Raw genomic sequence first — 49,075 nt, 5'->3', positions numbered from 1 at the left:
AAGCACGGAGCGGGCGATCAGCTCGGCATCGATGGGGTCGGACTTGCCGCGGCCAGCACGCAACCCTTTCGGGGTGGGGTGAGGTTCGACGACATGGAAGCCGCCGTCACCGGCCATGCGGGCCAGCCCAGCTCCATACGAGCCGACGCCTTCGATCACGACCAGCGTCGCGGTCGTGGTGGTGGTGCGCCTGGTGATCCATGTCAGTGCCCGCGCCAACCCTTTGACGGTGGTGGGGAACGTGGCGACATCGGTCACCGCACCGGTGGTGGGTTCGATCGCCGCAAGCGTGTGCGTGCGGGCGTGGGTATCGATCCCGATGACATGGGCGTAAGTGTTTGCGACGATAGACATGGCAGTGATCTCCCTTTCTCAGTGACGTCGCTGTCTGGCCGGCGTCGGCCCGGGTGAGTCACTACGAGGCAGTCCTGCAATGAGCCACAACCTGCACGGGTTGGGCATGCTTCTATCAAGCCATCGTGGTGGGCGGGTCGACGCCGGTGTTCACCCCCAGGCAGACAAGCCACTTTGAAGACACGGTGACCACAGTCGCCGGTCCAGACCCAAACGAGTCATACCCAGGGGCAAACACCAGCGTCGCCCCGTCAGCCAGCCCCAGGCCAGCCACCACCCACACTTGCAGGGCCCGAATTCATCGCGAGGGGGAGGTGCGCCGCGCTCGTGGGGCACACGCGGGAGGGGCCTTCCCTATTTGTGCGGGATGCCCGCGATCATGCCGCCGTCGACCACGAACTCGGCGCCGCTCGTGAACCGGGACGCGTCGCTCGCGAGGAACACGATGGTGCCGGCGACGTCCTCGGGCTCACCTGCACGCCCCAGCGGGATGTCCAGATGTGCCGGGTCGATCCGGTCGGTCATCTGCGTGCGGACGAAGCCCGGATGGACCGAGTTGACCCGGATGCCGGCCGGCCCCAGCTCGACGGCGAGCGACTGCGACAGCCCGCGCACCCCGAACTTCGCGGCGGTGTAGGCGTGCAGCCCGGGGCTGCCGCGCATGCCCTCGACGGAGGAGATGTTGATGATGGACCCGCCGCCCTGCGCCTTCATGGTCGGCACCACCGCGCGGCACCCGTAGAAGACGCCGGTGAGGTTCACGGCGATCGCCGCGTTCCACTTCTCGGTGGTCAGGTGCTCGATGGGAGCAGCATTGGCGATGCCGGCGTTGTTGACCAGCACGTCGAGCGCGCCGAACGCGTCTACCGTGGCGGCCACGGCCGCCGTCCACTGGTCCTCGTCGGTGACGTCGAGCGGGACGAACGCCGCCCGGTCGCCCAGCTCCGCTGCGAGGGTGCGCCCCTCGGACTCGAGCAGGTCCGCGATGACGACCCGTGCATCGGCCCTGTGAAGTGCCCGCACGTAGGCGGCGCCGATGCCGCGGGCGCCGCCCGTGACGAGCGCGACGGCGCCGTCGAGGGACGTCACCGGCGCTGCCCGCTCATGACGCCACCTCGATGACGACGCGTCCCACGGTCGCGCCCCCGGCGAGCGCGGTCAGCGCGGCGGGAGCCTCCTCGAACGGCACAGCGTGATCGACCACGGGCGTGATCGCACCCTCGTCGGCGAGCCGGGTGAGGTCGGCGCGGGCCTCGTCCACGAGGTCGGGACGGATCCCCGGGTACATGCCCCAGTGCAGGCCCAGCACGGAGTAGTTCTTCACGAGCACGTGGCCTGCGGGAAGCGTCTGGATGTCGCCGCCGGCGAAGCCGACCACGACGATGCGCCCCTCGAAGGCGATGCACTTGGTCGACGCCGTGAACGCATCGCCGCCCACCGGGTCGAACACGACATCTGCGCCACGCCCGCCGGTCGCGTCCTTCACCGCCGCGGCGATGTCCTGCTCGCCGCGCACGACGACGACCTCGGCGCCCGCCTCGCGAGCGACCGCCGCCTTCGCCTCGGAGCCGACGACGCCGATCACATGGGCGCCAGCCGCGACGCCGAGCTGGACGGCCGCGAGCCCCACGCCGCCGGCGGCCGCGTGCACCAGCAGCCACTCGCCGGCCTGCAGCGATGCTCGCCGATGCAGGGCGAACCACGCGGTCTGGTACGCGACCGTCAGCCCCGAGGCCGCGGCATCGGAAAGGGAGGCGGGCGCGGCCCACACGTCGGACGCGGGCAGGATCGCCTGCTCGGCGAGGACGCCGATCTTCGAGCCGATGACCCGGTCGCCGACCTCGAGTCCGGCGACCCCGTCGCCGAGCGCGAGGACGTCGCCCACGAGCTCGATGCCCGGCGAGAACGGCAGCTCCGGCTTCACCTGGTAGAGCCCGCGGCACAGCAGCACGTCGGGGAAGTTGGCGGACACGGCGCGCGTGCGGATGAGGACCTCGCCGGGGCCCGGCTCCGGTGCGTCGAGGTCCCGCAGCTCAAGAGCGGCCTCGGGTTCGCCGAGCGAGGTCACCTGCCACGCGCGCATCGTGTCGGTCATGTCAGCTCCTGAGGCTCGAGAGGAACAGGTCGGTCAGCTGGGCCGCGACGAGCGCCCGGTCCTCGGGCCCCTGGGGCGAGTACCAGTGCGACAGGTAGTGCACGTCGCTGAAGAAGTGCGCGACCAGCATCGCCACCGGGATGTCGGTGCGGAACGAGCCCTCGGACTGGCCGCGGGTGATGAGGGCGGCGAACTCGTCGTGATAGGCGCGGCGCCGGCGGGTGACCTCCTGGCGGCGGGGCTCGGACAGCAGGTGCATGCTGCGGAAGAACACGGTGCCCTCGTCGAGGTGCTCGATGGAGGTCTCGAGCACGTCCTCGCAGACGGCGCGCAGCACCTCCTCGGTGTCGCCGCCGCGCGCGATGATCTCGTCGAGGCGCGCCTTCTGGAGGTTGAGGAGCCGCTCGTAGATCCCGAACAGCAGATCGTCCTTCGACTCGAAGTAGTGGTACATGGCGCCCTTGGTGACGCCGGCACGCTCGACGATCTGCTGGACGCTGGTGGTGGCGTAGCCCTGGGTGGCGAACAGCTCGACGGCGGCGCGGGTGACGTCGTCTGCGACGTGTGAATCCTTCATGAGCCCATCTTGGTGGTGTCGGAGGGTCAGAGGAACGGGCGGATGCCCGCTCCTCCGTCGATCGGAAGCGTGCATCCGGTGATCCACGCGGCGTCGGGAGACAGCAGGAAGGCGACGGGGCCGGCGACGTCGGGGCCCTCGCCGAGACGGGCGAGGGGGTACGCCGCGGCGGCCTCCGCCTCGTGCCCCTCATACAGCGCGCGAGCGAAGTCGGTCTTGATGACCGCGGGGGCCACCGCGTTGACGCGGATCGCGGGCGCGAGCTCGTGCGCGAGCTGCATCGTGAGGTTGATGACCGCCGCCTTGGAGATCCCGTAGAAGCCGATGCCCGGGCTGGCTCCCAGGCCGGCGACCGAGGCGACGTTGACGACGGCGCCGGCGAGACCCGCGGCGACGCAGTCCCGCGTCCACGCGATCGCGGCGAGCACGTTCACGTCGACGATCTTGTGGGCGGCCGCGACGTCGAGTTCGAGCAGCGGCCCATAGACGGGGTTGATGCCGGCGTTGTTGACGAGGTGGTCGAGGCGGCCGTGGCGCTCGCGGACGTGAGCGAGGACGGCTTCGCGGTGGTCGGCGTCGTCGGCACGGCCCGCGATGCCGGAGGCGGAGGGCCCGAGCGCCGCGACGGCAATGTCGAGAGACTCCTGCTTGCGGCCGGTGATGACCACCGAGCCGCCCTCGTCGACGATGCGCTGTGCGATCGCGAAGCCGATCCCACGGCTGCCGCCGGTGACCACCGTCACGGTACCGTCGAAGCGGTGCGCGGGCGTTGCCTGCTGCCGGTCCTCCGGACGAGCCTTCGCGTGCCCCATCGCGCCTCCTTGCGCGGCGCTCCGTGGCGCCAAACCGTCTGGTCGGTATGACCCTAGCACGGGGGAGACGACGAAGGGCGAACCCCCGTGACCGGGGATTCGCCCTGTTCGCGATGTCTTCCGACATCGATGAGCGGTGACGGTGGGATTTGAACCCACGGTACGGGGTTACCGTACACAGCATTTCGAGTGCTGCACCTTCGGCCGCTCGGACACGTCACCGCGAAAGAGGATACCTGTTCGTCACCCAGTGTCCTAATCGGCGCCTGGCGGCCCGTGCGGAGGGCCGATGCGCGGGTCAGGTCGCGCGGTGCGGCGGGGCGAACCGCCCCGCCGGGTCGGGGGCGGCGGGCTTGTGCAGCAGCGCCGTGGCGACGGCGATCGCGGCGCCGACGGCGGTGTCGATCAGCCGCTCTCCCGCGACCTCGAGGCTCCCGAAGTTGCCTTCGGCGGAGCTGACGATGATCAGCGCCAGCGGCGTGAGAGCGGCGGTCGCGAGCGCGTAGTGGCGCGCGATCGCGATCTCCGTCACGAACTGCAGCGTGCCGAGCAGCAGCGCGAGCACAAGCGGTGCCGGGGAGGCGGCGGCGATCGCCGCGTAGATGCCGACCCCCACGATCGTCCCGACGGTGCGGTGCAGCCCGCGGGACAGCGCCGGGCCTCGGCCCGGCACGACTCCGACGACCACCACGCCCGCGGCCACGGTCCAGTACGCGCGCTCGGGATCGACGTACAGCAGCGACAGCGCGGTGCCCGCGACCGCGACGATCGCGGTGCGGGCCAGCAGCTCCTTGGCGCCCCGGTCCCACGCAGGGCGCGCCAGCAGCACGCTGAGCGGGCGTGGCGTCACCTCCCAATGCACGCGGCGCACCAACGGCGCGATGCTGATGAGCACGGCGAGCGCACACCCGGCCGCCACGCAGGCGACGATCGTCACGGGGCTCTCACCCGCATCGGCTGCATGCCCGGCCATGCCGTAGACGAGGATGGGGAACAGCGGCCCGGGCGGGCCCAGGCGGTAGCCGTGGACGAGCGCGCCGATGCCGACGGTGACCACGACGAGCCCCACGGCGCCCGCGAGGGTGTGCGGACCGAGCAGCGCGCCCAGGACCGCGCTCGCGACCAGCACGAGCCCGGCCAGCGGACGCAGCCGCAGCCTCTCGAGCCGCGGCAGCGCGGAGAAGTACGGCACGGTGAACGCGCCGACGGACGCGAGCAGGCCCAGCTCGGTGCGCCCGGCGGCGATGCCGGCGAGAAGCGGCAGCGTCATGGTGATGCCGGCCTGCAGCGCGACCGGCCACCGCGGCTCCGACGCCGGCAGCACGGTGCCGAGGCTGACGACGGCCCGGCGAGCGCCGCTGCGCCACACGTCGCGGCGGCGGGGCTGCTCGGTCATGGGCTCAGCGACGCTCCTCGAAGAAGGCGGTGAGGAGCGCGGCGCACTCGGCCTCCCGCACGCCGGACACCACCTCGACCTTCGAGCCGATGCGCGCGTCGCGCACCACGTCCCACTGCGAACCGGTCGCGCCCGCCTTGGCGTCCCACGCGCCGATCACGAGGCGGGGGATGCGCGACTGCAGGATGGCGCCTGCGCACATGAGGCACGGCTCGAGGGTGACGACCAGGGTGCAGCCGTCGAGGCGCCACCCCTGCAGAGCCGATGCGGCCTCGCGGAGTGCGAGCACCTCGGCATGGGCGGTCGGGTCGTGGGTGGCCTCGCGGCGGTTGTAGCCGGTGCCGATGACGGCGCCGGCGGGGTCGAGCACCACGGCGCCGACGGGCACGTCCGCGGCGGCCGATGCGCGCGCGGCGAGGGCGAGCGCCTCGCCCATCGCGTCGTCCCAGGTGGTCACGCCGCCAGGCTACCGGCGAGGGTGCCCGGTAACGTGGGGGCCATGCAGCTGCACGTCGCGGACCACCCGCTCATCCGCCACAAGGTGACCGTCCTGCGGGACAAGGACACCCCCTCGCCCACCTTCCGCCTCCTCGTCGACGAGCTGGTCACCCTGCTCGCGTACGAGGCCACGCGCGAGGTGCGCGTCACCGAGTGCGAGGTCGAGACGCCGCTGACCACCGCGACGGGCACCAAGATCGCGGACCCGCCGCCGATCATCGTTCCGATCCTGCGCGCGGGCCTGGGCATGCTCGACGGCATGACGCGCCTCATCCCGAGCGCCGAGGTGGGCTTCCTGGGACTGAAGCGCGACGAGGAGACCCTCGAGGCGGTCACCTACGCGAACCGCCTGCCTGACGACCTCACCGGCCGTCAGGTGTTCCTCATCGACCCCATGCTCGCGACGGGCGGCTCGCTCGTCGCCGCGATCGAGTACGCGCTCGAGCGCGGCGCCACCGACGTCACGTGCGTGTGCCTGCTGGCCGCGCCCGAGGGCATCGCCCACGTGCAGGAGCAGGTGGGCGAGCGCGCCGATGTGTCCGTGGTCGTGGCGCAGGTCGACGAGAAGCTCAACGAGGTTGGCTACATCGTGCCCGGCCTGGGCGACGCGGGCGACCGCCTGTACGGCATCGTCGACCTGTAGGAGCTCCGCGGGTCTAACGCTGGGCGCGCTGCGCGCGCAGGTACGCCTCGACGCGCTCGCGTGCCTCGTCGTGCATGGTCGGAGCCATCGACTCGAGGAATCGGTAGATCGACTCCATCCGGTCGAGGCTGTCTGGCGACCGCAGCCACTGGTCGCGCAGACCCTCGGCGAGCGCGATGAGCCAGCGCGCGATGTCCGTCAGCTCGGTGTCGCCTTGCAGGCGCGCCTCGTCGAACACGTCCGCGAGCATGGTGGACATGATCGCGGTCATCTGAGCCTGGCGCTCGCGGAAGTGCTCGTGGGCAGGGTGGCTCGTCGCGATGGACTGGGTCGACATCATGGCGAAGAACTGCATCTCGCTCGGGTCGGCCTCGTTCCCACGCAGGACCTCGAGGTAGCCCAGCAGGGCATCGACGCCTGAGGCGGGCAGCTCCGCCGACCCGCCGCCGTCGCGGCGCTCGAGCACGGCGAGCAGCAGGTCGTTCTTGGAGGGGAAGTGGTGCAGGAGGCCCGCGCGGGTGAGGCCGGCGCGGGCGGCGATGTCGGTGAGGCCCACGGAGTCGAGACCGCCTTCCGCGAAGAGCTCGGCGGCGGCCGCGATGATGTCGTCCCGGCGCTGCTCGCCCTTGGGGCTGCGGCGCCTGCGGACGACGCGGGGCTCAGTCCCGTCAGCCACGGCCAGGCGTCCCGTCCGCCACGTGCACGATGAGCTCCTCCTGGGCAGGGCGCGACCGCACGGTGCGGTCCCTGCGGCCACCCTACTTTGACATCCCTGCGACTCTCCCCAATAATCTGACCGGTCTGTAGGTTTAAGCGTCTCGCCGAGCGAGTCGCGACGCCTCAGGCGAGCTGCTCAGAACGATGCGCCGCCACGGCGCGCACCACCGAGAGGTCCGACGACGATGTCCCCACAGCCCCCACCGCCGCACGCCCCCACGCCGGGCGAGCCTGCCGACGACCGAGCCGCCGAGGCGAGCGCCACCTCTCCGGAAGCCGCGGGCCCTCAGCCTGCCTCGGAGACCGTCGACGTCGCCGCGCCCAAGCGCCGCAGCCTCGGCCGCCGCATCCTCGTCGTCACTGGCCTGGTCCTCGCGCTGCCCATGGCCGTCGTGTTCGGCGGCCTGGGCTACGTGCTGTTCCAGGTGCTCACCAACCGCCCGGACGACTCGCCCGAGCACGAGGCCTCGAAGAACGAGTACCTGCGCGAGATCAGCGAGGCCGGCGTGGCGCCCGCCTCGGGCAAGGCGCCCAACGTGCTGCTGGTCTACTACGACGACCTCGGGTACGGCGACCTCGGCTTCTCCGGAGACGGTCCCATCGACACCCCGAACATCGACGCGCTGGCCGAGTCGGGCATCGTGCTGTCGAACTACCACGCGCCGTCCCCGGTGTGCACGCCGTCGCGCGCGGCGATGCTCACGGGCCGGCTCGCGCCGCGCGCGGACGTGCCCGACGTGCTGTTCCCCACCGGCGAGCCGATGGGCATCATGAACAAGGTGTCCGGAGTCTTCGGGCTGACCCAGGCGGAGATCACGATCCCCGACGTGCTCCAGGCCTCGGGCTACGAGACCCGGATGATCGGCAAGTGGCACGTGGGCGACACGGAGGGCTCGCTGCCGAACGACTTCGGCTTCGACAGCTTCCTCGGCTCGCTCTACTCCAACGACATCAACCCGTTCGAGATCTACCGCGACGACGAGGTTCTGCTCGCGGACCCCGTCGACCAGACGCAGCTCGACGAGCTCTACACGTCGGAGGCCGTCGACTTCATCGCGGACGCCTCCGCGACCGAGGACCCCTTCTTCCTGTACTTCGCGCACAACTTCCCGCACGACCCGCTGTACGTCTCGGCCGAGAACGAGGGACGGTCGGACGCGGGCCTCTACGGCGACGTGGTCGAGACGCTCGACGACGGCATCGGCCGCATCGTCGACGAGCTCGAGGCGACCGGCCAGCTCGACAACACGGTCATCATGGTCACGAGCGACAACGGACCCTGGTACCTCGGCGACCCCGGCGACCACCGCGGGCGCAAGGGCTCGGTGAGCGAGGGTGGCCAGCGCGTGCCGTTCCTCGTGCACTGGCCCGACGGGCTGGAGGGCGGGCGCGAGCTGTCGACCATGACGATGGGCACGGACATCCTGCCCACGCTCCTCGAGTGGCTCGACCTTCCCGCGCCGGACGACCGCCAGCTGGACGGTACGAGCATGGCGGCGCTGCTGGAGGGCACGAGCGACGTCGCCAGCGAGCACTACTACTTCTACGCGGGCGAGCAGCTGCTCGCGGTGAGCGACGGCCGCTACAAGTACTACGCCGAGCAGCCGTTCCTGCATGCGAACAGCGGGCTGCCCGTGTCGGTCGCGACGCGTCAGGGGCCGTGGCTGTTCGACCTCGAGGCTGACCAGAGCGAGGCGTACGACGTGATCGACAGCCACCCCGACATCGCCGCGGATCTCGCCGCCGAGCTCGACCGCCGCAACCAGGAGATGGCGGACAACCCGCGCGGCTGGAGCTGACCCAGGCGAGGCCTTCCAGGGGGAGGGCACGGCCTCCGCTTCGCATCTCCGTGGAGCGGGGGCCGTCGCTCGTCCAGAGGTCCGCGCGCTCGCCGCAGCGGCGAACCCGCGGGCTTGTGCCCGCCGCGAGCGGGCGCCTGATCCGGCCCGCGGCTCCCAGGGCCGCGACGACCGCGGACGCTACGCCGCGACGGTGCGGAAGCCGCAGTTGCCGGTCGACGAGTCGGGCGAGTTCGCCGAGCGCGCCGCGTTGCGATAGCGGTTGCAATACGAGTCGTGGCAGAGGTACGAGCCGCCGCGCATCACGCGGGCCTCGCCGTCGGCCGGGCCGGTGGGATTGATGCACGAGCCCGAGGCGGCATAGGTTCCCGGTGAGAAGCGGTCGGCGCACCACTCCCAGACGTTGCCGACGGTCTGCCACAGGCCGTACGCGTTGGGCTCGAAGGAGCGCACCGGCGCTGTCGTGAGCCAGCCGTCGTCGCCCGTGTTGCGGCGCGGAAACTCGCCCTGCCAGATGTTGCAGCGCCATGCGCCGTCGGGCCCGAGGAGGTCGTCACCCCACGGGTAGCGCGTCCCCTCGAGGCCGCCGCGCGAGGCGTGCTCCCACTCCGCCTCGGTCGGGAGTCGTCGCCCGGCCCACGCGCAGTAGGCCATCGCGTCGTTCCAGCTGACGTGGGTCACCGGGTGGTCGCCGATGCCGTCGACGGAGGACTTCGGCCCGTGGGGGTGGGCCCAGTCGGCGCCCCTGACGCCGAGCCACCACGGGGTGCCGGGCGGCTGGCTGACGATGTCGGACCGGTCTGCCTGGACCGCTTGATAGAAGACCGCGCTGTCGCCGAAGGCCTCGGCCTCGGTGCGGTAGCCCGTCGCCGCGACGAAGCGGGCGAACGCGTCGTTGGTCACCGAGGTCGCATCGATGCTGAAGGCGTCCACGGTCACGGAGCGCACCGGCCGCTCACCATCAGCGGGGTAGCCGTCGCCGTGCGCGTCGCCCATGCGGAACTCGCCCGCGGGGATGGCGCGCTGCTCGATGTCGTGCACAGGGTCGTGCACGGCCCGGTGGGCGCGGACGTCGCTGAGCGGCAGGCTCCGGGGTGGCGCCTCCGACTGACGCGCCGGCGCACAGCAGGCCTGTCCCGCGTGGTCGCCGTCGTGCTCGGGCATGCGCAGCGCTCCTCGTCCGTGGTGGGGTGTGCACCGCCACGGTACGCGGTCGCAGCACGCTCCGCGGCATCCGCAAGACTTGCAAGATCGCGCAAGTTCTTGCATAGTCTGACGCTATGTCCAAGCGTCTGGCAGAGGTCGCCCGCAAGGTAGGGGTCAGCGAGGCCACGGTCTCGCGCGTGCTCAACGGCAAGCCTGGGGTGTCCGACGCGACGCGCGAGGCTGTCCTCACCGCTCTCGACGTGCTGGGCTACGAGCGCCCGACCAAGCTGCGCGGAGAACGCGCCCGGCTGGTCGGTCTGGTGCTCCCGGAGCTGCAGAACCCGATCTTCCCTGCGCTCGCGGAGATCGTCGGCGGGGCGCTCACGCAGAACGGCTACACGCCCCTGCTGTGCACGCAGAACGCCGGTGGGATCTCCGAGTCCGACTATGTCGACCTGCTCCTCGCGCAGCAGGTCAGCGGCGTGATCTTCCTCGGCGGCAACTACACCGAGGCCACCGCGCCGCACGACCACTACGAGCGGCTGCGTCGCGTGAAGATGCCCACTGTCGTCGTGAGCGCGCCAGTGCCCGGCACGGGCTTCGCGGCCGTGTCCACCGACGACACGGCCGCCGCGGAGCAGGCCGTGATGCACCTGAGGCAGCTGGGCCACGAGCGCATCGGCTTCCTGCTCGGCCCCACCGCGCACCAGCCGTCGATGCGCAAGCTCGAGGGCGCTCGGGCGGTGCTCGAGCGCCACGGCGCTTCGCTCGACGCGGAGCTCGTGCACCACGGCCTGTACTCGATCGAGTCAGGGCAGGCGGGGGCGTCGCGCCTGATCGCGGCGGGCGCGACGGGCATCGTCTGCGCCTCGGACCCGCTGGCGCTCGGCGCGATCCGCGCCGCACGTCGGGCCGGCCTGAGCGTGCCTGCCGACGTCTCGATCGTGGGCTACGACGACTCCGCACTCATGAGCTTCACCGAGCCGCCGCTGACCACGGTCCGTCAGCCCATCGACGCGATGGGCCGGGCGGTCATCGACGTCCTCATGGGCCAGATCGCGGGCACGATGGAGCCCGGCGACGAGCTGCTGTTCGAGCCCGAGCTGGTGCTGCGCGGCTCGACGGGCCCCGCCGCGAAGTAGTCGCCGCCGCGATCTCGCTGGCGACCGCTGCGCGTCGCTCGTTCCCCGGACTCCGGCGCGCCCCAGGAGCGCACCGGCGCCACCAACGGGGCCGGATCTGACCCTCGTGCACTCCTCGCGCGCATCGGCGGCGCCCCGGAAGGCACTGAGTGCCGAGATCCGGCAGTTTTCGGCACTCAGTGCCTTCCAGGACGCTCGGGCCGCGAGGTGAACGTGCACACGACGGCCGCCGACAACACCGTTATCGAATCGCAATCTTGCTAGTGCTTGTCAAGATCTTGCGTTGACAGTGCCGCAAAGTTACAGTCGCTCCATCGACAGATTTCGACCGAGGAGCGACGTGGACAGCGAAGTCCTGGGCGTCAAGGCGCCAGCAACGACCGTGACGGGCGACCACGACTGGTGGCGCACCGCGGTGATCTACCAGGTCTACGTGCGGTCCTTCGCGGATGCCAGCGGCGACGGCACCGGCGACCTCGCCGGCGTCCGGGACCGGCTCCCGTACCTCGCGAGCCTCGGCGTCGACGCCCTGTGGTTCAACCCCTGGTACCCGAGCCCGCTCGCCGACGGCGGCTACGACGTCGCGGACTATCGCGACATCCACCCGATGTTCGGGCAGCTGGCCGATGCCGAGGCGCTCATCACCGAAGCGGCGGCGCTGGGCATCCGGACGATCATCGACATCGTCCCCAACCACATCAGCTCCGCGCACCCGTGGTTCCAGGAGGCGTTGGCGGCGGGCCCCGGAAGCCCCGAGCGCGAGCGCTTCTGGTTCCGTCCCGGCGGCGGCGTCGACGGCGAGCAGATGCCCACGGACTGGGTGTCGAGCTTCCAGGGCACCACCTGGACCCGCACGACGAACCCTGACGGCACCCCCGGCGAGTGGTACCTCCACCTCTTCACCCCCGAGCAGCCGGACCTCAACTGGAACCACCCGGACGTGCGCCGGGAGCACGAGGAGGTGCTGCGCTTCTGGTTCGACCGCGGCGTGGCAGGCGTGCGCATCGACTCGGCCGCGCTTCCCGTCAAGGACGAGACCTTCCCGCAGCTGCCCGCCGAGCCGGGACCGGGCGAGCACCCGCACGTGGACCGCGACGAGATCCACGACATCTACCGGGCGTGGCGTGCGATCGCGGACTCCTACACCGAGCCGCGGGTCCTCGTCGGCGAGGTCTGGCTCGAGGATGCGGCGCGGTTCGCCCGCTACCTCCGGCCCGACGAGATGCACACCGCCTTCAACTTCGACTTCATGACCCAGCCGTGGGACGCGGCCGCGATGCGGACCTCGATCGAGCGCACCCTCGCCGAGCACGCGCCCGTGGGCGCTCCCGCGACCTGGGTGCTGAGCAACCACGACATCACCCGACCGGTCACGCGCTACGGCCGCGAGGACTCCGGCTTCGCGTTCGACCGCAAGCGCTTCGGCACGCCCACCGACCTCGGGCTCGGGACGCGGCGGGCGCGGGCGGCCGCTCTGCTCACGGCCGCACTGCCGGGCTGCCTGTACATCTACCAGGGCGACGAACTGGGCCTTCCGGAGGCCGACATCCCCCGCGAGCTCATCGAGGACCCGATGCACTTCCGCTCTGGAGGGGTGGACCCCGGGCGCGACGGCTGCCGCGTGCCGCTGCCGTGGACCTCCGCCGGCCCGTCGCTGGGTTTCGGTCCCGACGGCGCCGCGGCCCCATGGCTGCCGCAGCCCACCTCGTGGGGGTCGCTGTCGGTCGCGGCGCAGGAGGGCGACCCCGCCTCCATGCTGAGCCTGTACCGCGCGGCGCTCGCGCACCGGCGCTCCGACGCTGACCTCCGCGGCGAGGCCCTCGAGTGGATCGACGCCGGCGCGGACGTGATCGCCTTCCGTCGCGGCGCGCGCCTCATCAGCATCACCAACCTCGGCACCGCGCCCGTCGCGCTGCCGCCGCACAGCGGCGTCCACCTCGCGAGCGCCCCGCTCGCGGGCGGCCTGCTGCCCCCAGATTCCACCGCGTGGCTCGCCGTCGAGCCGCCCAGTGGCGAGAGCGCCTGACGGCGCACCACCAGAAAAGAAGGAGAAGGACGATGAAGTCTCTCAATCGCAGGACCATGGTGGCGGGCGTCACGCTCGCCGCCGGGGCACTGCTGCTCACGGCGTGCACGAGTGACGCCGAGGGCGGCGACGACCCCACCACCGGCTCGTCCGATTCAGGCTCGACGGGCACCCTCGAGCTCCGCGTCGCGACGTTCCCCCCGGGCGCGGACGCCGCGGCCTACGAGGCGTTCGCCGCGCAGGAGGCGCAGTTCGAGGCGGAGAACCCCGACATCGACGTGATCGGCGTCGAGTACGAGTGGACCGGCCCGACGTTCGCGGTCCAGCTCGCGGGCGGCAGCCTGCCCGACGTCTTCACGGTGCCCTTCACCGACTCGAAGACCCTGCTGGAGAACGGCCAGCTCATGGACGTGACCGCCGAGGTCGAGGAGCTCGGCTACGCGGACTCGTTCAACCCGATCATCCTCGACGGCGTCCAGGACGACGACGGCAACATCTACGGCTTCCCGCGTCAGGCCTACGCCATGGGACTGCACTACAACCGCACCCTGTTCGAGGAGGCCGGGCTCGACCCGGACAACCCTCCCGCGACGTGGGAGGAGGTCCGCGAGGCCGCCGATGCGATCGCCGAGGCGACCGGCAAGGCGGGCTACGCGCAGATGGCCATCAACAACACCGGCGGCTGGCAGCTCACCGCGCAGACCGTCGCACGCGGCGGCCGCACCCAGACCGAGGACGGCGACGGCACGTACACGTCGACCATCAACAACCCGGGCACCAAGGCGACCCTCGAGTTCCTGCACGACGTGCGCTGGGAGGACGACGCGTTCGGCTTCAAGGTCGACCTCGACTGGGGCACCATCAACCAGGAGTTCGCCGCGGGCAACGTCGGCATGTTCACCTCGGGATCGGACGTGTACACGGCGCTGGTCCGCGACTTCGGCATGGACCCCGCGCAGTACGGCCTCACGGTCATGCCGCTCGAGGGTGACGACCCGGGCACGCTCGGTGGCGGCGACATCGCCGTCGTCAGCCCGACCGTCGACGACGCCACCAAGGCCGCTGCCGTGAAGTGGATCGACTGGTACTACATGCAGAAGCTCCTCAACGAGGACGCCGCCGTGTCGGACGCCCAGGTGCTTGCCGACTCGGGTCAGGCCGTCGGCACTCCCGTCCTCCCGGTCCTGAGCCGCGAGCTCTACGAGGAGTCGCTCGTGTGGATCGCTGACTACGTCAACGTCCCGGTGGACCAGATGGCGCCGTTCACCGACCGGATCTGGGACCAGACCCCGGTGGGCGAGCCCAAGGGCAAGACGCAGGAGATCTACGCCCTGCTCGACCCCATCGTCCAGGCGGTCCTCACGGACGAGAACGCCGACATCGATGCCCTCCTCACCCAGGCGGACGTCGACGCCCAGGCGCTGCTCGACCAGTAGCACCTCACCGGGCGCCGTCAGGCGTGGCCGGCGCGGGTCCTTCCCCCGCGCCGGCCACGCCGGCACCCCCGCTGCATCCCCGCACCCCTGACCAAGGACAGTGATGACGACCACCCCAGCACGCGCATCGGCCCCTCCGGATGCCGAGAGTCGCACGACCGGGCGCCGCAGGCGCAGCCCTCGCACCTGGGTGCGCGGCGGAGGCCTGACCACGCTCGCGTTCGCGCTGCCGATGATCCTGATCTTCACGATCTTCAGCTGGTGGCCGATCGTCCGCTCGGTGGTGATGAGCGTCCAGGAGACCAACCTCATCGACCCGCCGACGTTCGTCGGGCTCGACAACTTCATCGCGGTGCTGAACGACCCCCTGCTGGGCACGGCAGTCGTCAACACGCTGTACTTCGCGGCCCTCGCCCTGGTGCTGGGCTTCCCCATCCCGATCCTCATGGCGGTCCTGATGAGCGAGGTGCGCCGGGGCAAGGGCATCTACTCGGCGCTCGCGTACCTTCCGGTCGTGGTGCCGCCCGTGGTCGCGGTCCTGCTGTGGAAGGTCTTCTACGACGCGTCGCCCAATGGCGTCTTCAACACGGTGCTCGGCTGGTTCGGGATCGCGCCGCAGCCGTGGCTGCAGAGCCCCGACATGGCGATGCCGTCGCTCGTGATCGAGGCGACCTGGGCGGCGGCCGGCGGGTCGATCATCATCTACCTCGCGGCGCTCCTCGCGGTCCCGGCCGAGCTCTACGACGCGGCCGAGGTGGACGGCGCGAGCATCTGGCGCAAGGCGTGGCACGTCACCCTGCCGCAGCTGCGCGGCGTCATCTTCGTCATGCTCATCCTGCAGATCCTCGCGACCGCGCAGATCTTCCTCGAGCCGTTCCTGTTCACCGGCGGCGGGCCCAACAACGCGACGGTGACGGTGCTGCTGCTGATCTACCGGTACGCGTTCCAGAACTCGCTCGGCGGCAACTACGGCATGGCGACCGCGCTGTCCGTGATGCTCGCCGTCTTCCTCGCCCTGCTCAGCTGGGCCTACTTCCGCCTCACCAACCGCTGGAGCACGTCATGACCACGGAAGTCTCGACCCGCGCGAGCCAGCGCGCCGCGCTCGCGGCGACGGGCGCATCGGCCCCCTCGGGCAGCGCCGATGCGCGGGCGACCAAGCGCCGCCGTCGCCCCCTCGTCGAGGACAGTCGCGGCATCGTGTCGGACGCCGACCTGCGCCAGCGTCGCGTGCGGTGGTCGATGCGGGGCGTGCACGTCTTCCTGTCGGTGACGCTGGTGCTCGCGGGGCTGGGCCCGATCCTGTGGCTCGCGAAGGCGGCCGTGACGCCCACGCAGGACACGCTGCGCCAGCCGTTCGCGCTGTGGCCGAACGGCATCGACTGGGAGAACCTGTCGACCGCGTGGAACGACATCCACATCGACCAGTACTTCTTCAACACCATCGTCATCGCGGCGGGCGCGTGGGCGTTCCAGCTGTTGGTCGCCACCACGGGCGCGTACACCCTGTCGGTGCTGCGGCCGCGCTACGCGAAGGTGCTGGGGTCGCTGGTGCTCGCGACGCTGTTCATCCCGTCCGTCGTGCTGCTGGTGCCGCTGTACCTGACGATCGTGGACCCGCCGCTGCTCGGCCGCGACTTCTCGCTGCTCAACAACTACCTCGCGGTGTGGCTGCCCATGGCGGCGAACGCGTTCAACATCCTGCTGGTGAAGCGCTTCTTCGACAATCTTCCGCGCGAGGTGATCGAGGCCGCCAAGACCGACGGTGCGGGCCCGTTCCGGCTGTTCTGGTCGATCGTGCTGCCGATGTCCAAGCCCATCCTCGGCGTGGTGTCCGTGTTCGCGATCATCGCGGCGTGGAAGGACTTCCTCTGGCCGCTGCTGGTGCTGCCCGACCCGGCCGTCCAGCCACTGTCGGTGCGCCTGCCTGCGGTGCAGTCGCAGACCGAGCTGGACGTGTTCCTCGCGGCGCTCGCCATCGCGACCATCATCCCGATCGCGATGTTCCTCATCTTCCAGCGGGTGTTCCTGCGCTCGGCCGGCCTCGGAGGCGCCGTCAAGGGCTGAGTCCGGTCCGCACCCCTCTCTCGGGCTCGACCGTGGTCGGGCTTGGGGGAGGGGTTCGTCGTGTCCCGGGGTCCTTGCTGAGGGCCGATGCGCGGGCTGGGTCTCGCGGCGATGTCAGACCCCGGTGAGACGCTGGTGTGGTGTCCCTGAGAAGGCGGTCGACAAGTGTTCCCCAGGCCAGCGTGCCTGCTGTGGAGGACACGCCGTGTTGTCCACAGCGTTTACACAGAGTTGTCCACATGACCACAAGATGTGGGGTCAGTACCGCGAAACGACCCCCATATCTTGTTGCACACCGGTGTAATTCAGGTTACTGTCGGTACACGCTTCGCGTCCCCGACGTCGCCTCCACGAGGGGCGGACGCCCTGGTCCCAGCGGACATCAGCAGTACATCGACCATCAGCCCGGCAGGGCCATGTTTCATCGCACTTTTGCGAGGGGAGAATCGTGACGATCACGGAGAACACCGCACAGGACAGCGTCAACGGAGCCGCTGTCGCGGAGGCTGTCGCAGAGGCCAACCCGTCCCGCACGGGCATCCACGTCACCAAGCGTGACGGCACCCACGAGCCGTACAACGCGGACCGCATCAACAAGGCGATCGAGCGCGCGGCCGAGGGCCTGCCCGACCAGATCTCCATCACGACGCAGATCGCGACCGAGCTCGCGATCACCCTGTTCGACGGGATCACCACCGAGCAGCTGGACGAGGCGGCCATCGGCGTCGCGGTCCAGAACGTCAAGGAAGACCCCAACTTCGACACCGTCGCGGCTCGTCTGCTGCGCAAGGTGATCTACAAGCGCGTCCTCGGCGGCTACGAGTCCAACCTCGAGCTCGCGCTGCTGCACCAGGCGCGCTTCCCGGGCTACGTCCGCGACGCCGTCGAGGAGGGCCTGCTCGACAGCCGCCTCGAGTCGCTGTTCGACCTCGACGCTCTCGCCGCCGCCCTCGACCACGAGCGCGACGACCTGCTGAAGTACATCGGCACGGTCACGATGCGCAACCGCTACATGATCACGGACCGTCACGGCAAGGCGCTCGAGGTTCCCCAGTACTTCTGGATGCGCGTGTCGATGGGCCTGGCGCTCAACGAGGCCAACCCCACCGAGATGGCGATCCAGTTCTACGAGAAGATCTCGCGCCTCGACTACCTGCCCGCCGGCTCCACCCTCGTCAACGCGGGAACCTCGTACCCGCAGCTGTCCAACTGCTTCGTGATGCAGATGGAGGACGACATCGAGCACATCGCCAAGAGCGTGCGCGACGTCATGTGGCTCACCAAGGGCACCGGCGGCATCGGCCTGTCCGTGACCAAGCTGCGCTCCGAGGGCTCGCCCATCAAGTCGAACAACACGACCTCGACCGGCCCCATCCCGTTCATGCACACCATCGACTCGACGCTGCGCGCCGTGTCCCGCGGTGGCAAGAAGTTCGGCGCCCTGTGCTTCTACATGGAGAACTGGCACATGGACTTCGCGCAGTTCCTCGACCTGCGCCAGAACTCCGGTGACCCCTACCGCCGCACCCGCACCGCCAACACCGCGGTGTGGATCTCGGACGAGTTCATGAAGCGTGTCGAGAACGACCAGGACTGGTACCTGTTCGACCCGGCCGAGACCCCCGACCTCGTCGAGCTCACCGGCTCCGCCTTCTCCGCGCGCTACGCCGAGTACGTGGCGCTCGCCGAGACCGGGCGCATGCGCACCTTCAAGAAGATGCGCGCCCGCGAGCAGTACAAGTCGATCCTGGTGATGCTGCAGACCACGTCGCACCCCTGGCTGACGTGGAAGGACACGATCAACAACCGTGCCCTCAACACCAACACCGGCACCATCCACCTGTCGAACCTGTGCACCGAGATCTGCCTGCCGCAGGACCGCGAGAACATCTCGGTCTGCAACCTGGCCTCGGTGAACCTCTCGGAGCACCTCGTCGACGGCAAGATCGACTGGGAGCGCATGGAGAAGTCCACGCGTCTCGCGGTGCGCCAGCTCGACAACCTCATCGACATCACGCTGTCCTCGGTGCCCGAGTCGGAGCACTCCAACTCCGAGAACCGTGCCATCGGCCTCGGCGTCATGGGCTTCACCGACCTCACCGAGCGTCTGGGCCTCGCCTACGAGTCGGAGGAGGCGTACGACCTGATCGACGAGGTCATGGAGTTCGTCTCCTTCCACGCGATCGACGCGTCGGCCGACCTCGCCCGTGAGCGCGGCGCCTACACCAACTTCGAGGGCTCCGGCTGGTCGCAGGGCAAGGTGCCGTTCGACACCATCGCCGAGACCGAGGCCGACCGCGGCGTGCCCGTCGAGGTCAACCGCACCACCCGTCAGGACTGGGACACCCTGCGCGAGAAGGTCGCGGGCGGCATCCGCAACGCGACCCTGATGGCCGTGGCGCCCACCGCCTCGATCGGTCTCGTGGCCGGCACGACGCCCGGCTTCGACCCGCAGTTCTCGCAGATCTTCTCCCGTGCCACCTCGTCGGGCAAGTTCCTCGAGGTCAACCGCAACCTGGTCCGCGACCTCCAGGAGCTGGGCCTGTGGGAGGACCTCAAGGACCGCCTCCTCGAGGTGCAGGGCGACCTGTCGCAGATCGAGGACGTGCCGCAGCACCTGCAGGACGTGTACAAGACGTCGTTCCAGCTGTCGCCGTACGCGTTCATCGAGGTCGCCGCTCGCGCCCAGAAGTGGATCGACCAGGCCATCAGCCGCAACATCTACCTCGCCGACCGCGACGTGGAGAACATGATGGACCTGTACTCCGCGGCGTGGAAGCGCGGCGTGAAGACCACGTACTACCTCCACATGAAGCCGCGCCACACCGCGGAGCAGTCCACGGTGCGCGTCAACAAGACGGAGAAGCTCAACAAGGCGTCGTCCGGTGCGTCCGGCGGCTCGGCTGGAGGCCCCTCGCGCCGTGGCTTCGGCGCCCGCAAGGGCTTCGGTGCGGCCAAGGCGACCACCGCCACGGCGGCGGTCGAGACCGCCGAGGTCGTGGAGTCGGTCGCGGCAGTCGAGGCCGAGGCCGTCGTCGAGACCGCGTCGGCACCCGCCAAGAAGGGCTTCGGCGCCGCAGCGTCCAAGGCCGCCGCACCCGCCACCGAGGCTCCCGCCTCGGAGGCCCCGGCCACGACCGGCGCCATCGCGACGGCACCGGCGTCGGTCCTCAGCGGCGTGGCCGCCCAGGCGTTCGCCACCGCTCCCGAGGTCAAGCCGGACGTGCCGCCGGCCGCCCTGCCCGAGCCCACCGAGCAGCCCGCCGCGACGGGGTCCATCGAGACCGCCGCAGCGGTCGCGCCCCAGGGGTCGACGGTGCTAGATGTGGTGGAGAGCACGTTCTCGTCGCCCGACGGCGACACGGAGCTGGTCGACGGTGTCGCCTGCCCCGTGGACCCGATGGAGCGTCTCCAGTGCGAGTCCTGCCAGTAGCAGGCACACCAGGATAGGAATCAAGCAATCATGGCAATTCTCGGAACCGGCATCCAGGACGGTCTCCTGCTCAAGCCCATCACGTACCCGTGGGCGTACGACCTCTACAACCAGGCCGTGGCGAACACGTGGTTCCCCAACGAGATCCAGCTGGGTGAGGACCTCGCGGACTTCAAGAAGATGACGGACGAGGAGAAGCACGCCGTCACGTTCCTGATGTCGTACTTCAACCCCAACGAGCTGCTCGTGAACAAGGCGCTCGCGTTCGGCGTCTACCCCTACATCAACGCTCCCGAGTGCCACCTGTACCTCGCGAAGCAGATGTGGGAGGAGGCCAACCACTGCATGTCCTTCGAGTACGTCCTCGAGACGTTCCCGCTGGACCGCGACGAGGCGTACGAGTCGCACGTGACGGTGCCGTCGATGGCCGCCAAGGAGGCCTTCGAGGTCAAGTTCATCAAGCGGATGACCGAGGAGACCCTCGACATCTCGACCACCGAGGGCAAGAAGGACTTCGTCCGCAACCTCGTGGCCTACAACATCATCCTCGAGGGCATCTGGTTCTACTCGGGCTTCATGGTCGCGCTCAGCTTCCGCCAGCGCAACCTGCTGCGCAACTTCGGCTCGCTCATGGACTGGGTGATCCGCGACGAGTCGCTGCACCTGCAGTTCGGGATCAACCTCATCCTCACCGTCCTCGAGGAGAACGAGGACCTGCAGGACCCCGACTTCGCCGACGAGATCCGTCAGATGATCCTCGACGCCGTGGACATGGAGGAGGCGTACAACCGCGACCTGCTCCCCAAGGGCATCCTCGGGCTGAACGCCGACTACGTGAACCAGTACGTGCGCTACCTCGCGGACCGTCGTCTCGAGGAGCTCGGCTTCGACGCGCACTACAACGTGTCGAACCCGGCCAAGTGGATGGCGACCGCCAACGACACCCTGCAGCTCGTGAACTTCTTCGAGGCGACCAACACCTCGTACGAGGTCAACGCGCAGGCCACCAAGAAGTAGGGCGAGAGCCCACCCCCAGGGGCTCCGCGGCGATCTCGCCGCGGAGCCCCTGGTGCTGTGTCCAATCCGACCCGGATCGGGCTTTACTTACCAGATGGTCGGGAATACCATCGTTCTGTCGGCGTTGACAGGTTCCGCCGACGCACTCCCAGGTAGCGCGGCCGTTCCTGTTCCTGGCGCCGCCACCCCTACGTCCAGAGAGTGCACCCCTGTGTCTTCCGATCTTCACGCCCGTGCGTCCAGCACCACCGCGCCCGACGCGACCGTCGCACAGGCATACGGCCGTACCCTGAGCCGCCGCGACAAGCTGAAGTACATCCTCGTGCTCGGCGCCCTCGTCGCGCTCGGACCCTTCACGGTGGACCTCTACCTCCCGGCGTTCCCGGATGTCGCCGCCGACCTCAGCGTCAGCGACGCCGCGATCCAGCTCACGCTGACCGCGACCATGGTGGGCTTCGCCCTGGGTCAGCTCATCGTGGGCCCGCTCTCGGACGCCCTCGGACGCCGCAAGCCGCTGCTCATCGCCACCGCGGTGCACATCGGCGCGAGCATCGCCGTGGTGTTCGCGCCGACGGTTGAGCTCGTCATGGCGGGCCGAGTCCTCCAGGGCATCGGCGCCGCGGGCGCGGGCGTGGTCGCGATGGCGATGGTGCGCGACCTCTTCGGCGGCCAGCAGCTCATCCGGATGCTCGCTCGCATGGCGCTCGTGACGGGCCTCGCGCCCGTGGTCGCGCCCGTGATCGGGTCGCAGCTGCTGTCCGTGATGGAGTGGCGCGGGATCTTCGCGGTGCTCGCCGCCTACGGGCTCGTGATGATCGTGGTCGCCGCGTTCCTCATGGTGGAGACCATGCCTGCCTCGCGCCGCGGTCGCTTCGAGGTCTCGACGGTCGCACGCCGCTACCGCCACCTCTTCCGCGACACCGCGTTCGTCGGCATCGCCGTCGTCGGCGCCATGTCCTTCACCGCACTGTTCGCGTACCTGTCCGCCTCGTCCTTCATCCTGCAGGATCTGTTCGGCCTCAGCCCGCAGCAGTACGGCCTGGTCTTCGGCATCAACTCGGTCGGACTCGTCATCGGCAACCAGGTGTCCGCGCGCCTCATGCGCGTGCTGCCTCCGCGCGCCGTGACCACAGCGGGACTCAGCATCCAGGCCGGCGGTGCGCTCGCGCTGCTGACCTGCGGACTGCTCGACACGGGCGTGGTGCCGGTGCTCATCTCGCTGTTCTTCGTCGTGGCGCCGGTCGGCCTGATCATGCCCACCGTGCAAGTGACGGCGCTCGCCGGGCACGCCGGAGAGGCCGGCACCGCCGCGTCGCTCATCGGTGCGCTCAACATGGGCGTGGCCGGCCTGGCTACCCCGCTGATCGGCGCGGGCGGCATGTCCGTGACGTCGATGGCGGTAGTGATGATCGGCTCGCTCGCGATCGCCAACGCGTCGCTGTGGCTCGTCGTGCGCCGCCGGGCCTCGAACGAGGTCGTGGCCTAGCCTGGCGCCATGACGCGCATCGGCATCCTGGTCTTCGACGGCTTCGACCTCATCGACGCAGGGGGGCCATACGAGGTCTTCCTCACGGCGTCGCGACTCGCTGAGCGCGATGGCGAGGCGCCGTCCTTCACCGTGGAGCTCGTGAGCCCCGGGGGTGCGGACGTGGTGGCCTTTGGGGGGATGACGCTCACCGCGCTTGCCGATGCGCAGGCGGCCACCCCGTTCGACGTGGTCGTGGTGCCCGGCACGATCGACGTCGAGGCCGCGCTGGCGGATCCCGCGATCGAGAGCGCCGTGGCGCACCTCGTGGGCGGCGCCTCGCTCACCACGTCCGTGTGCACGGGCGCGTTCCTCCTCGCGCAGGGCGGTCTGCTCGATGGCCTTCCCGCGACCACCCACTGGGAGGACGTCGATGCCCTGCGTGCGTCAGGCGTCACGGGCGCCGTCAACGGCGTGCGATGGGCCGATGCGGGTGCGGTGATCACCAGCGGTGGCCTCACGTCGGGCATGCACATGGCTCTGCACGTGGTCGCTCGCGTCGCGGGGGAGGAGATGGCTCACCGCACTGCGCGCCAGCTCGACATGGACTGGAGCGCCGAGCCCGCGCGCTGACCGCGCTACTGCGTGTCGGAGATCGTCACCGCGATGGTTCCGATGAGGAAGTTGTCGCCTGAGGTCTTCGCCGTCAGGACGTGGCTGCCCTCCTGGCGCGAGCTCTTGGCGACGAACGGCTTCGCGTCGATGCCCATGGTGTTCGCGTAGAGCGACCCGAACGCGTGCGCGTCTCCCGCGTTCTCGGAGGCGCCGTTGCCGCGCTGGCGCTGCGGCGTGAACAGGTCGCCGTCGAGGTCGACGGTGTCGCCGGAGAGCGAGCGATCGGTCTCGTACGCGGTCCACGACAGGCCGACGTCGGAGCGCTTGAGCAGCTCGACGCGCTTGACCACCGGCGCGTCGGAGGAGACCCAGTGGGCGCCCTCGAACAGGACGACGCGCGAGCTCTCGTCGAGCTCGGGGTCCTCGTAGATGATCGTCAGCGTGAAGCCGCCGTAGTACGTGCGGTCGTTGTCCTTGCGAGACTCGCTGACGGCGATGTCGGCAAGCGAGTAGGCGCCCGAGCCCGCGGACTTCACCTGCTCCGTGATGTCCGTCCGCGACACGTAGTACTGACGGTTGTCCTTAGTCACGAGGTCGCTGACGTCTGCGACCACATCCTCGTAGGAGCCGCCCGGGATCTGCAGACGCGCCTCGCGCACCTTGCCCTCCCATACGTCGGCGCCGCCTTGGCCCGAGCGACCGAGCGCCCGGTTCGCGGACCACTCGAGCGATGCACGCTTGACGGTCGCGCCCTCGGGGATCTCGACCGTCGTCACACCCGACAGGCGCTCGCCCCCGGCGTCCTTGAGCGCCACCATGGTGTAGTCGTTGTTGTCCGACTTGTACTGGCCCGTGCCGGTGGTGAACAGCGACTGGCGCGCCTCCACGCAGCCCTTCTCGCTGATGTCGCAGCCGAGCACCGGTGCTCCGAACTGCACGACGCCGAGCCCGCCGCCCTCGGTCACGACCGGGTCGAGGTCGTCGTCGCCGGCGGCGATCGCGGTACGCACGGAGTAGAACGCCGAGACGTCGCCGGCGCTCACCGCGAAGGTGGTCGTGGCGTCCGCCGCGAGGTCGCCGTCGGGCAGCGCGACGGAGAGCTCGAGATCGGCGCCATGGCCGCCCACGAGGGCCTCGAGCGTGCACGATGCGACGTTCGACTCACCGCTGAGCGAGCAGGTCCAGTCGCCGGCGTCGAAGGTCGCGTCGGTCGATGCTGCGAGGAGCATGCCGAGCGACTGCGCCTCGGGGATCGCGAAGGCACCTGCGCCCGAGGACGGCGGTGCGAACGTCAATCCGTCCGGCAGCGTGATGGTCGCGCTCACGTCGGCGGCGTCGCCGTCGCCATCGTTCGAGATGCTCATGCCCACGAGCGGCGTCGAGCGGGAGATCTCGAGGACGTTCAGCGGGGCTGCGCCGATCGACAGCAGCACGGTGCCGCCGGGAGAACCGGAACCGCTGTCGTCGCCCTCGCCGTCGCCAGAGCCAGAGCCGTCGCCCGAGCCGGACCCATCGCCGTCACCGGATCCATCACCGGAGCCTGTGCCATCGCCGGAGCCCGACCCGTCGCCGCTTCCGTCACCGGAACCGTCACCCGAACCCGAACCGTCACCAGAGCCCGAGCCAGACCCATCGCCGGAACCCGTGCCATCGCCGGAGCCCGAACCGTCGCCCGATCCCGTCCCGTCGCCTGAGCCATTCCCCGAGCCAGAGCCGGAACCTGCGCCCGCGCCCGATCCGTCACCGGAGCCCGAGCCGGACCCGTTGCCCGCACCCGTCCCGGCGCCTGCACCAGTGCCCGAGTCCCCTCCGGAACCAGCACCGTCGCCGGAGCCGCCACCGGAGCCCGAGCCCGCACCAGAGGAGCCCGCGCCACTGGAACCGGAACCGGCGCCAGTGCTGCCCAGCCCGTAGATCACGGTGCGGGGACGAGCCTCGGCGGGCTCGTCGGACGGGTCGTCGGATGCATCGGCGACCGCGTCGTCCTCCTCGTCGACGCTCGCCGAGGGCGAGACGGACGGCACGGGGGAAGGGGTCGGCTCGGTGGCGTCGTCGTCTGCGTCGGACGCGTCGGGAGAAGGCGACGGGCTCACGACCACCGGGCCGGCGACGCCGTCGACGGGCTCGTCCGACTCGAACAGTCCCAGCGCGCTCGCGCCGTTGATGGCGAGGGCGACCACTCCGACGACTGCGGCGGCGGGCATGGCGACGTTGGCGAGAGCGCCGAGCGCCCCCGCGATGCCGGCGGCGCCTGCGCCGGCGGCGACACCGGCCGCGCCAGCGCCGAGCGCCGTCCCGCTCGTGCCTGCACCGCCCGCGCCTGCCCCCGCGCTGGACGCGGCGCCCTGCGGACCGAGCGCACCGCCGATGGGCAGGCCGCCCTCGAGGGCGCCGACGCCGAGCAGCCCCATGAACAGGGGCGCGATGATGCCGCGCATGCCGCGGTTGACGTCCTCGAGCTCGGCGACGAGCGCGGTGCAGCGTTCGCAGGTCCTGACGTGGTCGTCGACCTTGCCGTGCTCGCGCTTGGACAGCCCGCCGCGGACGTAGGCGCCCAGCTGGGCGTTGGCCTCGAGGCAGCCGATCTCCTCGGAGGTGTTGAGGTGCTGCTGCAGGTAGGCCTGGCGCAGGGCCTCGCGCGCGCGGTACGACAGGGCCGCGACGCCGTTGGCGGTGAGGCCAAGCAGAGGGGCGATCTCCTTCGCGGACTTCTTCTCGACCTCGGTGTACCAGAGGACGGCCTGCCACCGCTCGGGAAGCGACTTGAACGCATCGGCGACCATGCCGTGCTCGAACCCGTCGAGCGCGGGCTCGTCGGAGGCAGCCTCGTAGCCGATCGACGACTCGTAGGGCGACATGTCCTCGCGCGGCTTGGTGCGGATGCCCTTGTCGATGACGTCCATGCCGGTGCGGCGGACGATCGTGAAGAGGTACGCGCGGAAGGCGAGGTCGGGGCCGTCGCCGCGCTGCAGGGCGCGCAGGACGCGCGAGAACGACTCGGACACGACGTCGTCGACGTCGCTCGCGGAGTTCGTGTACTGGGCGGCGACCTTGCGGGCGGCGCCCACGTGGCGCTCGTAGAGCACGCCAAAGGCGGCCGCATCACCGGCACGCACGCCGGCGATGAGCTCAGGATCGCTGGACGTCTCCGTCCACAGCGCGATCGCCTCCGAGCTCATGGGCACACTCCTCCTCCCGCGCTCGCCACCAGGGTTCCTCCATCTTTCCTGGTGCGAGGCCCGGGCGAAAGAGAGCGACCTGGGGAATTGGTCACACTCCGAGTGTGCGCCTGCGCGGCAGATTTTCCCGGATAACGGCGTCATAGTCGCGGACCGCGGCCGTCTCATCTGTCATGAGCAGCCACACGCAGGTCCCCGGGAACGGGTCGGCCGCGCTCCTCCAGCGATGGGAGAGCGCGAGCATCGACACGGTCTGGCTGCGTCCTGGCGACTGGTACACACCGGCGGCTGAGGCCCTCGCGGAGGCCCTCGACGCTCGCCTCGACACGGCGCCAGCCGCCTACCGCCTGGGCCAGGCGCGCTCGGGCGCCGGCGTCGGCATCACCGAGGCGATCGACGACATGGCTGTGCTGTTCAAGGCCGCCGGCTTCGAGTCGGCGCCCATCCGTTCCATCCGTGCGCTGTGCGAGGGGTGGACCGCGGGGTCCGAGCCCATCCTCGAGGCGCCCACGATGACCGACGCGGAGTCGGGTCTGGGAACGCCGGAGTACCTGGTGCAGCGCCTCGCGGAGGTGTACGGGATGGCCAGCCGCGGCGGCGTCGAGGTCACCTCCACGCACGCCCTCGTCATGGTCGACGTGTCCGTCGAGGCGACGGACCCGTGGCAGCGCATCGCGCGCAACGCCGCCGCCGGTGAGGCCCTGCGTGGCGCCTACGGCGTGGGCCACCCGATGGCCCGCATGGGCGATGGTCTCTACGCCGTGCTCGTTGAGCGCGGCGCGTCCCTGGGGCAGGGCATCGCGTCTCTGCGCGACCACATCTCCGACCGCGCGCAGGCGATGAAGGGTGGCAACCTCATGCGCCAGCCTCCGCGCGTGTGGATCGAGTCGCTGCCCACCACACATGCTTTCGCGAGCGACCTTGTGGAGTCGTTGCAGCGATAGACCGGGCGTGCCCGGGGGGAGAAGGGGTCTGGCACCGAGCTGAGGGCGGTGTCAGGCCCCTTCGCCGTGCACCCTGCGGGTCGCGGTCGCTAGGCGAAGGCCCAGACGGCGAGCTCGTTGCCCGAGGGGTCGGCGAAGTGGAAGCGTCGCCCACCAGGGAAGTCGAAGATGTCGCGCGTGATCGTGCCGCCCGCCTTCACGACGCTGTCGCGGCTCGACTGGAGGTCGCGGGAGAACAGCACCACGAGCAGGTCGCCGCGCGTCACCTCGCCCACCTCCGAGATCCCGCCGACCTCGCGGCCGTCGCCCGCGACGATCCCGTGGTACGCCGGGCCGTAGGACGTGAAGCGCCACCCGAAGGCGTCGCCGTAGAACCTCGTCGCCGCCTCCGCGTCGAGCGCGGGGATCTCGATGTAGTCGGGTGCGTGGTGCGCGTGGGGGCTGTCCGCATCGGCCATGGGGCCATGCTGGCTTGGTGGCGTCGGGCCGTCAAGGTTCTGAGCAGCGCCGGTGCGCTGGCGGGGAGGGTGCGGCCGCGCCGGTCAGTCCTCGGCGGGGCTCTCGCGTCGTGCGCTCCACAGCACCAGGGCCCGGCCCTCGTCACGGCTGACGCGGCGGCCGCGCTCGACGATCACGACCGAGCCCGAGGGGCCGGACGTGAAGACGCGTGAGCCGGTGTCGGCGCGGGGGCGGAGCTTGCGCACCTCGTCCTGCAGGCGGTCCACCTGCTTCTGGAGCGTGAGGATCCGGGCGATGCCCGCGAGGTTGATGCCCTCGTCCTGGCTCATGCGCTGGATCTCGCGCAGCGTCGCGACGTCGCGCAGCGAGTAGCGCCGCCCGCCGCCGGGGCGGCGGCGCGGGACGACCAGGCCGAGCCGGTCGTACTGGCGCAGGGTCTGGGCGTGCATCCCAGCGAGCTCGGCCGCGGCGGAGATGAGGAAGACGGGCTCGTCGACGTCTGGCTGCTCCACGACCGTCCTCCTTCCCTTGGTGGTCACCGTAGCCCCGGCGGCCACCGCATCGGCTCTACCGGGCCGCGTCCTTGTAGAAGTCCTTGCGCGGGTCGTCCTTGGCGGTGTGCAGGGCGAAGGCCTGCAGCGCCTCCTTGGCCTTGCGCGCGAGCTTGGACGGCACGTTGACCGTGATGGTGACCAGCAGGTCGCCCGGCCCATCCTTGGTCGCGAGGCCGCGGCCCTTGACGCGCAGGACCTTGCCCGACGGGGTGCCCTCCGGGATCTTGACGCGGACGCGCTCGCCGTCCAGCGTCGGGACCTCGACCGTGGCGCCGAGCGCCGCCTCGTCGAAGCTCACGGGCAGCTTCACCAGCAGGTTGCGTCCGTCCGTCGAGAACACCGGATGCGCCGCGACGCGCACCGTGAGGAGCAGGTCGCCCGCCGGTCCGCCGTTGGCGCCCGCGCGGCCCTTGCCGCGGATGCGGATCTTCTGGCCGTCCTTGACGCCGACGGGCAGCCGGGTCGTCACGTCGCCGGTCGCGGTGCGCAGCGTGATGGTGTCGCCCGCCGCGGCCTGGCGGAAGCTCACCTCGGTGGCTGCTGCGATGTCCGTGCCCTTCTGGGGGCCGCGCTGGAAGCCGCCACCTCCGAAGAGGTTGCCCAGCATGTCCTCGAAGCCTTGCGCCCGGTACTGCTGACCGGCTCCCGCCTGGCCCGCACCCGGTCGTGCCGCTCCGCCGAACATGTTCGAGAACACGTCCTCGAAGCCGGCGCCGCCGGGCCCTCCCGCCTGGAAGCGCGGGCCGCCGCCGCCCATGGTGCGGATCGCGTCGTACTGCTGGCGCTGCTCCTTGTCGGACAGCACGCCGTACGCCTCGCCCACCTCCTTGAAGCGGGACTCGGAGGCCTTGTCGCCGGGGTTGCGGTCCGGGTGGAGGTCGCGCGCGAGCTTGCGGTAGGCCTTCTTGATGTCCTCCGCGCTCGCGTCCTTGGAGACGCCCAGCGTGGCGTAGAAGTCCTTGCTGAACCAGTCCTGGCTCGTCATGGTGCGTCTCCTCTCGGCGGTGTCGGTGGGGTGGTGGCTACTCGGGCTGCGCGACGATCACGCGCGCGGGGCGGATCACACGCTCGCCGATGCGGTGGCCCGGCTGGGCGACGTGCTGGATCGTGGGCTCGGTGACCTCTGTCGAGGGCTGCGACATCAGCGCCTCGTGCACCTGCGGGTCGAACTGCTCGCCCGCAGCCCCGAAGCTCGACCAGCCCAGCCGGCCGAGGGCGTCCTCGAGCTTGGTGGTGATCGACTTGAAGGGGCCGTCGGCCTCGAGGTCGCCGTGCTCGCGCGCGCCGGCGATGTCGTCGAGCACCGGCAGCAGGGTCTCGATGACCTTGCCGACGGCCAGGTCTCCGGCAGCCTCGCGGTCGCGATCCACGCGCTTGCGGTAGTTGACGTACTCGGCCTGCAGGCGCTGCAGGTCCGCGAGGTGCTCGGCGGCCGTCGCGTACGCCGCGTTGAGCGCGTCGTCGGCGCCCTGCTCGTCGGCGTTCACGCCATCGGTCGCGGCGTCGCCCAGTCCTGCGGCGGCCTCGTTCACGATGCGCTCAGCGTCGGCGAGGGGGTCGTCGCCGTCCTGCGGCTCGGGGTTCGGGTTCTGGTCGGTCATGGTGAGCCTTCCGTATGCGGAGCGCGGCGGCGGGACGGGCCATGCCCGCCCGCCGCCGCGGCTGCGTTACTTCTTGTCGTCCTCGTCGTCGACGATCTCGGCGTCGACGACGTCGTCGTCGGCGCTGTCACCGGCGGGAGCGTCGCCCGCGGGCGCGCCCTCCCCGGCAGCCGCATCGGCCTGCTGGGCCGCGTAGACGGCCTCGCCGATCTTCTGCGCCTTCTCGACCAGGACGTCGTGCTTGGCCTTGATGTCGGCGACGTCGTCGCCCTCGAGGGCGGTCTTGACGTCCGCGATCGCGGTCTTGACGTCGTCGGCGACCTCGGCCGGCACCTTGTCCTCGTTCTCGGACAGGATCTTCTCCGTCGAGTAGGCGAAGGTCTCCGCGTTGTTGCGGGTCTCGGCGTCCTCGCGGCGCTTCTTGTCCTCGTCAGCGTGCTCCTCGGCGTCCTTGACCATGCGCTCGATGTCGTCCTTCGACAGCGCCGAGCCGCCGGTCACGGTGATCGACTGCTCCTTGCCGGTGCCGCGGTCCTTGGCACCCACGTGCACGATGCCGTTGGCGTCGATGTCGAAGGTGACCTCGATCTGCGGGACGCCGCGCGGGGCCGGCGCGATGCCGCCCAACTCGAACGTGCCGAGCAGCTTGTTGTCGCGGGCGAACTGACGCTCGCCCTGGTAGACCTGCACGAGCACCGACGGCTGGTTGTCCTCGGCGGTCGAGAAGACCTCCGACGACTTGGTCGGGATGGCGGTGTTGCGCTCGATGAGCGTGGTCATCACGCCGCCCTTGGTCTCGATGCCGAGGCTCAGCGGGGTGACGTCGATGAGCAGCACGTCCTTGCGCTCACCGGAGATGACGCCGGCCTGCAGCGCGGCGCCCACGGCGACGACCTCGTCGGGGTTCACGCCCTTGTTGGGCTCCTTGCCGCCGGTCAGCTCCTTGACCACGTCGGTCACGGCAGGCATGCGGGTCGAGCCGCCCACGAGCACCACGTGGTCGATGTCGGACAGCGAGATCCCCGCGTCCTTGATGACCTGGTGGAAGGGCTCCTTGGTGCGGTCGATGAGGTCCTGCGTCATCTGCTGGAACTGCGCGCGGGTGAGGCGGGTGTCCAGGTGGACGGGGCCGTTCTCGCCGATCGACAGGTACTGGAGCGAGATGTTGGTGCTGGTCGCGCTCGACAGCTCCTTCTTCGCCTGCTCCGAGGCCTCGCGCAGGCGCTGCACGGCGGCCTTGTCCTTGGCGAGGTCCACGCCCTCGGTGTTCTTGACCTCCTTGATGAGGTGGTCCACGACGCGCTGGTCCCAGTCGTCGCCGCCGAGGCGGTTGTCGCCCGCGGTCGCGCGGACCTGGATGGTCGAGAAGTCGTCCTCGTCCTTGCCCACCTCGAGGAGGGACACGTCGAACGTGCCGCCACCGAGGTCGAACACCAGGATGAGCTCGTCCTCCTTGCCCTTGTCGAGGCCGTACGCGAGGGCCGCGGCGGTGGGCTCGTTGACGATGCGCTGGACCTTGAGGCCCGCGATCTCGCCGGCGTCCTTGGTCGCCTGACGCTCGGCGTCGTTGAAGTACGCGGGGACCGTGATGACGGCCTCGGTGACCTTCTCGCCCAGGTAGTCCTCGGCGTCGCGCTTGAGCTTGCCGAGGATGCGCGCGGAGATCTCCTGCGCGGTGTACTTCTTGTCGTCGATCTCCTGCGACCAGTCCGTGCCCATGTGGCGCTTCACGGACGTGATGGTGCGGTCGACGTTGGTGACGGCCTGGCGCTTGGCGATCTCGCCGACCAGGACCTCGCCGGTCTTCGAGAACGCGACCACCGACGGGGTGGTGCGGGCGCCCTCGGCGTTCGCGATGACGGTGGGCTCGCCACCCTCGAGAACGGTCACCACGGAGTTGGTGGTGCCCAGGTCGATGCCTACTGCTCGTGACATGAGGTGTCCTCCTTCTGATGCGGCTTGTCGAGCCGCGGAAACTGCCGGCTCCGAAGTTGAGCCGCCTACGCTCAAGTATCCTCGCGTGGCTCGTGATGTCAAGTCGAGCGAGTGAAAGTTGAGTGAATGACGCTCAACCCCGCCCCCGTTTGGCGAAAGTGTGCCCACCTTCCTCGTGAGGACCCGCTTCGCGATGAGAGTGGGTCCACTTTCGGGGAAGGGTGAGGAGGGCCGATGCTGGTGCCGGGCGAGGGCTGACAGGCACCGCGGTCGGGGCCTAGGTTTGCCGCATGGACACCCACGCGCTGGACACCTCCGCAGCGGCGGCGCACTTCGCCGCGAGGCTCGCCTTCGAGACCGACCCCTCCGACGTGCACGCCGCGCTCGAGTCCGGCGAACCGGGCTTCGTGCTGATCGACACGCGCGACCAGACGGCGTGGGACCAGGGCCACGCCCGCGGCGCCGTCCACATGCCCAAGCCAGAGATGCTGGCGCGCATTCCCGAGTACGCGGCGGGCACCACCTTCGTCGTCTACTGCTGGGGTCCCGGCTGCAACGGGGCCACGCGGGCGGGCCTCATCATCTCCGAGCTCGGCTACGCGGTGAAGGAGATGATCGGCGGCTTCGAGTACTGGGCGCGCGAGGGCATGCCCGTGGACGCCGTGATCGGCGGCGCCGAGGTCGACGCGACACGCGCCCCTGACCCGCTCACCGCGCCGGCGCTCGTCAACGGCAGCCGCATCGCCTGCGACTGCTGACCCGCGCCAGGCGTCCGGCCCGGTGCGCGCTGGCAGAACATGAGGGTCACTCTCGCTGAGATTGTGACGCTCATGTCCCGCTGGGACGCGTGAGTGGGACGGCGCCTACAGCAGCTCGCCTTCCTCCATGCGCAGCACGCGCGACGCCATGACCTCGGCCTCGGCGGGGTCATGCGTCACGACGATCGCCGCGGTCCCCGCCGCTGCCAGGATGTCGCGCACCTCGACCGCGAGCCGCGCGCGCAGGTCCGCGTCGAGCGAGGACAGCGGCTCGTCGAGCGCGAGCAGGCGGGGCCGCGGCGCCAGCGACCTGGCGAGCGCGACGCGCTGGCGCTGCCCGCCGGACAGCTCGGTGACGGCGCGCGAGCCGTAGCCGTCGAGCCCCACGAGCGCGAGCAGCTCCTCGACCCGCGCGCGGCGCTCCTCGCGCGGCACGCCCGCCATCTCCAGCCCGAACGCGACGTTGCGAGCGACCGACCGATGCGGGAACAGCTGGCCGTCCTGGAACACCAGCCCGAACCCGCGGCGGTGCACGGGGACCGAGGTGACGTCCAAGCCGTCCCACAGGACCCGCCCATCGGAGGGCGGCACGATCCCGACGATCGCGCCCAGCAGCGAGGACTTGCCGCACCCGGACGGGCCCAGCAGCGCCACGGTCTCGCCCGGCGCCACCGCCAGCGACGCGCCCTCCACGGCGACCACCGGAGGCTTGCCGGGGTACTCGACCCGGAGCCCCTCGACCTGCAGCCCCATGGCGCCCTGGCCACTCATAGATCAGCTCCCACCTGCGTGCGCATGCGCTCGGACACCATCATGATCGCGGCCGTCATCACGGCCAGCACCACCGCGGCCGCGAACGCCATGCCGATGCTCTCGATCCCCGGCCGCCCCAGCAGCCGATAGATCGCGGTCGGCAAGGTGGGCCGGTCGGGCCTCGCGAGGAAGCTGGTCGCGCCGAACTCGCCCAGGGCGATCGCGAAGGCGAAGCCGACGGCGAGGCCGAAGGCGCGGCGCAGCAGGGGCCAGTCGACGCTCGACCAGACCCTCCACGGCGAGGCGCCCAGGGTCGCGGCGGCCAGGCGCAGTCGAGGATCGATCGCCCGCGCCGGGGGCACCAGGGTGCGCACCACCAGCGGCAACGCGACGACGGCCTGGGCGATCGGCACGAGCCACCACGAGCCGCGCAGGTCGATGCCCAGCACCGGCCGGTTGAGAGTCAGCAGCATGCCGAGCCCGACCACGACGGCGGAGACCCCGAGCGGCAGCATCACCACGGCGTCGAGGGCCCCGGAGCGCCGGGAGCGGCGGGTCAGCAGGGCCGCGACGATCTGCCCGACCACGCACGCGAGGGCGGCCGCGATCGCGGCGGTCACGAGCGAGTTCATCACCGCCTGGGCGACCGAGACGGGCAGCACCGTCCGCCCGGGCTGGCCGAACAGGGCGACGTAATGGTCGAGGCCGTGCCCATCGATCGTGCGCAGCGACCGCTCCACGAGCGCGTACATCGGCGCGGCCAGCAGCACGCCCAAGGTGAGGATCGTGGGCACGGCGACCCACGCATCGGCGCTGAGGAAGGCCCGGGTGCCGTCGAGGGCACGCCCGCCCAGGACCCGCTCCCGGCGTCGCCGGGCGGCGGCTGACAGCCACAGCGCGAGCCCCACGAAGAGGATCTGCAGGATCGACAGCACGGCAGCGGCACGCAGGTCGAGGAACTGGTTCACCTGCAGATAGATCTCGGTCTCGAGGGTGCGCACCCGGGTGCCGCCGAGCACGAGCACGACGCCGAAGGCCGTCGCGCAGAACAGGAACACGACCGATGCGGCCGACGCGATCGCTGGCACGAGCGCGGGGAGCGTCACGTGGGCGAGCACGCGCCGCCGTGAGGCGCCCAGCGTGGCGGCGGCAGAGGCGGTCGACGGGTCGAGCCCTGCCCACGCTCCGCCGACGACGCGCACCACGACCGACGCGTTGTAGAACACCAGCGCGAGCACGATCGCGAGCACCGACTGATCGAGCCCGAGGAAGCCCAGCGGGCCGGACCGGCCCAGCAGCGCGGAGAAGGCGGCGGCCACGACGACGGTCGGCAGCACGAACGGGACGGCGACCACCGCGCGCACGGCGCGCTGACCTCGCCAGCGCAGGCGGTAGAGCACGTACGCCCCGGGCACCCCCAAGAGGACCGAGCCGGCCGTCCCCGCGGTGGCGAGCAGGAGGGTGGTGACGAGCGCATCGGCCGTGCGCGGCGAGGTGACGATCGCCCAGGTGCCGGCGAGGTCGAAGCCGCCGTCGAAGAGGCCGTGCACCAGCACGGAGCAGAGCGGCCACAGGAAGAACAGGCCGAGGAACGCGAGAGGGATCAGCGCCAGCAGCCACCAGCTGAGGGAATGGTGGGCGGCGCTCCTCATCGCGGTCCTCGGCCTGGGATCATGGGTGCCCCGCTAGTCGAGGACGATCGACGTCCACTCGGCGATGTACGCGTCGCGGTTCGCGGTGATCTCCGCGGGGTCCATCGTCAGCGGCGCGTCGGACAGGGGCGCGAACTCGGCCCACTCGGCGGGCACGTCGACCGAGGACGACACCGGGTAGACGTACATGGTCCCCGGGAGGGACGCCTGGAAGTCGTCCGACAGCATCCAGTCGATGACCGCCTGGGCCGCCGCCGGGTTCTCGGCGCCCTCGAGGATGCCCGCGTACTCGACCTGGCGGAAGCAGGTGTCGAGCAGCGCCGCCGACGTCGGCTTACCGTCGATCACCTCGGATGGCGGGGACGAGGCGTAGGACAGGACGAGCGGGTAGTCGCCGCCGTAGTTGGGCACCGAGAAGTCCACGAAGTAGGTGTCCGACCAGCTGGGGGTGACGCGGAGGTCGTTCTCGCGCAGCGTCTCCCAGTAGGTGGTCCAGTCGTCGCCCTGGTCCGCGACCGTGGCGAGCAGGAATGCCAGTCCGGGCGACGACGTCGCGGGGTTCGTCACGGACAGCAGGCCGCTGTACTGCGGGTCCGTGAGGTCGCCGATCGCCTGCGGCACGGGCACGCCGTTGTCCTCGAACCACGCGAGGTCGTAGTTGAGGCACACGTCCGAGTAGTCGATCGCGGTGAGAGCGTCCGAGCCCGCGATGGCGTACTCCGCGGCGTCGGCCGCGGCGGGCGCCTGGGACACGTAGTCCGCGAAGACGCCCTCGTCGATCGCGCGCGAGGCGAAGGTGTTGTCGATCCCGTAGACGACGTCCCCGATCGGAGCGTCCTGGGTGAGGATCAGCTGGTTGACCAGGGCGCCGGCGTCGCCGGGCGCGGCGAACTCGACCGTCAGGCCGGTCTCCTCCTCGAACGCGGCGAGGACCTCGTCGGGCACACCGAACGAGTCATGGGTGACGACCGTGACGGACTGGCCGCTGAGGTCGACCTCCTCCGGCGCGGTCGGGGTGGCCGATGCGGTGGCGCCGGTGGCTCCATCCGTGGGCTCGGCCTCGGGCTCGGAGCCCGAGGAGCAGGCGGCCAGGGTCAGGGTGGCGAGGGCGATGGCCCCCGCGGTGGTGGCACGCGCGATGCGCATGTGTTGCCTCCCATTGCTAGGAGGGGACGAGACTCGACTCCCTACGCCGGTATCACCCGGATCAGGTTCGAGGGTCTGCGGCTGGTCCGCACTCTCAGCGCTCTGACTCCCTCGCGGGAAGCGCTCCCCTGTCGTGTCCGGCCAGCATAGCGCCGATGCGCGGGACGGCCTTCATGCCCTCGGCGACGCCGGAGCTGGGGCGCCGGGGGCTTCCACAGCGCCGATGCGCGTGCTCGGCTCGCCGCGCCGTGCGCCTACCGCAGGACGAGGGACGCGATCATGGCGTCGAAGTCCGCCTGCCCGGGCTCGATGTGCTCGCCGCCCGTGTACTGGACGGCCGTGAACCCGGCGGGGCTCGACACGACGCCCACGGCGCCGTCGAGCTCGAGGCCTGCGAGGGTCGCGACGAAGCGGATGAGGTAGCCCTCCTGGCCGGACGGCGTGGCGAACACGCCCTCCTCCGTCCGCACGAGCGAGTCGAACTGCAGCGCGCGCGTCTCGAGCGTGCCCTCGGCGAAGTCGCGCACGCCGGCGGGGTCGCCCTCGACGTCGAGGCTCGTGACGATGATCGTCTCCGCGCCGTTCAGGTAGTCGCCGCCGGTGATCCAGGCGCCGTCGTTGATCATCGTGAGTCCGGACTCTGCGTTCGCCTCCTCGGTGACCATCGTCAGCTTGAGGACGTCGGTCGCGTCCTCCCACGCCGGGTCGTAGGCGACGCTGCCCGCGCCGTTGAGCGTCGAGGCCGTCGCCCACGAGTCGGGCACGGGCTCCGCGATCTCGAAGGCGACCTCGCCGAGCGGGCTCGGCTCCGTGGCGGCCGCGAGCACGCGCAGCACGCCAGCGAGCACGAACAGCGCGACCAGCACCACGGCGATCACGCCGATCACGATGGCCGGCCGGAAGCGTCGCTTGTCCGCCGGCGCCGGCTGCGCCTGTGAGGGCGTCCGGTGCTCCGTCCACGCCTGGCCGTCCCACCAGCGCAGGTAGCCGGGGTGCTCCGGGTCCGGATGCCACGCGGCAGGGGACAGGGTGGCGGTCGGGGCTGCGGCCTGCGCGACGGGCTCGGAACCGGGGCCGCTCTCGGCGCCGGGCGACCACTGGGTCGCTCCGCTCGGGTACGCGCCGCCTGCGCTGTGGTCGCGCTCGTCCGTCATGGTCATGCCCCCTCGTCGCTGACGAACCCGAACCTAGCCGCATCGGCGCTGGAAAGGGGGCGGATGTGAGGAGACCGACAGGGGCACCAGCAGCCGGGGGACGTGCAGCGGCGTCAGGACTCGCAGGCCCACCCGTCCTTGTCGGCGTCGGACTCGTCGTTCAACGCGTACAACGACGCGGAGATGAACGTCCCCTTCGGCAGGGGCCCCGCCACCTTGCCGTTCACGCGATTCACGGTGGTCGAGGACTTCGCGATGCCGTACGGATAGTGCTTGCGCAGCGTGGCGCACGACGAGTAGTCGATGCCCGCGACCTTCTTCGCAGAGGAGTTGCGCGAGGTGGTGGTGTAGCCCGATCGTGAGCCGGTGACCTTGACCGTGATGGACTTGTACGCGTCCGTGGGGCGGACCTTGAACGAGGAACCCGTCGCGCCGGACACCGCCTTGCCGCTGACGTACCACTGGACCTTGGTCGAGACCGTGCCCGGACCCCAGGTTCCGCGCTTGACGGTCAGCGTGCTGCCGGCCTTCGCCGTGCCGCTGATCGAGGGCGTGACCGCGGTCAGCTTGCGGCCGATCGTGACGGCGGTGGACGACTGGGTGGAGGTCGAGTAGCCGCTGCGGGAGGCGGTCGTCGCCACGGTGATCCGGTGCCCGATGTCGGTGGTGGTCGCGCGGTAGGTGCGCGCGGTCCCGCCGGAGATGGCCTTGCCGTCGCGGTACCACCGGTAGGTCACGGTCGACGCTGCGGGCGAGAACGTGCCGGCGTTGGCCGTCAGCGTGTATCCCACCGTGGGGGTGCCGGAGATCTTCGGTGCCGGGCGCGAGGTGAACATCGGCGCGACCTTGGCGGCGCCGACGGTGACGACAGCGGACCGATGGCCCGTCCGTGTGCTCGTGATGCGGACGGCGACGGTGCGGCCCGCATCGGCGGTCGCGAGGCGATAGGTCGACGCGGTAGCGCCGGAGATCGCGACGCCGTCGCGGAGCCACTGGTAGGCGCGCCCCGCGGAAGCGGGTGCGTAGGTGGGAGCGGCGGCGGTGAGGGTCTGCCCCACCATCCGGGTGCCCGTCACGGTCCCGGCCTTGGATTGCGTGAGGCCCGGCAGCGAGATGGTGACGGGCTTGCTCGTCCGTGAGGCGGCCTCGACCCATGCGCTCGCGGTCGATGCGGTCACGCTGATGGCGCGGCCCGCATCCGTCGCGGTGGGGGTGTAGGTCGATCGGGTCGCACCGGCGATCGGGCCGCCGTCCCGGCGCCACTGGTAGGTGAGCTCGGTCAACGCGGGGAACCCGCTGGGTGAGGCCGTGAGCGTCGACCCCGCCACCCCGGACCCCGCGACCGTCACGGTGGCGGCGTCCGCGACGCAGTCCGTCACGCCGACGAGGACTGAGCCGGACAGCGGCGGGTACGACGGCCCCGGGGCGTTCCACGACACCGCCACCGAGCGCAGCTGCGGTGCATCCAGCACGGTCAGGGTGCCGCCCACGACCTCGCCCACCGGCCATGGCGGTGCGCCGTCGCCCTCCCACCCGGCGAGGGACACGGAGTACTCGGGCTCGGCGCCGTCGAGCAGGTGCACGGCAGGCAGGGTCAAGGCGCGGCAGCGCCCCATCGTCTGCTCCGGGAGCCGCTGCGAGTGCGCGGAGAGCTGCGGCCCGTCGCCCACCAGGAGCGACTGGTCGACGATGCGGTTGCCGACGAGCCGCACGAACACGGAGGACGGCAGCGCGTGCAGCGGGGACGGATCGGCGATGCGGTTGCCGGAGAGCTCGAGGTGCTCGAGCGACTCGAGCGCGGCGATCCCGGTGATGTCGGTGATCGCGTTCGAGCTCAGGTCGAGGTGGCGCACGGTTGCCGCCTGCACGGGGCCGGCGATGCTGGTGAGCCCGGAGTCAGTCATGGAGAGGCTGGTGAGGCCCTCGAGCGTCGCGAGAGCGGCGAAGCCCGTCGCTGGCGTGCGGTAGAGGTGCAGCTGCTCGAGAGCAGTGGTCTGGGGAAGGACCCGGAGGTCGAAGGGCGCGATGTCGCCGATCGCCGCGTATTCGAGCGACGTCTGCCTCGTGAGTCCCGACCAGGTCGCGAGCGAGAGGGTGCCCAAATTCACCGATCGCAGCCCCGTCGAGGCGGTGATCGAGGAAAGGTCCGGCGCCGAGACGCGGAAGAGCCCGAGCGCTTCCAGCGATGGCAAGGCCGCGGTCGCGCCTCCCGACACGGAGAGACCGTCGACGCTGAGGTCAGTCACGGCATCGAGGCCGCTCGCGGGGATCGTCAGGGTGCCGGGGCTTCCCTCGTACCTCGACAGCTGCAGGGTGGTGAGGGCTGGAGCCGCCGCGATCGGCGTGAGGTCGACGCGTGCGGAGGAGGGCAGGTCCTCGCAGACGAGGCGCGTGAGACCGTCCAGAGCGGTGACGGGCACGGGCGTCGGGGCGGGGATGCCGATCGCCCAGCGCACGCAGCTCTCCAAGGCGTTGCCGGATCCGAAGGCGATCGCGGGGGTGTCCGCCGTGGCGGGCGTCGACGCTGCGGTGGCCGCGATGAGCGCGGCGGATGCGCTCGCGAGCGCGCGAGCGAGCAGGGACGACAGCACCACGAGAACCCCCGAACGACCTCAGTCGCGTCGCCTGGCTCGGTGCGGCATCGTGCTTCGCGTGACCACATCATCGGGGCAGCAGACCCCCGGGTCAAGAGGCGTGCGGCGTGTCTCACCGCGCGCCGTGAGGCCGCCCGGTGACTACACGTCCGTGCGGTGGAAGTTCTGGAAGCTCCGGCTCGCGGTCGGACCGCGCTGGCCGCGGTAGTGGGAGCCGTACGCGGACGAGCCGTAGGGGTGCTCGGCCGCGGACGACAGCCGGAAGAAGCACAGCTGGCCGATCTTCATGCCGGGCCACAGGTTGATGGGCAGCGTCGCCATGTTCGACAGCTCAAGGGTGACGTTGCCCTCGAAGCCGGGGTCGATGAAGCCGGCGGTCGAGTGGGTGAGCAGGCCGAGGCGGCCGAGCGACGACTTGCCCTCGAGTCGCGCCGCGATGTCGTCGGGCAGCTCGACCGACTCGTAGGTCGATCCCAGGACGAACTCGCCCGGGTGCAGCACGAAGGGCCCGTCGCCCTTGACCTCGACGAGGCGGGTGAGCTCGGGCTGCTCGGCGCTCGGGTCGATCGCCGCGTACTTGTGGTTGTCGAAGACGCGGAAGTACTTGTCGAGTCGCACGTCGATGGAGGACGGCTGGATCATCTCCGGCTCGTACGGGTCGAGCGTGACGCGGCCGGACTCGATCTCTGCGCGGATGTCCCTGTCGGAGAGCAGCATGACGCCACGCTACCGGCTCGCCGAACGTGGTTGCATGGGAGAGCGGGACATCAGGAGCGAAAGCCGTAGTCGAATCGTTACGTCAGAACGTTTCGATCTCGGCTAGAGTGAGTCGCGGCTCAGCCCAATTCCCTGGAAGGCAGCACCCCATGCAGTTCGGTCACTTCGACGACGAAGCCCGTGAGTACGTCATCACGACGCCTCACACGCCCTACCCCTGGATCAACTACCTGGGGTCCCAGGAGTTCTTCGGGCTCGTGTCCCACACGGCCGGCGGCTACTGCTTCTACCGCGACGCGAAGATGCGCCGCCTGACGCGCTACCGCTACAACAACATCCCCGTCGACGACGGCGGTCGCTACTTCTCGATCAACGACGGCGGCGACGTGTGGAGCCCGTCGTACCGCCCCTACAAGACGGACCTCGATCGCTTCGAGACCCGCCATGGCATGGGCTACACCCGGATCACCGGCGAGCGCGGCGGCCTCGAGGCGTCGGTGCTGCTGTTCGTGCCCGTCGACGTCAACGCGGAGATCCACCAGGTCACGCTGACCAACCGCACCGACGCGCCCAAGCAGGTGGACCTGTTCAGCTTCATCGAGTTCTGCCTGTGGAACGCCGAGGACGACCAGACCAACTACCAGCGCAACCTGTCCATCGGCGAGGTCGAGGTCGAGGACGGAGCGATCTTCCACAAGACCGAGTACCGCGAGCGCCGCGACCACTACGCGGTCTACGGGGTGAACGCGCCCATCGCGGGCTTCGACACGGACCGCGACGCCTACCTGGGCTTCGGCAACCGCTTCGACGAGGCGGCCGTGCCGCACGCCGGCGAGTCCACCAACTCGATCGCCTCCGGCTGGTACCCGGTCGGCTCGCACCACCTCAAGGTCGAGCTCGCTCCCGGCGAGGCGAAGCAGTTCACGTTCGTGCTCGGCTACCTCGAGAACGACCGCGACGACAAGTGGGAGGCCCCCGGCGTCATCAACAAGTCTGGCGCGCGCGAGCTGCTCGCCCGCTTCGACGACAACGCCAAGACCGACGCCGAGTTCGCTCGCCTCAACGAGTACTGGGACAACCTGCTCGGCTCGTACACCGTCGAGTCCGGCGACCAGCGGCTCGACCGGATGGTCAACATCTGGAACCAGTATCAGTGCATGGTCACGTACAACATGTCGCGCTCGGCCTCCTACTTCGAGACCGGCATGGGACGCGGCATGGGGTTCCGCGACTCGTCGCAGGACCTGCTGGGCTTCGTGCACCTCGTGCCCGAGCGTGCGCGCGAGCGCATCATCGACATCGCGTCGACGCAGTTCGAGGACGGCAGCGCCTACCACCAGTACCAGCCGCTCACGAAGCGCGGCAATCACACGCTGGGCTCGGGCTTCAACGACGACCCGCTGTGGCTGATCCTCGGCGTCGCGGCCTACGTCAAGGAGACCGGCGACTTCGCGATCCTCGACGAGATGGTGCCTTTCGACAACGACGAGTCCAAGGCGGCGAGCCTCATGGAGCACCTGCGCCGCTCGTTCGACCACCCGCTCGACAAGGCCGGCCCGCACGGCCTGCCGCTCATCGGCCGCGCGGACTGGAACGACTGTCTCAACCTCAACTGCTTCTCGACCGAGCCGGGCGAGTCCTTCCAGACCACCGGCAACAAGACCGGCGGCGTCGCGGAGTCGATCTTCATCGCGGGCATGTTCTGCGCGATCGGACCGGAGTACGCCGCGCTGGCCCGCCGCCGCGGGGACGACACCGAGGCCGACCGCGCCGAGGCGGCCGTCGCGCAGATGCGCCAGGCCGTCACCGAGCACGGCTGGGACGGCGAGTGGTTCCTGCGCGCCTACGACTACTACGGCAACAAGGTCGGCACCCACGAGACCCAGGACGGCCAGATCTGGATCGAGCCCCAGGGCTACTGCATCATGGGCGGCATCGGCCTCGAGGACGGCAAGGCCGTCCAGGCCCTCGACTCGGTGCGCGAGCGCCTCAACACCCCCCACGGCATCGTGCTGCTCAACCCGGCCTACACCGAGTACCACGTCGAGCTGGGCGAGGTCACGAGCTACCCGCCGGGGTACAAGGAGAACGCGGGCATCTTCTGCCACAACAACCCGTGGGTCATCATCGCCGAGACCATCGTCGGCCGCGCCGAGAACGCCTGGGAGTACTACAAGCAGATCGCTCCCGCGTATCGCGAGGAGATCTCGGAGGTGCACCGCCTCGAGCCCTACGTGTACGCGCAGATGATCGCGGGCAAGGACGCGGAGCGCCACGGCGAGGCCAAGAACTCGTGGCTGACGGGCACCGCGTCCTGGAACTTCGTGACCGTCTCGCAGCACCTGCTCGGTGTGCGCGCGGACTATGACGGCCTGGTGGTCGACCCGTGCATCGGCGCCGAGATCGCCGAGTACACCGTGCGCCGCCAGATCCGCGGCGCGGAGTACGTGATCCGCGTCGCCAACTCCGGCGGCAAGGGCGCCTCGCTCACGGTCGATGGCGAGGCTATCGACGGGTCGCTCGTGCCCTACGCGGCGCCCGGCTCGGTGGTCGAGGTCACCGCGACCGTCTGACACCCGTGCCCTGCATTCGTACTCCGCGAAATGGATCCATCTCGTTGCTGTAGGGCCAGAGGCCAGCGAGATGGATCCATTTCGCGGTTCTTGGGTGGGGTCTCGACGTGGTCGGTGGGGCCGATGCGCGCGCTGGCCCCGTGACGGACGTGTCCGTCGCGGGGCGTCAGGACTGGTCGGTGGGCGTGGTCCCGGTGCCCGACGCCGTCGCGCCGACGGGCTGGGCAGCGGGCGCCGCGCGCCGCGCCTTGCGCGCACGCAGGGCGCGCACCACGACGAGCACCACCAGCGCGATCACGGTCATCAGCGCGAGCCAGGGCAGCAGCACCCCGACGACGACCAGCGTGCCGGCGACGAAGGCCGTGAGTCCCTCCCAGCCGGCGACCAGGCCGTCCCAGAAGCTCTTCGGGTCGTCGTCGACGATCACGACGGGCTCGGTGGTGAGCGACAGGTCCAGGGTCGACATCGACACCTGGTCGTCGAGCCCGCGCTGGCGCGCCTCGAGGCTCTCGAGCTCCGCCTGGCGGCCGTCGAGCTCGTTCTCGAGGGCGATGATGTCGCCGATGTCCTCGGCCTCGACGAGCAGCATCTGGATGCGCTCCGTCGACGCGCGCAGCGTCGAGATCTGCGACTCGAGGTCCGTGACCTGGGTCGTGACGTCGTAGGACTCGGTGGTGAACTCGTCCACCGTGCCCAGCCCGCGCAGGTCGTCGACGACATCCTCGAGGTCGTCGGACGGGATCCGCAGAGTCATCCATGCCGCGCCGCCGTCTCCTTCCTCCGGCGCCGTCTCGCTGCGGGCGTCGATGCGCCCGCCCGCGCTCCGCACGATGCTCGTCGCCTCCTCCGCCGCGGCGATGGGGTCCTCCACGGTCATGTACATCGAGCCAGTGACGATCACCGACCGGTCCGCCTCGGCTGGCGCGGCGTCGCCGTCCTCGGCCGCGTACGCCTCCGCCAGCGCCTCACCGCCGCCGGAGTCCTCGCTGGCGAGGGCCGCATCGGCGCCCGAGTAGTCCACGGCCTCGTAGTCGCTCGCGGAACACCCAGCGAGGATCACGGCTGCGGCGGCGGCCACCGCTGCGGTGCGGGCCCAGCGACGAGCGGAGTCGGTCGCGGCGGTGCGTGTCGTCATGTCGCTCATGCTAGGGAGACGGCTGGCGCGCGAAAAGCGTTGGTCGGTTGCGGATCGGTCACGGTTCGGTCTCGGCGTCATGCCTGGTGACAGCGCAGATCCACCCAGCAAGCGCATCGGCCTTCCGCACCACGAAAGTGGGCCCACCTTCGTCACGAAGACGGCCTCGACGATGAAGATGGGCCCACCTTCCCCAGGAAGTTCTTGAGGCGGGTGCATCCAAACGCATGAGTCGCCCGGAAGTAGGGGTGAAGGGCATCGCAGCCAGCGAGCCCCGAACCTCAGGAGAAGGATCATGCGCAAGTCAGCAATCGCCGGCGCCGCAGCCGGAACCCTCATCGCCGCGGGGCTCGCGGCTCCCGCCCTCGCCGTCGAGGACGGCATGGCCGAGCTGTCGGTCCTGCACGGCATCCCCGATACCCCGGTCGACGTGTACGTCAACGGCGACAACACCATCGACGACTTCCAGCCCGGAGATCTCGCCGGCCCGCTCGACCTCGAGCCCGGCACCTACTCCGTGGCGCTGACGGCCGCCGATGCCGAGGACGACTCCGCGCCGGTGCTCGGCCCCATCGACCTCACGCTCGAGGAGGGCATGAGCTACACGGCCGTCGCCCACCTCGACGCTGACGGCAACCCCACCGCGAACCTCTTCACCAACGACATCTCCGAGACCGCCGCAGGCGAGGGACGCCTCACCGTCCGCCACACCGCGGCCGCACCGGCGGTCGACGTGTGGGCAAATGGCGAGGTGCTGTTCTCGAACCTCGCGAACCCGGACGAGGTCATGGGCGACGTCCCCGCGGACACCTACGAGGCGGCGGTGTCGCTGACCGGCGAGACCGACCCGGTGCTCGGGCCGACAGACGTCGAGATCGCCGACGGCGTGAACACCATCGTCTACGCCTGGGGCTCGGCCGAGGCCGGCAACCTGGCGCTCGCCGTCCAGACCGTCGACACGCACTCCTCGAGCCCGTCGGGCGTGCAGGCAGGCACCGCAGGATTCGCGGCCGACGAGGGCCCCTCGACCCTCGCGATCGCCTCGGTGCTCGCCGCGCTCGGCCTCGTCGTCGCCACGGGCACCGTGCTCGCGGTGCGACGCCGCTGACCCTCTGACCCCCCACCAGGCGGGGCCCGGGTCGCACCCCGGGCCCCGCCGCCTTCCCCCGTCCCAGCCAGCGCGAGAGGAGTCCGACATGCGAGCGCTGATCGCCGCCACCGTCCTGCTCCTCGTGAGCGGGTGCGCAGCCGTCGGAGGTGACGCGACCCCCGGCTCCGCGCCGCGTGAGTCGTCGCCCACGCCGCGGCCGGCGGATGCGGACCAGGTGGGCACCGTGAGGGCGCCCACGGTCCTGGGCGACGTGCCGATCGCCTCGACCGATCCGGACACGGTCGCGGCGCTGAGGTCCGAGCCTCCGCAGCGGCTCGTCATCGACGGCCTCGAGCTCGACATGTCCGTCGTGGACGTGGGCCTGGCCGAGGACGGCTCGATGGAGATCCCGGCGGACGCCGACGTCGCAGGCTGGTACCGGTTCGGTCCGGCACCGGGCTCGGACGCTGGCAACGCGGTGCTCGCCGCCCACGTCGACGATGCGCGAGGTGTCGGGCCGTTCGCGAGCCTGCGCGACCTCGACGCCGGAGATGCGGTCACGGTGGTGGACGCGTCGGGCGAGGCGCACGGGTTCGTCGTGGACCGCGTCGAGCAGACCAGCAAGCGCGAGGTGGACATGGACCTCGTGTTCGACCGCGACACGCCCGGGCAGCTCGTGCTGGTGACATGTGGTGGACGCTTCGACTGGGATGCGCGACACTACGAGGACAACGTCGTGGTCTACGCGACGCCGGTCGAGGAACCATCGCGATGACCGCGGTGAGGGTCGAGGAGGAGCGCACGCTGATGGCACCTCCCCCGGACGCGCGCTCAGGCGCGGCGCTCGCGCGCGAGTTCGTGGCCGGTGCGGACGGTGCGCTCGAGGAGCTCTACCGCGACGTCTCGCCCCTGGTGTACTCCATGGCGGTGCGAGCCCTCGGCGACACCGCGGACGCGGAGGACGTGACCCAGCAGACGTTCGTGAGCGCGTGGCGCTCGCGGGAGGGCTTCGATCCAGACAAGGGCGAGCTGCGCGGCTGGGTGGTCGGCATCGCCCGGCGCCGGATCGCCGATGCGCTGGAGGCCAGGAGCCGCGAGCGTCGCCGCCTCGAGGCGGTCGCCGACGTCGCGCCCGTCCAGGAGGCTCGACCCGACGACGTCGACTCGGTGCTCCTCGCCTACGAGGTGGAGGCCCTGGGCGACCCCCGCAAGACCATCGTCGCGCTCGCCTACTTCCAGGGCGCGACCCACGAGCAGATCGCCGAGCGTCTCGACATGCCGCTCGGCACCGTGAAGAGCCACATCAGGCGAGCCCTGATCCAGCTGCGCGACCGATGGGAGGTGTCCGATGTCGCATCTTGACGACGAGTCCCTCGCGGAGCTCGCCCTCGGCGGCGGCGACCCCGCCGGCGCCGCCCACACCGAGGCGTGCGCCGACTGCCGCGCCGAGCTCGAGGCACTGCGCGACACGATCGCGCGACTCGAGGGCACGGGCCCGGTGGACCAGCCGCTGCTGACCCCGCCCGCGAGCGTGTGGAACGCGATCGTCGCGGAGCTCGACGCGGACGAGGCGGCATCTGCGCCTCCGGCCGCTGCACCTCCCACCACCGCACCTGCCGCACCCGCACCACTGAGGTCCGTTCCCCCTGCCGGCGACGGGTCCGAGGAGGAGCGGCCCGCACCCACCGCAGGCTCGGGCGCTGCGGAGTCAGCGCCCGGCGCCGACGACCTCGCGTCGCGACGCGAGCGCCGGACCTCCTGGTGGGCGATCGGTGCCGCTGCCGCCGCAGGCCTCGTGATCGGCGGCGTCGGCGTGGGCGCCACCATGCTCGCGAACGACGGCGGCGGCGACCTCCAGGTGGTCGCCCAGACCGGCCTCACGGACCTCGCCACCGAGGCTTCCGCCGGCGAGGCGATCCTCGAGACGCGCGAAGACGGCACCCAGGTGCTGGTGATCGACACCGACGTCGCCGAGCTCGACGACGCCTACCTCGAGGTGTGGCTCATCGACGAGTCGATCGAGGGCATGGTGAGCCTCGGCCACCTCACGAGCGACAGCACCGAGTTCGAGATTCCCGCCGGGTTCGACGTCGCGGCGTTCCCCATCGTCGACATCTCCGTGGAGCCTCTCGACGGCGTCCCGACCCACAGCGGCGACTCCGTCACCCGCGGCGTCCTCGAGCTCTGAGCGGCCGACGCGGACCCGTACGGCGCTGACGCGCGGGCGCGAGCCCAGCCCGCGGATCGGCCCTCGAGGTGCCCCTGAGCGTTCCAGGTGAAGGCTCGGAGACGTTTCGGTGACGGACGGACGAACTCCACCTTCACGGGTGGTGGACGCGCCTACCGTGGCTCCACGAGCTGTGAGGGAGTCCCATGACCAAGGTGCCGAGCGTCGTCAGGAAGGCGACCGTCAACCGCGTGACGATCCCCGTGTGGGAGCGCATGCACGAGCTGAGCGCACGGGCGACCCCCGCCCCCGCCAGCGGGGACTCGCCAGCTCAGGCGCTGCGCCGCGAGCGGGCGCGCTCGACCCGCCTCGAGCAGCGCCTCGAGGCCGTGCGCGAGCGTGCCGACCGCAAGTCGATCGAGGTCATCCGCACGCGCAAGACGCTGGGCCATCAGGCAAGCCTCGCGGCGATGCTGGCACAGGGCCTCGACCTGGAGACGGCGATCGTCACGTTCGCGCGAGCCTCGCACGGCGAGCTCGAGCGCGTCGAGAGCCGCGCCATCCTCCAGCGCCTGTACGGGTCCGACGGCCAGCGGGAGATCGGAGCCGTCGGGCTCGGGATCTTCCTTGCCGGCGACGGGCTCGTCGAGGCGTCGCTCGCCTACTTCCGTGAGGCGGGTGACGCTTTGGCGCGGCGCCTCGCGGCCGTCGAGTACCTCGACGTGTGGATCGCGCAGGACCGCGAGGCCGGCCTCGAGGCCTTCCGCGCGCACTGGGACGCCGAGCCGATCACTCGCCTCACGCGCCTGCATCTGCTGCAGGTGCTCGCGAAGCATCGCGCGCTCGACGACCTGTGGCCCCGCGTGGCGCAGGTCGCAGCCCAGGAGGAGCTCGCGCCCTCCCTGGAGGACGACGACGCCGAGCAGCTCGGGTGGTTCGAGCGGCTGCGCACCCGCGACGAGCCGTCGTACGTGGACGCCCCAGGCGTCGTGAACCTCGCGGTGATGGACTACACCCTGCTCGACAAGCGACGAACCTCGAGCAACCGCGGGGACTACGTGCAGACCCTCGCGGCGCTGTCGCACGTGCTCCGCTTCCAGGACGTCGAGTTCGTCGGCGACACCGAGCTCGCGCACTACCTGCAGGACCTCAAGGCCGACGTGCACGTCGACCGCCGGATCCACGGCGTCGCCGCCCGCGTCCAGCCGGTCGAGCTCGACCGCGACTTCGCGAGCGGGCGCGCGTATCCCGACGACACCTGGCTCATCTGCAACGGCTGGTTCATGCACCGCAGCTTCAAGGGTCAGCTGGACTTCCCGTTCCCCGACGAGGTCAACCCGATCATGATCTCGTTCCACGTGCAGGACCCGGACGTGCTCACCGCGGAGACGGTCGAGCACCTGCGCCGCCACGAGCCCATCGGCTG

At 70.6% G+C, this 49,075-nt stretch carries 41 protein-coding genes, 1 tRNA gene and 1 riboswitch (1 of these 43 only partly in view); of the genes, 19 read left to right on the top strand and 23 right to left on the bottom strand.

Translation table 11 applies throughout. From position 1 onward, the window contains the following. From B7K25_RS08155 to tadA, 8 genes are all read right to left on the bottom strand, one after another. Positions 1-354 (bottom strand): transposase (locus B7K25_RS08155; protein ID WP_144018927.1); only part of this gene is annotated, 354 nt, incomplete at its 3' end. Positions 355-708: 354 nt separating this feature from the next. Next, the gene (locus B7K25_RS08150; protein ID WP_084105226.1) at positions 709-1,443 is read right to left on the bottom strand and encodes an SDR family oxidoreductase; all 735 of its coding nucleotides are present in this window, start codon (positions 1,441-1,443) and stop codon (positions 709-711) included. 13 nt (positions 1,444-1,456) lie between these two features. After that, positions 1,457-2,449 carry an NADPH:quinone oxidoreductase family protein gene (locus B7K25_RS08145; RefSeq protein ID WP_234988126.1) on the bottom strand — a complete coding sequence of 331 codons (993 nt, stop codon included), beginning with the start codon at positions 2,447-2,449 and terminating at the stop codon, positions 1,457-1,459. 1 nt (position 2,450) lies between these two features. Further along, positions 2,451-3,026 carry a TetR/AcrR family transcriptional regulator gene (locus B7K25_RS08140; protein WP_084105224.1) on the bottom strand — a complete coding sequence of 192 codons (576 nt, stop codon included), beginning with the start codon at positions 3,024-3,026 and terminating at the stop codon, positions 2,451-2,453. Between the two features lie 26 nt (positions 3,027-3,052). Next, positions 3,053-3,838 (bottom strand): SDR family oxidoreductase, encoded by a 786-nt coding sequence (locus B7K25_RS08135; protein ID WP_084105222.1) that lies wholly within the window; start codon positions 3,836-3,838, stop codon positions 3,053-3,055. Between the two features lie 134 nt (positions 3,839-3,972). Then, positions 3,973-4,060 (bottom strand) — tRNA-Ser (locus B7K25_RS08130). A 76-nt stretch (positions 4,061-4,136) separates the two neighbouring features. Next, positions 4,137-5,234 (bottom strand): FUSC family protein, encoded by a 1,098-nt coding sequence (locus B7K25_RS08125; RefSeq protein WP_084105220.1) that lies wholly within the window; start codon positions 5,232-5,234, stop codon positions 4,137-4,139. A gap of 4 nt (positions 5,235-5,238) precedes the next feature. After that, entirely contained in the window at positions 5,239-5,691 is a 453-nt protein-coding gene (gene tadA, locus B7K25_RS08120) for a tRNA adenosine(34) deaminase TadA (RefSeq protein WP_371328295.1), read from the bottom strand. A 42-nt stretch (positions 5,692-5,733) separates the two neighbouring features. Here tadA and upp point away from each other — a divergent pair, with 42 nt between their 5' ends. Next, positions 5,734-6,375 carry a uracil phosphoribosyltransferase gene (gene upp / locus B7K25_RS08115; RefSeq protein ID WP_084105218.1) on the top strand — a complete coding sequence of 214 codons (642 nt, stop codon included), beginning with the start codon at positions 5,734-5,736 and terminating at the stop codon, positions 6,373-6,375. A gap of 13 nt (positions 6,376-6,388) precedes the next feature. Here the strand turns inward: upp and B7K25_RS08110 are convergent, their stop codons facing one another. Continuing rightward, positions 6,389-7,051 carry a TetR/AcrR family transcriptional regulator gene (locus B7K25_RS08110; protein ID WP_159450163.1) on the bottom strand — a complete coding sequence of 221 codons (663 nt, stop codon included), beginning with the start codon at positions 7,049-7,051 and terminating at the stop codon, positions 6,389-6,391. Between the two features lie 226 nt (positions 7,052-7,277). Between B7K25_RS08110 and B7K25_RS08105 the strand changes: the two genes are divergently transcribed. Next, positions 7,278-8,891, top strand: a complete 1,614-nt coding sequence (locus B7K25_RS08105) for a sulfatase-like hydrolase/transferase (protein ID WP_084105214.1) — start codon at positions 7,278-7,280, stop codon at positions 8,889-8,891. Positions 8,892-9,071: 180 nt separating this feature from the next. Here the strand turns inward: B7K25_RS08105 and B7K25_RS08100 are convergent, their stop codons facing one another. Beyond that, positions 9,072-10,055 carry a formylglycine-generating enzyme family protein gene (locus B7K25_RS08100; protein WP_200807886.1) on the bottom strand — a complete coding sequence of 328 codons (984 nt, stop codon included), beginning with the start codon at positions 10,053-10,055 and terminating at the stop codon, positions 9,072-9,074. Positions 10,056-10,171: 116 nt separating this feature from the next. On the opposite strand from B7K25_RS08100, the gene B7K25_RS08095 reads away from it, so the two are divergent. The 9 genes from B7K25_RS08095 to B7K25_RS08055 all read left to right on the top strand — a co-directional run bounded on the left by B7K25_RS08095 (position 10,172) and on the right by B7K25_RS08055 (position 23,256). Next, complete coding sequence (locus B7K25_RS08095; RefSeq protein ID WP_084105212.1) at positions 10,172-11,179, top strand: LacI family DNA-binding transcriptional regulator; 1,008 nt, start codon at positions 10,172-10,174, stop codon at positions 11,177-11,179. A 340-nt stretch (positions 11,180-11,519) separates the two neighbouring features. Continuing rightward, complete coding sequence (locus B7K25_RS08090; protein WP_084105210.1) at positions 11,520-13,205, top strand: glycoside hydrolase family 13 protein; 1,686 nt, start codon at positions 11,520-11,522, stop codon at positions 13,203-13,205. Between the two features lie 32 nt (positions 13,206-13,237). Next, positions 13,238-14,641, top strand: coding sequence for an ABC transporter substrate-binding protein (locus tag B7K25_RS08085; protein ID WP_084105208.1), 1,404 nt, complete (start codon positions 13,238-13,240; stop codon positions 14,639-14,641). Positions 14,642-14,744: 103 nt separating this feature from the next. After that, positions 14,745-15,707 carry a carbohydrate ABC transporter permease gene (locus tag B7K25_RS08080; RefSeq protein WP_200807884.1) on the top strand — a complete coding sequence of 321 codons (963 nt, stop codon included), beginning with the start codon at positions 14,745-14,747 and terminating at the stop codon, positions 15,705-15,707. Beyond that, complete coding sequence (locus B7K25_RS08075) at positions 15,704-16,708, top strand: carbohydrate ABC transporter permease (RefSeq protein WP_084105205.1); 1,005 nt, start codon at positions 15,704-15,706, stop codon at positions 16,706-16,708. The genes B7K25_RS08080 and B7K25_RS08075 overlap by 4 nt, the downstream gene beginning before the upstream one ends. A 538-nt stretch (positions 16,709-17,246) precedes the next feature. Then, positions 17,247-20,141: a ribonucleoside-diphosphate reductase subunit alpha gene (locus B7K25_RS08070; protein WP_084105289.1), complete on the top strand. Its 2,895-nt coding sequence runs from the start codon at positions 17,247-17,249 to the stop codon at positions 20,139-20,141. 30 nt (positions 20,142-20,171) lie between these two features. Further along, complete coding sequence (locus tag B7K25_RS08065; RefSeq protein ID WP_084105204.1) at positions 20,172-21,158, top strand: ribonucleotide-diphosphate reductase subunit beta; 987 nt, start codon at positions 20,172-20,174, stop codon at positions 21,156-21,158. Between the two features lie 211 nt (positions 21,159-21,369). After that, positions 21,370-22,644, top strand: a complete 1,275-nt coding sequence (locus B7K25_RS08060; protein WP_371328294.1) for a multidrug effflux MFS transporter — start codon at positions 21,370-21,372, stop codon at positions 22,642-22,644. Between the two features lie 9 nt (positions 22,645-22,653). Then, the gene (locus B7K25_RS08055) at positions 22,654-23,256 is read left to right on the top strand and encodes a DJ-1/PfpI family protein (RefSeq protein ID WP_084105202.1); all 603 of its coding nucleotides are present in this window, start codon (positions 22,654-22,656) and stop codon (positions 23,254-23,256) included. A gap of 5 nt (positions 23,257-23,261) precedes the next feature. Here the strand turns inward: B7K25_RS08055 and B7K25_RS08050 are convergent, their stop codons facing one another. Further along, positions 23,262-26,417, bottom strand: coding sequence for a sigma-70 family RNA polymerase sigma factor (locus B7K25_RS08050; protein WP_159450162.1), 3,156 nt, complete (start codon positions 26,415-26,417; stop codon positions 23,262-23,264). Between the two features lie 173 nt (positions 26,418-26,590). On the opposite strand from B7K25_RS08050, the gene B7K25_RS08045 reads away from it, so the two are divergent. Then, positions 26,591-27,361 (top strand): hypothetical protein, encoded by a 771-nt coding sequence (locus B7K25_RS08045; RefSeq protein ID WP_084105200.1) that lies wholly within the window; start codon positions 26,591-26,593, stop codon positions 27,359-27,361. 89 nt (positions 27,362-27,450) lie between these two features. On the opposite strand, the gene B7K25_RS08040 is transcribed toward B7K25_RS08045, so the two are convergent. The 5 genes from B7K25_RS08040 to dnaK all read right to left on the bottom strand — a co-directional run bounded on the left by B7K25_RS08040 (position 27,451) and on the right by dnaK (position 31,910). Then, on the bottom strand, positions 27,451-27,819 hold the full coding sequence (locus tag B7K25_RS08040) for a VOC family protein (RefSeq protein ID WP_084105199.1): 369 nt from the start codon (positions 27,817-27,819) through the stop codon (positions 27,451-27,453). 84 nt (positions 27,820-27,903) lie between these two features. Next, positions 27,904-28,332, bottom strand: coding sequence for a heat shock protein transcriptional repressor HspR (locus B7K25_RS08035; RefSeq protein WP_255376130.1), 429 nt, complete (start codon positions 28,330-28,332; stop codon positions 27,904-27,906). A 55-nt stretch (positions 28,333-28,387) separates the two neighbouring features. Further along, positions 28,388-29,359, bottom strand: a complete 972-nt coding sequence (locus tag B7K25_RS08030; protein WP_084105198.1) for a DnaJ C-terminal domain-containing protein — start codon at positions 29,357-29,359, stop codon at positions 28,388-28,390. 37 nt (positions 29,360-29,396) lie between these two features. Beyond that, a complete protein-coding gene (gene grpE, locus B7K25_RS08025) occupies positions 29,397-29,975 on the bottom strand; it encodes a nucleotide exchange factor GrpE (protein WP_084105197.1) in 579 nt (192 codons plus the stop codon). A gap of 66 nt (positions 29,976-30,041) precedes the next feature. Then, positions 30,042-31,910 (bottom strand): molecular chaperone DnaK, encoded by a 1,869-nt coding sequence (gene dnaK, locus B7K25_RS08020; protein ID WP_084105196.1) that lies wholly within the window; start codon positions 31,908-31,910, stop codon positions 30,042-30,044. A gap of 290 nt (positions 31,911-32,200) precedes the next feature. On the opposite strand from dnaK, the gene B7K25_RS08015 reads away from it, so the two are divergent. Further along, on the top strand, positions 32,201-32,668 hold the full coding sequence (locus tag B7K25_RS08015) for a rhodanese-like domain-containing protein (protein ID WP_084105195.1): 468 nt from the start codon (positions 32,201-32,203) through the stop codon (positions 32,666-32,668). Between the two features lie 105 nt (positions 32,669-32,773). Here B7K25_RS08015 and B7K25_RS08010 read toward each other — a convergent pair whose 3' ends face one another. The 6 genes from B7K25_RS08010 to dcd form a co-directional block, all read right to left on the bottom strand. Then, positions 32,774-33,439 carry an ABC transporter ATP-binding protein gene (locus tag B7K25_RS08010; protein ID WP_200807882.1) on the bottom strand — a complete coding sequence of 222 codons (666 nt, stop codon included), beginning with the start codon at positions 33,437-33,439 and terminating at the stop codon, positions 32,774-32,776. After that, on the bottom strand, positions 33,436-35,073 hold the full coding sequence (locus B7K25_RS08005; RefSeq protein ID WP_084105193.1) for an iron ABC transporter permease: 1,638 nt from the start codon (positions 35,071-35,073) through the stop codon (positions 33,436-33,438). The genes B7K25_RS08010 and B7K25_RS08005 overlap by 4 nt, the downstream gene beginning before the upstream one ends. 33 nt (positions 35,074-35,106) lie before the next feature. Then, on the bottom strand, positions 35,107-36,219 hold the full coding sequence (locus B7K25_RS08000; RefSeq protein ID WP_084105192.1) for a thiamine ABC transporter substrate binding subunit: 1,113 nt from the start codon (positions 36,217-36,219) through the stop codon (positions 35,107-35,109). 21 nt (positions 36,220-36,240) lie between these two features. Further along, a riboswitch (TPP riboswitch) is annotated at positions 36,241-36,359 on the bottom strand. A 114-nt stretch (positions 36,360-36,473) separates the two neighbouring features. Beyond that, the gene (locus B7K25_RS07995) at positions 36,474-37,379 is read right to left on the bottom strand and encodes a DUF2510 domain-containing protein (protein ID WP_084105191.1); all 906 of its coding nucleotides are present in this window, start codon (positions 37,377-37,379) and stop codon (positions 36,474-36,476) included. Positions 37,380-37,486: 107 nt separating this feature from the next. After that, the gene (locus B7K25_RS07990) at positions 37,487-39,967 is read right to left on the bottom strand and encodes a leucine-rich repeat domain-containing protein (RefSeq protein WP_084105190.1); all 2,481 of its coding nucleotides are present in this window, start codon (positions 39,965-39,967) and stop codon (positions 37,487-37,489) included. Between the two features lie 141 nt (positions 39,968-40,108). After that, positions 40,109-40,684 carry a dCTP deaminase gene (gene dcd / locus B7K25_RS07985; protein WP_084105189.1) on the bottom strand — a complete coding sequence of 192 codons (576 nt, stop codon included), beginning with the start codon at positions 40,682-40,684 and terminating at the stop codon, positions 40,109-40,111. 149 nt (positions 40,685-40,833) lie between these two features. On the opposite strand from dcd, the gene B7K25_RS07980 reads away from it, so the two are divergent. Next, complete coding sequence (locus B7K25_RS07980; protein ID WP_084105188.1) at positions 40,834-43,257, top strand: GH36-type glycosyl hydrolase domain-containing protein; 2,424 nt, start codon at positions 40,834-40,836, stop codon at positions 43,255-43,257. A gap of 166 nt (positions 43,258-43,423) precedes the next feature. Here B7K25_RS07980 and B7K25_RS07975 read toward each other — a convergent pair whose 3' ends face one another. Further along, on the bottom strand, positions 43,424-44,392 hold the full coding sequence (locus tag B7K25_RS07975) for a DUF4349 domain-containing protein (RefSeq protein ID WP_159450161.1): 969 nt from the start codon (positions 44,390-44,392) through the stop codon (positions 43,424-43,426). Positions 44,393-44,687: 295 nt separating this feature from the next. On the opposite strand from B7K25_RS07975, the gene B7K25_RS07970 reads away from it, so the two are divergent. From B7K25_RS07970 to B7K25_RS07950, 5 genes are all read left to right on the top strand, one after another. After that, positions 44,688-45,500, top strand: a complete 813-nt coding sequence (locus B7K25_RS07970) for a DUF4397 domain-containing protein (protein WP_084105187.1) — start codon at positions 44,688-44,690, stop codon at positions 45,498-45,500. An 88-nt stretch (positions 45,501-45,588) separates the two neighbouring features. After that, complete coding sequence (locus B7K25_RS07965) at positions 45,589-46,257, top strand: class F sortase (protein WP_084105186.1); 669 nt, start codon at positions 45,589-45,591, stop codon at positions 46,255-46,257. Then, entirely contained in the window at positions 46,254-46,844 is a 591-nt protein-coding gene (locus tag B7K25_RS07960; RefSeq protein ID WP_234988125.1) for an RNA polymerase sigma factor, read from the top strand. Before B7K25_RS07965 ends, B7K25_RS07960 begins: the two co-directional genes overlap by 4 nt. Then, positions 46,831-47,670 (top strand): anti-sigma factor, encoded by an 840-nt coding sequence (locus tag B7K25_RS07955; RefSeq protein WP_084105185.1) that lies wholly within the window; start codon positions 46,831-46,833, stop codon positions 47,668-47,670. The genes B7K25_RS07960 and B7K25_RS07955 overlap by 14 nt, the downstream gene beginning before the upstream one ends. 185 nt (positions 47,671-47,855) lie before the next feature. Continuing rightward, a protein-coding gene (locus B7K25_RS07950) for a glycosyltransferase family 8 protein (protein ID WP_084105184.1) crosses the window boundary here: on the top strand, positions 47,856-49,075 show its start. Its footprint extends 1,453 nt past the window's final position; 1,220 of the gene's 2,673 nt are visible here — the first part of the coding sequence; it begins with the start codon at positions 47,856-47,858; the stop codon falls past the right edge of the window.

The sequence above is a fragment of the Demequina sp. NBRC 110056 genome (genome assembly GCF_002090155.1).
In the GTDB taxonomy this organism is placed as follows: Bacteria; Actinomycetota; Actinomycetes; order Actinomycetales; family Demequinaceae; genus Demequina.
This window is presented reverse-complemented; position numbering and strand designations above follow the sequence as displayed.

Excerpts from the sequence above, each read along its gene's own strand:
- B7K25_RS08095 (WP_084105212.1), top strand. The coding sequence starts at position 10,172 with ATGTCCAAGCGTCTGGCAGAGGTCGCCCGCAAGGTAGGGGTCAGCGAG.
- B7K25_RS08045 (WP_084105200.1), top strand. The coding sequence starts at position 26,591 with ATGAGCAGCCACACGCAGGTCCCCGGGAACGGGTCGGCCGCGCTCCTC.
- B7K25_RS07980 (WP_084105188.1), top strand. The coding sequence starts at position 40,834 with ATGCAGTTCGGTCACTTCGACGACGAAGCCCGTGAGTACGTCATCACG.
- B7K25_RS07965 (WP_084105186.1), top strand. The coding sequence starts at position 45,589 with ATGCGAGCGCTGATCGCCGCCACCGTCCTGCTCCTCGTGAGCGGGTGC.
- B7K25_RS08000 (WP_084105192.1), bottom strand. The coding sequence starts at position 36,219 with ATGCGCATCGCGCGTGCCACCACCGCGGGGGCCATCGCCCTCGCCACC.
- B7K25_RS07970 (WP_084105187.1), top strand. The coding sequence starts at position 44,688 with ATGCGCAAGTCAGCAATCGCCGGCGCCGCAGCCGGAACCCTCATCGCC.
- B7K25_RS08075 (WP_084105205.1), top strand. The coding sequence starts at position 15,704 with ATGACCACGGAAGTCTCGACCCGCGCGAGCCAGCGCGCCGCGCTCGCG.
- B7K25_RS08030 (WP_084105198.1), bottom strand. The coding sequence starts at position 29,359 with ATGACGAGCCAGGACTGGTTCAGCAAGGACTTCTACGCCACGCTGGGC.
- upp (WP_084105218.1), top strand. The coding sequence starts at position 5,734 with ATGCAGCTGCACGTCGCGGACCACCCGCTCATCCGCCACAAGGTGACC.
- B7K25_RS07955 (WP_084105185.1), top strand. The coding sequence starts at position 46,831 with ATGTCGCATCTTGACGACGAGTCCCTCGCGGAGCTCGCCCTCGGCGGC.
- grpE (WP_084105197.1), bottom strand. The coding sequence starts at position 29,975 with ATGACCGACCAGAACCCGAACCCCGAGCCGCAGGACGGCGACGACCCC.
- B7K25_RS08145 (WP_234988126.1), bottom strand. The coding sequence starts at position 2,449 with ATGACCGACACGATGCGCGCGTGGCAGGTGACCTCGCTCGGCGAACCC.
- B7K25_RS08135 (WP_084105222.1), bottom strand. The coding sequence starts at position 3,838 with ATGGGGCACGCGAAGGCTCGTCCGGAGGACCGGCAGCAGGCAACGCCC.
- B7K25_RS07975 (WP_159450161.1), bottom strand. The coding sequence starts at position 44,392 with ATGACGACACGCACCGCCGCGACCGACTCCGCTCGTCGCTGGGCCCGC.
- B7K25_RS08065 (WP_084105204.1), top strand. The coding sequence starts at position 20,172 with ATGGCAATTCTCGGAACCGGCATCCAGGACGGTCTCCTGCTCAAGCCC.
- B7K25_RS07995 (WP_084105191.1), bottom strand. The coding sequence starts at position 37,379 with ATGACCATGACGGACGAGCGCGACCACAGCGCAGGCGGCGCGTACCCG.
- B7K25_RS08010 (WP_200807882.1), bottom strand. The coding sequence starts at position 33,439 with ATGAGTGGCCAGGGCGCCATGGGGCTGCAGGTCGAGGGGCTCCGGGTC.
- dcd (WP_084105189.1), bottom strand. The coding sequence starts at position 40,684 with ATGCTGCTCTCCGACAGGGACATCCGCGCAGAGATCGAGTCCGGCCGC.
- B7K25_RS08055 (WP_084105202.1), top strand. The coding sequence starts at position 22,654 with ATGACGCGCATCGGCATCCTGGTCTTCGACGGCTTCGACCTCATCGAC.
- B7K25_RS08140 (WP_084105224.1), bottom strand. The coding sequence starts at position 3,026 with ATGAAGGATTCACACGTCGCAGACGACGTCACCCGCGCCGCCGTCGAG.
- B7K25_RS08105 (WP_084105214.1), top strand. The coding sequence starts at position 7,278 with ATGTCCCCACAGCCCCCACCGCCGCACGCCCCCACGCCGGGCGAGCCT.
- B7K25_RS07960 (WP_234988125.1), top strand. The coding sequence starts at position 46,254 with ATGACCGCGGTGAGGGTCGAGGAGGAGCGCACGCTGATGGCACCTCCC.
- B7K25_RS08040 (WP_084105199.1), bottom strand. The coding sequence starts at position 27,819 with ATGGCCGATGCGGACAGCCCCCACGCGCACCACGCACCCGACTACATC.
- dnaK (WP_084105196.1), bottom strand. The coding sequence starts at position 31,910 with ATGTCACGAGCAGTAGGCATCGACCTGGGCACCACCAACTCCGTGGTG.
- B7K25_RS08100 (WP_200807886.1), bottom strand. The coding sequence starts at position 10,055 with ATGCCCGAGCACGACGGCGACCACGCGGGACAGGCCTGCTGTGCGCCG.
- B7K25_RS08085 (WP_084105208.1), top strand. The coding sequence starts at position 13,238 with ATGAAGTCTCTCAATCGCAGGACCATGGTGGCGGGCGTCACGCTCGCC.
- B7K25_RS08125 (WP_084105220.1), bottom strand. The coding sequence starts at position 5,234 with ATGACCGAGCAGCCCCGCCGCCGCGACGTGTGGCGCAGCGGCGCTCGC.
- B7K25_RS08050 (WP_159450162.1), bottom strand. The coding sequence starts at position 26,417 with ATGAGCTCGGAGGCGATCGCGCTGTGGACGGAGACGTCCAGCGATCCT.
- B7K25_RS08080 (WP_200807884.1), top strand. The coding sequence starts at position 14,745 with ATGACGACCACCCCAGCACGCGCATCGGCCCCTCCGGATGCCGAGAGT.
- B7K25_RS08015 (WP_084105195.1), top strand. The coding sequence starts at position 32,201 with ATGGACACCCACGCGCTGGACACCTCCGCAGCGGCGGCGCACTTCGCC.
- B7K25_RS08005 (WP_084105193.1), bottom strand. The coding sequence starts at position 35,073 with ATGAGGAGCGCCGCCCACCATTCCCTCAGCTGGTGGCTGCTGGCGCTG.